The sequence below is a fragment of the Bradyrhizobium sp. GCM10028915 genome, assembly GCF_042666195.1.
Classification (GTDB): domain Bacteria; phylum Pseudomonadota; class Alphaproteobacteria; order Rhizobiales; family Xanthobacteraceae; genus Bradyrhizobium; species Bradyrhizobium canariense_D.
Map to the genome: position 1 here is coordinate 220,140 of NZ_JBHTFN010000070.1, position 54,412 is coordinate 274,551.

Below are 54,412 nucleotides of genomic sequence, written 5' to 3' on the forward strand. Positions count from 1 at the left end.
CGGAAGCGTCGAGCCAGGCGAGGCCGCCGTGGGTTTCCAAAGCGGCATGCTGCACACGGTGACTATGGAAGGTGCCCTCGAAGGTTGCGGCAGATGTCGCGAGCGCAGCCGCCACGTCGCCGAATTCGCCATGCGTCTCCGCGGCGAGGTTGCGCTGGGCGTCGGCGACGCGGTTCGCGGTGGTGCGGTCGGGATGAATGATGGGTGCGCCGGGCGCCATTGCTATTTCAGGGTCGATCAGCGCGGGGAGGACCTCGTAGTCGACCTTCAGCCGGCGGCAAGCATCCTCGGCGGCGGCTTCGCTGTCTGCGACGACGGCGGCGACCTTCTGGCCGATGAAGCGGACGATTTCGTCGAGGACACGAGTGTCCTCGGGATCCATCCAGTCCTTCTCATGCCGCGCTGTCGACATCAGAGTGGTTGGCGCATCCTCATGCGTCAGCACCGCGTGCACGCCGGAAACGCTCAGCGCTTCCGACTTGTCGATCGCGACGATCCTCGCGTGGGCGTGGGGCGAACGTAGCAGCTTGATATGCAGCAGGCCGTCAATCTGCGTGTCGAACGTGTAGCGCGCCTTGCCGCGCACGACATCGGGGCCAGCCGGCGCCGGCAGGCTGCGGCCGAATGCGGCGCCGGCCTCGACGCTCTCCTCGATGTTGGTCTTGCCGAGCAACGCATCCTCGATCGAACGATACCCGGTGCAGCGGCAGATATTGCCCTTCAGCGCGACGCCGAGATCGGTGCGCTGCGCCTGGTTCAGCGAGGCGCAGGTCAGGATCATGCCGGCGGTGCAGAAGCCGCATTGAAAGCCCTGCGCATCGAGGAAAGCCTGCTGCATCGGGTGCGCGCCGCCGTCTCCGCCCAGACCTTCGATCGTGGTGACGGCACGACCTTCGGCGCGGAAGGCCGGGATCAGGCAGCTATGCACCGGTTCGCCGTCCAGCAGCACCGTGCAGGCGCCGCAATCGCCGGCATCGCAGCCCTTCTTCACGCCGAAATGGCCGAGTTCGCGCAGGAACGTGCGCAGGCACTGGCCGGCACGTGGCTCCTGCGGAAACGTCGTGCCATTGACCTCGAAGCTCATGACGACTGTGCTCCGATGAGTTCGTCGCGGATCTCTTCGGCAAGCCGCAGTGTCATGTGCTTGCGCCAGAGCGGCTTGCCATGGTTGTCGGTGTGGTACAGATCGTCCGTGATCTGCTGTGCGATGGCCTCGCGAAGCGCTTTCGCGTTGGGCGGCTTGGGGAAGAACAACCGGATCGGCCGCACCGTCGATGCGGTGACTGTGAGCGTCAGCGTGCCATCGGCATCCAGACTGCCGATCACCAGCGCCGCCGAGCGGCCGACCGGCGCCAGCGAGATCTGGCGGAAGGCCGTACGACGCTTCAGCGCGGCGATCGGAATATCGATCTGCCGGAGCAGATCCCCCGGCGCCAGAAGGTTACGCTGGTTGCCGGTGACGAAGTCGATGACGGGCATCATCTGTTCGCCGCCGCCGGCCTTCCAGATGGTGCAGACGCCCTCCAGCGCCGCGGTGAGCGAGATCATCGGTCCCGCCGGCAGCGACATGCAGAGATTGCCGCCGACCGTCGCCGTCTTCCATATCTTGAACGAAGCAAGGAAGGCGCGGCAGCACTGGTTGATCAGCGGTGCCGCGAACCAGTCGGGTGGGCAGGTGAATCCATCGAGCTGCGCAACGGTGCAGGTGGCCGCGATGCTGAAATGGCTCTCCGTGACAGTTAGCGCCGGCCATTTGAGGTCGGTGAGATCGATGAGCCGAGTCAGGTGAATTTGCGGCTCCGAGAACAGCCAGGTGCCGCCCGCGAGCCAAGCATCACCTGGCGTCCAAACGGGCAGCTGCGCGCGCGTTTGCGGATGGGCGACCGCTGTGATGGTATTCAAGTCCATGGCGACGCCAACGCTTCCAACGAGTGAATCGAGCCGGGAGAAAGTCTTGCAAGACGAGCGCCAAGTCGCAACAACAAGTCGCAGCAAAAGCGCAATCAGGCCGGCCCCTGCCTTGCAGGCCTGTCGGGAGCGGATGTGAGGAGGAGCAGATTCATGAGCGACGCAAAGCCGATCTGGATCAGGGATCCCCTGGCTATCCTCGCCGATGGCGCCGAGCGCGGCGTCGTGGTGCGGGACGGCCGAATTGTCGAGCTGGTGCCGGCCGGCGGTGCGCGCGCAACCGCTGACGTCGCGGTGTTCGATGCTGGCGACCACGTCGTGCTGCCCGGCCTCATCAACACCCATCACCATTTTTACCAGACGCTGACGCGGGCACTGCCCGCGGCGATGGACCGCGAGCTGTTTCCCTGGCTCCAGGCGCTCTATCCGGTGTGGGCGAAGCTGACGCCTGATGCGCTCGAGCTCGCTGTCACGGTGGCGATGGCCGAACTGCTGCTGTCGGGCTGCACCACTACGACGGATCATCACTACGTATTTCCGTCAGGGCTCGAAGACGCCGTCGATATCGAGGTGGCGGTGGCCAGGCGGCTCGGCGTGCGCGTGCTGCTCACGCGCGGCTCGATGAACCTGTCGCAGCGCGACGGCGGTCTGCCGCCCGATAGCGTCGTGCAGGATGAGGACACCATCCTCGCGGACAGCGCGCGCGTCGTCGCCAAGCACCACCAGCGCGGCGCGGATGCGATGGTGCAGATCGCGCTCGCACCTTGCTCGCCCTTCTCGGTGTCGACGTCCCTGATGCGCGCCACCGCCGATCTGGCCGACAAGCTGAACGTGCGCCTGCATACCCATCTTGCCGAGACCGAGGACGAGAACAGATTCTGCCAGGAGATGTATGGCTGCCGTCCGCTCGACTATCTCGAACAATGCGGCTGGCTCAATGCGCGGACGTGGCTCGCCCATGGCATCTTCTTCAATGCAGAAGAGATGAAGCGGCTCGGCAGGGCGAAGACGACGATCAGTCATTGCGCCTGCAGCAACCAACTCCTGGCCTCCGGCTGCTGTCCCGTCTGCGAGATGGAGGAGGCTGGTGTCGGCATCGGCATCGGCGTCGATGGCTCGGCCTCGAACGACGGATCGAACCTGATGCAGGAGGTGCGGGCCGCGTTCCTGCTGCAACGGGCGCGCTACGGGGTGACGAAGGTCAGTCACAAGGATGCGCTGCGCTGGGCCACCAAGGGCTCGGCGGCCTGCGTCGGCCGGCCGGAACTCGGCGAGATCGCCGTCGGGAAGGCGGCAGATCTCGCGCTGTTCAGGCTCGACGAGCTGCGCTTCTCCGGCCATGGCGATCCCTTGGCCGCACTGGTGCTGTGCGGCGCGCATCGGGCCGACAGGGTGATGGTGGCGGGAAAATGGGCCGTGATCGATGGCGCGATCCCCGGTCTTGATGTGGCAGACCTCATCCACCGCCACAGTTCGGCGGCGCGAGCCATGCAGGCGGGATAGTACCTAGGCGAAGATAGAAAGAGGGGGCGACCACAAGTGCCGGGTGCTTCTGGCCACCCCCTCCGAACCTCCTCCGGGAGGAGCAGGTGATTTAGGCGATGCAAGAAGCGTGCTACTTGCCCGGCAGCTTGTCGTCGATGCCTTTGACGTAGAAATTCATGCCGAGGATCTGGCCGTCGTCGAGATTGGCGCCGCCCTTGCACTCGATCGGCTTGCCGTCCTGCCCAAGGACCGGGCACTTGAACGGATGCAGCTTGCCCGCGGTGATCGCGGCCTGGGCATCCTCGGCGATCTTCTTCACGTCGTCAGGCATATTGGTGTAGGGCGCCATCGCGAACATGTGGCTGTCGAGGCCGCCCCATGTGTCCTCGGATTTCCAGGTTCCGTCGAGCTCGGCCTTGACGCGGGCAATGTAGTAGGGACCCCAGGTATCGAGGATCGAGGTCAGCTGGGTCTTCGGCCCGAACTTGATCATCTCGGAATCCTGGCCGAAGGCGAGCTTGCCGCGTTCGCTGGCGATCTGCATTGCCGCCGGCGAATCCGTGTGTTGCATGATGATGTCGGCGCCCTGGTCGATCAGCGCCTTCGCGGCGTCGGCCTCCTTGCCCGGGTCGAACCAGGTGTTGGCCCAGATGATCTTGACCTTGATGTTCGGATTGATGGTCTGCGCGGCGAGGATCGTCGCGTTGATGCCGGAGACGACCTCGGGAATCGGGAACGAGCCGATATAGCCGAGCACGCCGGACTTCGACATCTTGGCCGCGATCAGGCCCTGGATGTAGCGGCCCTGGTACCATTTGGCCGAATAAGTCGACATGTTCGGGTTGCGCTTGTATCCGGTCGCGTGCTCGAAATGCACGTTCGGATATTTCTTCGCGACCTTCAGCGTCGGATCCATGTAGCCGAACGAGGTGGTGAAGATCAGCTTGTTGCCGGCGCGGACGAGCTGCTCGATGGAGCGCTCGGCGTCGGGGCCTTCAGGCACGTTTTCGAGGAAAGTGGTCTCGATCTTGTCGCCGAGCTCCTTCACCAGCGCCTGGCGTGCCAGCTCATGCTGATAGGTCCAGCCGAGGTCACCGACCGGGCCGAGGTAGATAAACCCGACTTTCAGCTTGTCGGCGGCGGAGGCTGCACCGACGCTCCCGGCAAGCAAGAGCCCGGCGGCCAGCGCAAGAAGTGATTTCCTCATCATCAATCTCCAAACATCAGGGGAAAGCCATGATCCGCAACGTGCGCGCCCCATCGCGCACGGTGCGGAGATGAAACGCTAGCGGTCAGGCACGAACACGGTGCCAAGCGCAGCCGGTGCGGTCGATCCACCCGTGCGCGCGCGGGAGAGCAGGACCAAGACGATGACAGTCGAAAGATAAGGCAGCGCCGACATCAGCTGCGAGGGAATGCCGACGCCCCAGCCCTGCGCGTGCAGCTGCAGGATCGTCACCGCGCCGAACAGATACGCGCCGACCACGAGGCGGTCCGGCCGCCAGGACGAGAACACCACCAGCGCCAGCGCGATCCAGCCGCGGCCTGCGGTCATGCCGGGAATGAAGAAGGGCGTATAGGCGAGCGGCAGATAAGCGCCGGCAAGTCCTGCGCAGGCGCCGCCGAACATCACCGCTAAGGTGCGGATGCGCAGCACGGGATAGCCGAGCGCATGCGCAGACACGTGGTTGTCGCCGCAGGCGCGCAGGATCAATCCCGGCCGCGTACGGTACAGGAACCACCAGACGCCGATGACCAGCGCCAGCGAGAAATAGACGAAGGCGTCCTCGCCGAACAACACGCGGCCAACCAGCGGAATATCCGTGAGACCGGGAATGTTGAGATGCAGCGCCGGCGTGATGCGCTCGCCGACGAAGCCAGCGCCGATCAGGCCGGAGAGTCCGACACCCAGGATGGTCAGCGCCAGCCCTGTCGCAACCTGGTTGACCGCAAGCCCGAGCGCCATCAGTGCGAAGACCAGTGATATCAACGTGCCGGCGACGATGCCGAACAGTGCGCCGATAAAGATCGAGCCGGTCAACCACGCACCTGCAAAGCCACATGCGGCGCCGACGATCATCATGCCCTCGACGCCGAGATTGAGCACACCGGAGCGCTCGGTCACGAGCTCGCCGGTCGCCGCGATCAGGAGCGGCGTCGAGGCGGCGAGCACCGCGAGGATGATGGCTTCAATGAGTTCCACGAGCCACCTGTCGGTTCGGGAAAACCAGCTTGAAGCGGTAGAGGATGAGGGAATCGCAGGCGAGCACGTAGAACAGCAGGATGCCCTGAAAAACCTTTGTCACGTCCAACGGGATCTTCATCGCGATCTGCGCCTGCTCGCCGCCGATAAAGGTCAACGCGAGAAAAAGGCCTGCAATTAATATTCCAAGGGGGTTCAACCGGCCGAGAAAGGCGACGATGATCGCCGTAAAACCGTAACCCGGCGAGATGCCGGGCTGGAGATGTCCGACCGGACCTGCAACCTCGATGATGCCGGCGAGGCCTGCCAGCGCGCCCGAGACGGCGAAGGTCAGGATGATCAACTGGTTGGAATTGAAGCCGCCGAACCGCGCGGCGCGCGGCGCCGCACCGACCACGCGAATCTCGAATCCCTTGATGGTGCGCCCGAGCAGGATCGCCACCGCCGCGACAACGAGAAGGGCGATGATCGAGCCGAGATGCAGCCGGCCGCCTTCGATCAGCAGCGGCACCGTTGCGACCGGGTCGAACTCGGCGGTGGTCGGAAAGTTGAAACCGTGCGGATCGCGCCAGGGGCCGCGCACGAGATAGTCGAGGAAGAGATCGGCGACATACACCAGCATCAGGCTGGTCAGGATTTCGCTGGCGCCGAACTTCACCTTGCAGATTGCTGGGATCAGTGCGTAGAGCGCGCCTGCGGCGGCGGCGAGCACGAGCATGACCGGCAGCACCCAGACACCGGCGTCGGTGCCCTGCGTCTTCACCGCAATCCAGCTTCCGGCGACTGCACCGATCAGGAACTGCCCTTCGGCGCCGATGTTCCAGGCATTGGCGAGATAGCAGAGCGACAGCCCGATCGCGATCATCACCAGCGGTGTCGCCTTCACCGCGATTTCCTGGAGCGAATAGCTGTCGGTCAAAGGCGCGACGAAATAGGCGTGCAGCGCGAGCAGCGGATTCTTGCCAAGGATCGCGAACAGGATGACCATGGTCACGATCGTGAGGCCGATCGCGATCAGCGGAGAGATCAGCGCGATCGTGTTGGAGCGTTCGGCGCGCTTCTCAAGCACCAACTGCATGCGCGGCCTCCTTTGGCTCCAGCGTGCTGCCGCCCATCAACAGGCCGAGTTTTTCGCGCGTCGCCTCACTGGCGGCGAGCGGCGCAGATAGGTGGCCATGGAACATCACGGCGATGCGGTCGGCGATTTCCGCGAGCTCGTCGAGGTCCTGACTGGTCACGAGTACGGCGGCGCCCGCGGTTGCGAGATCAAGCAACGCCTGGCGGATGACGGCGGCAGCGCCGGCGTCGACGCCCCAGGTCGGTTGGCTCACCACCAGCACCGCGGGATTGCGCAGGATCTCGCGTCCCACAATGAACTTCTGCAAATTGCCGCCGGAGAGGGATGCTGCTTCCGGATCGCGCTTGGCCTTGCGGACGTCGAAGGTCTCGGTTGCGCGGTCGACCGTCTTCAGGGTGGCGGCAGTATCGATGAAGCCGCGATGGACCATGCCGCTGGCGGCGTGCCCGGTGAGAAGCGCATTCTCGGAAAGCTTCATGCGCGGCGCAGTGCCGTGGCCGAGCCGTTCCTCGGGAACGAAGGCCGCACCGAGCTTGCGGCGCTGCGTGATCGAGAGATGGCCGGCAGCAAGGCCTTCGATCACGATCGTGCCGGGATCCTTCGACAGGCGTTCGCCGGACAGCGCGGCGAACAGTTCGTCCTGGCCGTTGCCGGCGACGCCGGCGATGCCGAGGATCTCGCCGCCTTTCAGCTCGAACGAGATGTGCTCGAGCCGCACGCCATGCGCCTCGCCAGGGGCGAGCGAGAGATCGTTGACGACGAGGCGCGGCACCGCGGTCTGCCGGCCGGCGGCCGCCTTCACCTCCTTGATCTCACCGCCGACCATCATGCGCGCGAGCGAAGCGGCGGTCTCAAGCCTGGGATTGCAGGTCTCCACCTTCTTGCCGCCGCGCAGGATCGTTGCCGTGTCGCACAGGCGCTTCACCTCCTCGAGCTTGTGGCTGATGTAGAGGATGGCGCGACCTTCGGCCTTGAGCCGCTCCAGCACGACGAAGAGCTGGTCGGCTTCCTGTGGCGTCAGCACCGCGGTGGGCTCGTCAAGGATCAGGAATTGCGGATCCTGCATCAGCGCGCGGACGATCTCGATGCGCTGGCGCTCGCCGACCGACAATTGCCAGACCTCGCGTTTGGGGTCGAGCGGCAGACCATAAGTCTTCGACACCTGCTCAAGCCGCGCCGACATGTCCTTGAAGGATTCTCTTCCGTCGAGGCCGAGCGCGACGTTCTCGGCGACGGTGAGATTGTCGAACAACGAGAAATGCTGGAACACCATGCCGATGCCGCGGCTGCGCGCTTCCGAGGGACCGGACAGCACGATCGGCTGGCCCTGCCAGAAAATCTGGCCAGCGCTGGGCTGGATCAGCCCGTAGATCGCCTTGACCAGCGTCGACTTGCCGGCGCCGTTCTCGCCCAGCAGCGCGTGGATTTCCGTTGGCCAGATATCGATGTCGATGGCATCGTTGGCGAGGAAATCGCCATAGCGCTTGGTGAGCCCGACCGTCCTGAGGAGCGGGGACTCGCCGGAATGCAGGCTCTTAGCCGTGGGATCCAACATTCGCTGATGCGCTTGCATGGGGTGAAGTGCCTCAATACTGGGCTAGTTTGAACCGCCGCGTAAGGTGTGAAAAAGCGTCATCCCTTGCTCAACGCTTCGGCAGGCAGGAGGTGTCGGCGAGTCTCGGCTCTCGCCGGCGGCGATCGTCCTCAGACACCTTCCGAGCAGCCTTTGCAGTCCCGGCTTGCGTGTGACGCCTGTTGCAAATTTGTGACGGCTCAAGCCAAATCGGAACCCGCTATGCAGGCTTGGCGTGAAGTTAAGCAGAGACGCGCCAGCACGCGTATGCATTTGCGAACACCGCGACAGTAGCTTCCACCCATCTTGTTTGCCTTGTCCGGTCGACATGAAAAGGCGAACGAAATCAAATGGGGATATCCGGCAATGGGTCGCTCTCGGCCGACGGCGTGGCGGTGAGGTTGGCCTTCCAAATCGGCCGGTGAACGCCGCGCCCTGTGCAAACAAGCGGCATGCCTTGAAACAAGTTGAGGCTTCTCACTCCGGGAGATCGGCGCAAGTGTCGCACCCAAGGGACGTTCATTTTTACGTGTCCAAACTTGGGGGTATTCAGGATGTCGTTTCGTTTCAAGGCAATTGCAGCAGGCGCGCTGTCACTTGCTACGCTTGCTACCAGTGGCCTGGCTCAGGCGGCGGATCTGCCGGTCAAGGCTGCCAAGAAGGCGGCCGACCTTCCGTTCTTCCTGGTGATCGACGACCGCGTCACCTTCTCCTATATCTTCAATGCCTCGCAGCCCGGAGCGTTCACCAACACCAACGGCGTGATCAACGCCAAGACGACGAAGCAGGTCTACTCCTTCACCCACTTCGATGCCTGGACTTACGGCACCAACTTCTTCACCATCTCGATGTTCAAGTCGGACCACAACGATCCGGCAGGCCCGTGTACCGCCACAGGCGTGGTCGTGTCGCCGGCTGCAGGCTTCGCAGCGACACCCACGAGCTGTGCCGGCGCGACAGAAATCTACGGTCTTTTCCGCTCGACCTTCGGCTGGAACGAGATCTTCAACACCAAGGCCTTCACTCAGGGCCCGCTGCATAACATCTCGTTCGAGGTTGGCATGGATGCCAACACGGAGAACCGGTATTTCGGCGCCGCCAAGCGCGACGTTGTCGCCGGTCTGCAGTTTGCCTTCGATCTTCCCTATAAGGGCTACTTCAACGTCGCGCCGCTGGTGTATTGGGAGTTCGCCAACCACAACTCCTTCTCGCAGTGCGGCGCCGGTTGGTCCGCTCCGTGTATTGCCGACGGCAACACGTCGTTCAAGCCGACCTGGGCGATCGAAACCAATTACTATATGGACCTCGGCTTCCTGCCGCAGAACATGCAGTATTTCTCGATCAGCGGCCGCGCGGCGTGGTATGGCAAGAAGGGCACCGACACTGAGCCGCTTCCCGCCAGCGTCGCCAACGGCGTCTATCCCACCAAGGTCGAGTTCAACTCCGAGCCGATCCGCCTGACCCTCGATGCCTCGAAGGCGATTTGGGGTGATAAGTACTCGCACTTCGTCGACGTCTGGGTCGCCTATCGCTATTGGCAGAACAAGTTCGGCCTCGATCACAACAACGCCGTGGCCTGCACCACTTTGGCCGGTGGCGCGAGGGTGAGCACCGGCTCCTGCACCGAGTCCTCGCTCTACTCCGGTGTCACTGTGAAATTCTAGCCACCTGACACGCTTCAGGTGAACGACGATGGCGCCGCGTCAAACCTCCGCGGCGTCATCTTCGTTTGTGGGCAGGAAGGTAGGGGATGAGCCGTAGGCGCAATCCGCTCTACGAAATTGAATTGGTGTTTGCTACTTCGTCCACACGCCGTCGTGCAGCGCTTCGGCCTCGTCTTCGAGCAGCGGCCCCGCAACCTCTGTCGGCCGCTGGCCGCTGGCAAAGACTTCGCGACAGGGCAAGTCGAGCGTCGGGTTCTCCGGATGATCGCCGGTGATGCCGCGCAGGCGGTGCTCGCTGAGGCCATAGACGACACGGCCGATGCCGGCCCAGTAGATCGCGCCGGCGCACATCGCGCAGGGCTCGGCGGAGGAATAGAGCGTGGCTCTCGCCAACACCTCGCGGCCAAGCGTGCGGCAGGCCTGCGTGGCGCCGAGGCGCTCGGCATGCGCGGTGCCGTCGTGATCCGGCATGTAGCCGTTCTCGGCCTCGATCAGGACCTTGCCCTCGGCATCGACCACGATGCAGCCGAAGGGATGGTTGCCGTGCGTGAGGGAACGGCGGGCGACCGCGAAGGAAAGGCGGAGGAAGTGCTCGTCACGCTCGGACCCGCCGCTCATCGCTCTTCCCTGGTCAATGCCCCGCCATGTGCCGGCCGACCACGGTGAGATCGGCTTCGCTGGTCCGTGCTTCATACACGAATTCGCCGTGGAACATCACCACCAGCCGATCGGAGAGTTCAAGGAGTTCGTCGAGGTCCTCGCTGACCAACAGCACCGCGGCGCCGCGGTTGCGCGCGGCCATGATCTCGGCATGGATTTGCGCCACCGCCGCGAAATCGAGCCCGAAGCAGGGATTGGCCGCGATCAGCACCTCGACGTCGCCGCCGAGCTCACGGGCCAGCACGGCGCGCTGGACATTGCCGCCCGACAGCGCCGAGATCGGCGTGTCGGGCGTGCGGGTCTTGATCTTGTACTGGGCGATCTTCTTCCTGGCGTCGACGCGAAAGGCACCGCGGTTGAGCCACCAGCCGAGGCTAGCGAAAGGCGCGCGGTCGAATTCGCGGAAGGCGATGTTGTCGGCGACGCTCATGCCGCCGACACAGGCGTTCTTCAGCGGCTCCTCCGGCAGGAGTGACATATTGTGCCGCCGCATCTCCTCGCGGCTGGCGTGATAGGGATCGCCGGCGACGCGGATCTCGCCACTCTCAGCCCCGCGCTGCCCGGCCAGCACCTCGACGAGCTGGCGCTGGCCGTTGCCGGAGACGCCGGCGATGCCGACGATCTCGCCGGCACGGACCGTAAGGGAGACGTCGTGCACGGCGATGGCGCCGGCGTCGTCGCGCGCGCGCATCTTCGCCAGCTCCAGCTTCGCCTTGCCGGCCTCACCGGTGCGCGGCGGCTGTAGCGTCAGCTCCTCGGCGCCGATCATGGTGCGCGCCATGGCGTCCGTCGTCAGTTCGGACACCTTGCCGGCGCCGGCGAGCTTGCCGCGGCGCAGGATCGTGACGTCGTCGGCGAAGGCCATGACCTCGCGGAACTTGTGCGTGATCATCAGGATGGTCAGCTCGCCCTTGACGACCATGTCGCGGAGCATGCCAAGCACCTCGTCGGCTTCCGCCGGGGTCAGCACCGAGGTCGGCTCGTCCAGGATCAGGAAGCGACGCTTCAGGTAGAGCTGCTTGAGGATCTCGCATTTCTGGCGCTCGCCCGCGGAGATGTCGGAGACCTTTGCGCTGAGCGGTACCTTGAATGGCATGCGCGCGAGAAAGGCCTCGAGCTCCTTCATCTCTTTCGGCCAGTTCACGACAGCCGGCACGTCATCGCGCGCCAGCACCAGATTTTCGGCGACCGTCATCGCCGGCACCAGCGTGAAATGCTGGTAGACCATGCCGAGGCCGAGGGCGTGGGCGTCCTTCGGATTGCCGATCGCCTGCTCGCGCCCGCCGACGAGAATGTCACCCTCGGTGGCGTGGTAATAGCCCATAATGCATTTGACGAGCGTCGACTTGCCGGCGCCGTTCTCGCCGAGCAGCGCATGGAACGAACCCGGCCGCACTTTCAGCGCGACATTGTCCAGCGCCAGGAAATCACCGAAGCGCATGGTCATGGCGATGGCATCGACGCCGAAGGCGCCCGATGGCGGCGACGTTTCGCCGACGATCACGAAATCGCCCCGATGAAGGCGTCGGCGGTCGAGACCGCGCCGAACACGCCGCCCTGCATCTTGATCATCTTCAGCGCGTGGTCGTGGTTGCTCTTGTCAGTGGCACCGCAGCAGTCATGCAACAGCACGCATTCGAAGCCGCGGTCGTTGGCCTCTCGCATGGTGGTGTGAACGCAGACGTCGGTGGTGATCCCAGTGAGCACGATGTTCTCGATGCCGCGCACGCGCAGGATCAGCTCCAGATCGGTGGCGCAGAACGAACCCTTGCCGGGCTTGTCGATGATGGGTTCGCCGGGCAGCGGCGCGAGCTCGGGGATGATGTCCCACCCGGGCTCGCCGCGCACCAGGATCCGGCCGCATGGGCCGGGATCGCCGATGCCGGCGCCGATCTGCCGGGAACGCCAGCGCTTGTTGGCAGGAAGATCAGAGAGATCGGGACGGTGGCCTTCGCGGGTATGGATGATGTGAAAGCCTTGAGCGCGCATTGCCGTCAGCAGTTTCGTGATCGGCTCGATCGGCGCCCGCGTCAGTGAGAGATCATAGCCCATCTTGTCCACATAGCCGCCGACGCCGCAGAAATCGGTCTGCATGTCGATGATGATGAGCGCGGTGTTCTCGGGGCGCAGATCGCCGTTATAGGGCCATGCATAGGGTTCGGACTTGATGGTGCGCTCGGGCATGATTTCGCTCTCTAGCGGGTGATCGACAATTCGGCCGGGGCTCCGGTCAACGTGCGTTTCGGCGAGCAGGTGATGATCATGATCGCCAGCGTCAGGAGGTAGGGGGCTGCGTTGAAGAGGTGGTAGCCGGAGGTGACGCCGACCGATTGCAACGCGGGTCCCAGCGCTGCGGCGCCACCGAAAGCGAGCGAGGCCCAGAGACACAGCAAGGGGTCCCAGCGCGCGAAGATCACGAGCGCCACGGCCGTGATGCCCTGGCCCGAGGACAGGCCCTCGTTCCAGCTTCCGGGATAGAACAGCGACAGAAAGGAGCCACCGATGCCGGCGAGGAAGCCGCCGACCATGGTCGCGCGCAAGCGGATCAACAGCACGGAGTGGCCCATCGCACGCGCGGCGTCCGAACTCTCGCCGGCGGTGCGGATCAGGAGGCCCCAGCGCGTGATCCGGAAGGCCCAGTAGAGAGTTGGGGCGAGCGCGACACCAATCAGGAACAACACGTTGACCCGTAGTGCCGCGCGCACCTGTGGAATGTCGCTCCACCAGCCGAAATCGATCGCGGGCAGCCGCGGCGCGGTGGGCTCGATCAGCGGCTTGCCGAGATAGAAGGCAAGCCCGGTGCCGAACAGCATCAAGGCGATGCCAACCGCAATGTCGTTGACGCGCGGCAACGAGCAGATGCCGGCATGCAGCGCGCCCAGAAGCGCGCCGGTGATGCCAGCGGCGAGCACGCCGAGCCACGGCGATCCCGTAAGGTAGGAAATTCCGTAGGCGCTCATCGCGCCCATTACCAGCGTGCCTTCGAGGCCGAGATTGATGCGGCCGGAGCGCTCGGTGATGCATTCGCCCAGGCTCACGAACAGGAACGGGGTCGAGACTCGAATGGCGCCGCCGAGCACGGCGAGCGGAACGGTCCAGAGTCCGATCGAGCCGTCTGCCATCTCAGGACTTTCCCTTCAGAAACCCGATGCGGCCGTAGAGCGCATCGCTGGCCAGCACGAAGACGAAGATGATGCCTTGCAGCACCAGCACGGATGCATCCGGCAATCCGAGGCGGCGCTGCAACAGCCCGCCGCTGGCGCTGATACCACCGAGCAGGATCGCGACGGGGATAATGGCGAGCGGATTTTGCCGCGCCAGGAAGGCGACGAGAATCCCTGTGAAGCCGTAGCCTGCGGCGAGGTTCGCGTTGGTGCGCCCCTGCACCGCGGCGACCTCGACCATGCCTGCAAGACCCGCGGCGCCGCCGGCGAGGAAGCAAACGATCAGGATCAGCTTGCTGACATTGAGACCAACGATCTTCGCAGCGCGGATGTTGCCGCCGGCAACACGCGCGGCGAAGCCAAACACAGTGTGATAGATCAGGATATAGGCGGCGAACGCGGCGATCAGGCCGAACACGAGACCCCAATGCACATCGGTGCCGGGGATCGATCCGATCATGTTGGCCGTGCCGATCTCGCGGGTCGACGGCTTGTTCAGGCTGCCGGGGTCGCGCATTGCGCCTTCGACGAGATGGTTGAGGGCCGCGAGCGCGATATAGACGAGCAGCAGGCTCGAGATCGTTTCGTTGACGCCGCGATATTGCCGTAGCGCGCCCGAAAGCATGACCCAGAGGCCGCCGCCGATCACGCCGGCGACGACCATGGCGATCTGCACGATGAGCGGCGGCATGCCCTGAAGCACCAGTGCTGCGCTGGTTGCCGACAGCGCGCCGATCAGGAGTGCGCCTTCGCCGCCGATGATAACCATGCCGAGCTGCGCGGGCAGCGCCGTGCAGAGTGCGGTAAGGATCAGCGGCGCCGCGCGCGTCAACGTGTTCTGCCATGAGAACCAGGTGCCGAACGCGCCGTAGTACATGTAGAAATAGAGGTCGAGCGGGCTCTTGCCGAACATCGCGACGAAGATGCCGAAGACCCCGAGCGCGCCGGCCAGCGCCGCGCCCGGGATCAGGACATATTCGATCGCTCCGCCGTGACGCTGGAGGAATCCCGGATCGGCGGCCGGGGCAACGGTCCCGACCGCTTCAGCGAGATCTGCAGCTTCCGTCGTCACGAAGTCGCCCCGACCACGCCCTCCACGAGATAGTCCATCTTCTCGAGTTCGGGATCCTTCTGGCCGCGATCGGTGCCGGCCGCGATCACCGTCTTGCCCTTGTTGTCGACCAGCCCTCCCTTGAAGATGGCGTAGCCGTCACCGGACAAGAACTTGGCCTTGACGTCGTCGGCGTGCTTGCGCGCCTCGGCGGAGACCGCTTCGCCATAGGGCGAGGTCTTGACGATCTCCTCCTTGAGGCCGCCGCGATAGAAGTTCGGAATGCTCTCGCCGGCGGCGATCATCTTGACGAACTTGGGGTACAGCGCTTCCCAGTTCCACTCGGCGCCCGTGAGATACGCTTTTGGCGCGAGCGGCGACTGGTTGACGTGATAGCCGCACACCATGGCGCCCCGACGCGCGGCGTTCTCGACCATGGTCTTCGGACCGTCGACATGGCAGGTCAGTACGTCGACGCCCTGATCGATCAGGCTGTTGGTGGCCTCGGCTTCCTTGACTGGCATCGACCAGTCACCAGTGAAGATGACCTGCGTGGTTGTCTTGGGATTGGCAAGCCTCGCGCCGAGCGCGAATGCGTTGATGTTGCGCAGCACCTGCGGGATCGGTTTCGCGGCGACGAAGCCGAGCTTGCCGCTCTTGGAGCTATAGCCGGCGACGATGCCCGAGATGTATTGGGCTTCATCGATGTAGCCGAAATAGCTGCCGGCGTTTTTCGGGTCCTTGTCGCTCCACAGGCCGCCGCAGTGCTCGAAGTGCAGCTTCGGGAATTTGTTGGCCATCTTGACCATGTGAGGATTGTAGTAGCCGAAAGAGGTCGGGAAGAGCAGGGTGGCGCCGTCGAGATTGATCATGGACTCGATCGTCTTCTCGACCGCGTCGGTCTCCGGCACCTTCTCTTCTTCCACGACTTTGAGGCCGGGAATCTTCTTCAGCGCCGCCGCGCCCTGCGCATGCGCCTGGTTGTAGCCATAGTCGTCCCGCGAGCCGACGTAGATGAATCCGATGGTGGTCTCGGCCGCGAAGGCCGGACGAATGCCCGTCGCCGCACCGAGGGTGACGGCCGCGCCGCCCTGCAACAAATGACGTCGTGAGATCCTGCCAAATTCCATTGCTTGCTCCCTTTGGCGGATGCACCGCCTCATCTCGCGCTGCGCCGGTCTGGCGGAGCCCGGGATAGATTGTCGCAAGCTTCGTGCCAGAGGCTACCGAGGGAGGATTTCCACTTAAGTTATTGAGAGTAATTTGCTATTTTCGGTGATCCGAGCTTGATCAGGAAAGCAGCAGATGAAAATATAGGCAGTATTTTATGATTGTATGCAATGGAGTTAAGCAGTCTTACCCGGCTTAGGCATGTGCATGACGAGGGCCGGGTGGTCTGCCGGCGATCGCATTCATGCTAACCACGCGCTGATCGGAACGATGTCGACAGCGTGATTTCGCTGGCATCGAACTTGAATCGATAGCCGCCAGGACTGCCGTCGCCGCGGTCCCAAGAGATGGAAAGCCCGCCGAGATGGTTGCTGGTACCGCCGTTCATAATGGTTCGCTCGGCGAAGAGATCGTGCGAAGGATCAACGAGCTCGCGGCGATCTCGGAAGAAGGCGACAAGCTCACCCGCATCTATCTGACCGGCGAGCTGCGCAAGGCGGCGGACCTCATCCTGAGCTGGATGCACGACGCCGGTATGAATGCACGTCTCGACGCGATCGGGAATGTCTGCGGGCGCTACGAAGGGGAGCGGCCGGGCGCGCCCTGCCTGATGCTCGGCTCGCACTACGATACCGTGCGCGATGCCGGCAAATGGGACGGGCCGTTGGGCGTGATCACGGCGATCGCCTGCGTCGCCGATCTCAACCGCCGCGGCAAGCGCCTGCCGTTCGCGATCGAAATCGTCGGTTTTGCGGATGAGGAAGGGGTGCGCTTTGCCTCGACCCTGCTCGGCAGCCGCGCGGTGGCCGGCACTTTTGACGAAAGCGTCCTCAACACACGCGACAGCGATGGCGTCGCGATGCGCGATGCGCTGGTGCAGTTCGGGCTCGACCCCGATCATATCGGCGCGGCCGCGCGGGCCCGGCGCGAGCTGCTTGCCTATCTCGAGCTGCACATCGAGCAGGGGCCGGTGCTGGAAACGCAAAACCTCCCCGTCGGAGTTGTCACTGCGATCGCGGGCGCGACACGGCTTGCCGCGCGGCTGACCGGCATGGCGGGGCACGCAGGCACGGTGCCGATGGCGCTCCGGCGCGATGCGTTGGCGGGCGCGGCCGAATGCATCGGTGCGATCGAGCAGTTTTGCCGCACCGACGAGGGTGGGCTGGTCGGCACCGTCGGCTACATCCAGGCGAGGCCCGGCGCAACAAACGTCATTCCGGGCGAGGTGTCGTTCACCATCGATATGCGGGCGCCGACCGACATGCACCGCAAGCGCGCGGTCGCCGATGTCGTGAGGCAGATCGAGGCCATCGCAAAGCGCCGCCAATTGACACTTCAGCTCGACGTCACCCACGAGAACCGCACCGTGCCCTGCGCGCCCTGGCTCAAGGAGCAGATCGCGCAGGCGATCAAAGCGGAAGGTTTTTCCGTGTTCGAGCTGCCGAGCGGGGCGGGGCATGACGGCATGGCCATGATCGACATTGCCGACGTCGGCATGATCTTCGTTCGCTGCCGCGGCGGAATCAGCCATCACCCCGACGAGCATGTCGAGCTCGCCGATGCCGACGCCGGCGCGCGGGTGTTGCTGGGGCTGATCGAGAATTTTCGGCCGCGGCAAGGCTAAACTGAGCCCGCAAGTCACGGGATAGAGACACGAATCAGACAGGTCTGGAGCCGCGACGGCCTCCCGCCGGACCACGAGACCCATTCGACGGCGCCTATGAACAGCGGCATCTCTTCTCCATCCCATCGCGAAAACCGATTTTACCAGGGTATGGCGGCGACCTTCGTTGCCAACGCGCTTCAGGCGGTGAATTTTCTTAGTGATCGATTCCTGAGGCAGTCACATCATCCGTTCACGGCCATCGAGAACCTTTACCGGCACTCGATGGACAGTGCTTTTGCGGTATCTGAGTCCTTTCTCGTTACGGGCGCGCCGCACGCTTCTGCGTACTATCCGCGCGACTTTGCCTGGTTCTATCCCGACATCCTCGACCCCGACACCATCATGGATTCGCTGGATGCGGTTCGCCGGGCTCGTCTGCTCGAAAAGAGCGTCCGCCTGCTGCTGGAAGCGGTTCGCGCCAACGTCGTCACGACGACGGTCGTCCCGGCTGGGCGCGCCCGGTATCTCGGCGTGAACTATTTCTCGCGCCCTTCGGATACGCTGCTCGGCATTCTGGCCGGCCTGCGGCAGATGATCTCTGCCGAGGAGAGAGCGTCATCCTATCTGGCGATGTCGCAATGCGTGCATGCCGGTCGCCTGCTGCTGGCCGAATATTGCGGTGATCTGAAGCGCGCGATCCTCCAGCTCGCAAGCGAGCTCGAGCCGTTCAATGATGATGGCTCTACGTATTTGCTGTGCGATGCCAGTGCTCCGCGCTCTGCGGCAACCGACACGCGCGCCGAGCGCAGGCGTTTCGTCACCAATGCCTGCGTCTACACGACCTTCGTGTGGGGCGTGCGGCTCGGGATCATCGACGAGAACGAGCTGAAGCGGCGGCTCGGACGCGACCTGGCGCAGTACAAGAGGGACCTGCTCCGCCTGTTCGGCAAGGGTGGCTATATCGGGCATTCCCTGGATGGCCCCCGAGGCTCGCCGGGTTTCCTCGGTCGCGCTGGATTTCGTCAGTGTGCATCGCGGCTTCTGGGATATGAACGAGCCGGCCGAGCGCGCGCTGTTCGCAGCCACGGCGGATCTGATCATTGCGGAGCCGCGCTTTCGCATCCCCAGCACATTCCACTTCCTGGTGTCCGCGGATAATCCGCGGAACAAGATGATCCACAAGATCGCGGCTCCCGCCTATCAGGGACGTTCCTCCTGGCCGACGTTCAACGTCGAATTCGCGGATCGCATGCTGGACTATGATGAATTCTCGTGCAGCGATACCTACCGTTCCTGCGCCCAGGGAATTCTGAAGGACATTCGCACCGCAACCGAAGTCCACGGCGGCTATCAGGAACTGATCTCGGAGCACGGCCTGCAATATCGCACCTGGGCCTACAAGGGCGCCGTGGCCCACTCCTGGTTTCCGCGTTTCCTCTCCGTCTGGAGGAGGGCGCATGGAACGCCGCTCCTCCAGTGGCATGACTGAACGGCGGTCGTTACCCCGCCGTCACGTCCACAAGCTCGCCACCGTCGAGGACCTTGGCCGCCTTGGCGCGGTCGAGGTCGCCTTCCCAGGCGGCCACCACCACGGTCGCAACGCAATTGCCGGTGAGGTTGCCGACCGCGCGAGCCATGCCGATGAACCAATCGACCGACAAAACCAGCACGAGGCCGATCGCAGGGATGCTGGGCACCGCGTTCAGCGTCGCCGCCAGAATCACGATCGCGGAGCCCGGCACGCCATGCGCGCCCTTGGAGGTGATCAGGGAGACGCCGAGCACCAGTAGGAGGTCGCCGAAGGACAGCGGCGTGTTGGTCGCCTGCGCGATGAAGACGACCGCAAGCGTCAGGTAGATCGAGAACGCGTCGAGGTTGAAGGAATATCCGGTCGGAATCACGAGGCCGACGACGGAATCCTTCACGCCCATCCGCTCCAGCTTCTTCATGATCTGCGGCAGCACGGCGTCGGACGAGGCGGTCGCGAGCACGATCGTCAACTCCTCGCGCAGGTAGGCGAGGAATTTGAGGATGTTGATACCGGCAAGCGCCATGACGCCGCCGAGCACGCCCAGCACGAAGATGCCGACCGAGACGTAGAACAGCGCCACCAGTGAGACGAGCTGCTTGAGCGAGCCGACGCCGTATTTGCCGACGGTGTAGGCGACTGCGCCGAGCACGCCAAGTGGAGCAACGCGGACGATAAGGCCCATGACGCGGAACAGCACGGTCGAGGCGGCATCGATCATCGACGTCACGAGCTTGCCCTTCTCGCCGCCGACCAGTGCGAGGCCTACGCCGAACAGCACGGCGAAAAACAGCACCTGGAGCACGTCGTTGCGCGACAACGCATCGAACGAGGTGCTCGGGATCACGTTGAGGAGGAAGGAGCCGATGCCGCCGCCCTGAAGCTTGTGGGCGTTGTCGGCATAGGTATTGAGCGCCTTGGCGTCCAGCGTCGAGGGGTCGATGTTCATGCCATGGCCGGGGCCGAGAGTGTAGGCCAGGATGAGACCTACCACGAGAGCGACTGTGGTCATCACCTCGAAATAGACCAGCGCTTTGACGCCAACCCGTCCGACCTTCTTGAGGTCGCCCGCGCCGGCAATGCCGTGCACGACGACGCAGAACACGATCGGCGCCACGATCATGGAAATCAGCTTCAGGAAGGCGTCGCTCAGAATCTTGAGCGAGATGGCAAAATCCGGCGCGGCCACGCCGAGAATGATGCCGAGGATCAGCGCGGCCAGGACCTGGACGAACAGCGACGTGTAGAGCGGCTTTGGCTCGGCGGCCGGGGCCGCGGCAATGGTCGACATGGTGACTCCCCCGTTTTGACGACGTCTCGATCGTCGAAAGGAGCAACTAGCGTGCCAGATTGTCGCGGTTTTCGCTGAGGAGGAGGTCTATTCGGTCGTTTTGCGGTGCGACCGGCATCCGCATCGGCACCGGGAAACCGTTCCAGGTGCCGTCGGTCACGTGGACAGGCGATTTTGCGGTCCTACAGTCGCGTTCTGCGCGCGCGTGGCCGCATCACGCCGCGAGATCCAGCAGCCGACACGATCCGCGTACCAGCACCTTGCGTCCATTCGGCGTCATAACCGGCACGCCGTCGCAGACGACGACAAGACCGAGCTTGACGAGGCTCTCGATGAGATAGGCCTTGGAAAGCCGACCGTTCGACACCGGATTGCGAAGCGCCTTCAGAACCTCCCATTGGTCTGGCGAAAGATCGAAGTCGATGTCGTTGCTCATGTTGCCTCAAGCCGTAGTGCCGTTCGTGCGCCTCTGTTAGAGGCGCTGCATGAAGACCGTGCGACGACAATGAGTCGGGAATTCGGTGAGGCGTTTAGAACTTCTCTTCACAAATTGCTGCACGCCATTGCGCCACAAGAGTTAAGATCGCTCGCTCCCGCGGATCGTCCTGCGCCTCGATCACATATTGATGATGTGGGCTTGATGTTGGTGCGCGAATTACCGCACTGCACGGGAAGCGCTGCTGTCTCATTCTGCGTCGCAATATGCACAGAAAGCATGAGACGAAGGGTCGGATTCTGTTACGCTGATTCGCGGGGAATGGCTTCACATGGCAGGAGTGGAGTGCATGAACAGACTGGTCGAAATTCGCAGTCAGGAATCCCTGTGCCGGGAGCGCGCCGCGCTTGATTTCCAGCGCCGGGTTTTCTGGCTTGCGCAAGCTCAGGAATGGGAGCAGCGCGCGCTTGACGAGATCGCCTATCATTTCCGGGAGTGCAATGTGGCTCAGACGGAGCTGGGGCGAAACTGACGTCGGCTGTGGGTAAGGCCTACTGATAAGTCGCCACAATATCGGACACCGCGCGCTCGAGCTGCTGCGCGGTGGCGCACTGGCGCACCACGCTGCAGAAGGTCGCATAGCGCGGCATCTCGGAATCGCCAAAGCCCCAGGCGAGACGTCCTTCGGGATTGAGCCACACCAGTCGCTTCGAGCGCTCAGAGATGCGGCGCAGGATGTCGGCGCGCGGATCGAGATTGTTGCTGCGGGCATCGCCCAGCACGATCACCGTGGTCTGCGGCGTCAGCGCGCTCATAAACTCCTTCTCGAAATCGGCCAGCGACGAGCCGTAGTCGGAGGAGCCGAAGCCGACCTTGGACATGATCTCGGCCATCGCCTCTTCCGGCGGTTTCGATTCCAGGATGTCGCTGACTTCGATCAGATGCGAGGAGAAGGCAAAGGAATGGACGTCGTCGACCACCTCGTGCAGCGAGTGGATCAGGAGCAGGAAGAAATCCGAGACCTGTGCGACCGACCCCGAGACATCGCAGAGTGCCACGATCTTCGGCCGATCGCGATGCTTGCGCTTCCAGGCCGTGAGAAAGGGGATGCCGCCCCAGGCGGCATTGCGGCGCAGCGTGCGGCGGACGTCGAGATGACCGCGCCGTTGGCGCTTGCGTGGTTTCGAATAGCGCTCGCGCAGGCGCCGCGCAATCTGGCGGATGAGAGCGCGCATCTCCGCGACATGGCGCCGCTCAATGCGGGCAAGCGGCGCGTTGCGTAGAATCTCGTTGCGGAGGTTTTCAGCCTCCTCGCGGGCATAGAGCGCAAGCCCCTGCGCGACGGTGTCGCGGACGGCTTCGCGCAAGGCATCGAGCGCGGAGCGAAGCCGCTCGGCCAGTGCCGGATTGGTCGCGGTCAGCTCGTCGAGATCGTCGCGCAGCCGCTGGAGCCCCATGGCGTCGAGGATGCGGCTGGAGAAGATGCCGCGCTGGGTGGAGTAGCGGATGTCGGATAGGGAGGCCGCACCTGAGGCGCTGGCGATCGCGGCGGTGATCGCGTTGCGATCCTGCGACAGCAGCATCTGCGCGAGGGGACCCAATTCTGCGGGAGGCGAACCGGCGCTCGCATCGCTGGCCGCGCCCGACGACGGAGATTGATCCGCGTCCTCCGAAACATCGTTGCTGTCGGCTTCAGGCTGTTCCTGCCGCGGCTCGGGCTGGCTGAAGAACAGATCGAAACAGTCTCCGAGCGCGAGCTTTTCGTCCTGCGACTTGGCGAGCGTCAGAAGGAGCGCATCGCGCAGGATCGTCCGGTCGAAGACGCCGACCTGCGCGACCGCACGCATCGCATCGATGCTTTCGGCCGGCGAGACATGGACCCCGGCGCCCCGTGCCGCACGGAAGAAACGATGAATATTCTCGCGCATCGCCGTCAACCGAAGACGTTGGATCGTGCTGCCTTGGCAATGAAGGTCGTAATCTGAGGCTGAGCCGCCTCGATGTCGGCCTCGTATTTCAGGAGTACGTTGAGCGTGTCCTTGACGATCTCGGTGTCGAGCTCCGAGGCCTGCAAGAGCACCAGCACGCGTGCCCAGTCGATGGTCTCGCTGACCGAAGGCAGCTTCTTCAGGTCGAGCGAGCGGATTTCGTGGATGAAGCCGACCATCTGCCGCCGCAGCGTCTGCGAAATGTTGGGGACGCGGCTCTCGACGATGCGCTCCTCGAGCCGCTGCTCGGGGAAGCCGATGTGCAGATGCAGGCAGCGCCGCTTCAGGGCGTCGCCGAGATCGCGCTCGCTGTTGGAGGTGAGGATCACCGTTGGCGGCGTGATCGCGGAGACGGTGCCGAGTTCTGGGATCGTGACCTGGAAATCGGAGAGAATTTCCAGCAGCAGCGATTCGAATTCCGCATCCGACTTGTCGATTTCGTCGATCAGGAGCACGCAGCCGCCCGGCTGCTCCAGCGCTTGCAGCAGCGGCCGCGGCTCGACGAACTCCTTGGAGAAGAACACGTCGCCGAAATCGTGGAGCTGATTAAGTGCAGCGTGCAAAGTCTGCGCGCCGCCGAGGACTTCCCCGAGCTTGTCCTTGAGGATCTGCGTGTAGAGAAGCTGCTTGGCGTATTTCCATTCATAGAGCGCCTTGGCCTCGTCGAGGCCTTCGTAGCACTGAAGGCGGATCATCTTCAGGCCGCGCCAGGCCGCGATCGCCTTGGCAAGCTCGGTCTTGCCGACGCCCGCGGGTCCTTCGACCAGGATCGGCTTCTCGATCTGTTGCGACAAATAGACGGCGGTCGCGATCTGCCGGCTCGCGATGTAGCCTTGAGCGGCGAGGCCGCTCTCCACTGCCTCGATCGCTGTCGAGGGCTTCTGTTCAGCCACGAAAAGGCGCTCCCAAAGGTCTTGATTGAGGCTTGTTCTGCCTGCGTTCACGGCAAAGAACAAGCCTCGTTTGGGAGAGGCCAGACCCGCGCGAATGGGCGTTTTTCCGCTCAACGCAAATAGTCGGGTGGCTAACCGGCCGCGCGATCAGTGCCGCAGCAACTCCGGCTTGCGGATCGTCTGTCTGACCTCGGCGCCGCAATCGGCGCATTCATAGACGAAGTCGATCTTGGCAAGACCCCAATGCGGTTCGACCTCGCGCACATACATTGGAAGGAACCCCATGCAAGCAGGGCAAATCACAGGCGCGATCTCGATATCCTGATGATGCTGTACATAAGCTGGCATCTCGGCTCTCCTTCGCAGACGACCTCCAAACCCGCGCGAAGGCTACTGCCGGCCGGCAAAAGGCCGACATCAACTCTTTCGAACAGAGGCGGAACGGCGGAGGTTTGTCGTTCGCTGTGACATTCTTGTTACGTCTCTGTACTGTGACGGGTGGACCAAATACCTATTTCAAAGCCCGATCCGATATTCGGATTTTGACCTCAACGATAAGGGAGCAACGCCCATGACGCATGCCATTCGCTTTCACAAGACTGGGGGTCCGGAAGTGCTGGTCTGGGAAGAAGTCATTGTCGGCAAGCCCGGACCGGGCGAGGCGCGAATCCGCCATACCGCCGTCGGTCTCAACTTCGTCGACATCTACAATCGTTCGGGCCTTTATCCGGCGCAACTGCCGAGCGGGCTTGGTAGCGAGGCTGCTGGCGTCGTCGAGGAGGTCGGGCCTGGCGTCACCGATCTGAAGCCCGGCGATCGCGTCGCCTACGGCGCCTCGCCGCTCGGGGCCTATTCCGAGGCGCGGCTGATCCCGGCCGACCGACTGCTGAAGCTGCCGGACGGTGTCGACGACAAGACCGCAGCGGCGATGATGCTGAAGGGGCTCACAACGCAATATCTGATCCGGCAGACCTATCGGGTGAAGGCCGGCGACACCATCCTGCTGCATGCGGCCGCCGGCGGCGTCGGCCTGATTCTCTCCCAGTGGGCCAAGCATCTCGGCGCAACCGTGATCGGCACCGTCAGCAACGACGAGAAGGCCAAGCTCGCCAAGGAGCATGGCTGCGACCATGTCATCATCTATAGCCGCGAGGATTTCGTGAAGCGCGTGGACGAGATCACCGGCGGCAAGAAGGTGCCGGTGGTCTATGACTCGGTCGGCAAGGATACGTTCTTGAAGTCGCTCGATTGCCTCGCGCCGCTCGGCGTCGCCGCGCTGTTCGGTGCGTCCTCCGGCGCCGTCGAGCCGCTCAATCTCGGTCTGCTGGCGCAGAAGGGCTCGCTCTACGTCACCCGGCCGACGCTGTTCACCTACGCCGCCAAGCGTGAGAGCCTGGTCGCGATGGCGGGCGAGCTGTTCGATGTCGTCAAGTCCGGCGCGGTCAAGATCGAGGTGCGCCAGACCTATCCACTGAAGGACGCCGCCAAGGCGCATGCCGATCTCGCCGCGCGCAAGACCACGGGATCGACCGTCCTCACGGTGTGATCTCCGACCGGGCTGTGGCGCAGGCTGGCAGAGCGTTTCGAGCGAACTGGATTCCGGTTCGCGTAGAGAAAACGCGTCAAAATAAGAAATCCAGGGCCCGTTCCGATTCGATCGGACGGAAAAGGTCGGCCCTGGGCCTGCGTTATGTCCGCTCGTGCTTACGCAGATCGCGGGCGTGATCGAGGCGGAGAGCCTGGAGGTCGACTTCTTCGGGCGGGATCCGGGGCAGGGCAGCCTCAGCGAGGATCGCCTCGGTCACGTCTTCGACCGAATTCTCCACGATTTCCTGGATGAACGAGATATTCCGATATTCACCTGAGGCAACGCGGGAAATGACCTCGCGCCTGGTGATTTCAGGGTCGACCACTGCCTCGCGGCCGCGGCGCCCATAGTCGCTCATCACGACGAAATACTGCATGAAACGATCCTGCCGTGCCCATGGTCGGGAACGGCAGAGTATTTCCGAAAAACGGAATCAAGTCAGGTGAATTTCGTAAAAATGGAAATTGCAGCCTACTTGCTCCTCTTGCGCGGGCGCGCCGACTTGGCGCGCAGCCGCTCCAGCTGCCCCTTGGGCATGGACAGGCAGATCTCGCCGACCCACTCCAGTTTCACGCCGACGATCTGCTTGGCATTGAAGCTGCTGAGATTGACGACGGAGGGGGATTTGCCTCGTTCGATGGTCTTCAGATAGCGCTCGCCGGTCTTGAGCCGGACCACGGCCTCCTCGCCGTAGAAGCTCGACAGGGGATGGCGCTGGTCCTTGTAGACTACGATTACGTCGCCGCTCTCGTATTTGGGCAGCATCGAATCGCCCACGATCTCGAATGCGATGGTCTCCTCCATGATCGGAAAGGGCAGCGCGATGTCGCCAAGGCCTTCGGGGGGAACCTGCTCATAATCCGGCTCGATCACGGCACCGGCCCCGACGCGGCCCATGATCGGCGCGAGATTGAGCTCGAGATATTCCATGATCGGAATGATTTCCGAAGCCTTCACCAGGCGTTCGCCGCCGAGGATCTCCGAGACAGCGCCGGGGCGTACGCCCATGGCAGCCGCCAGGCCGCCCTTGCTCTTGCCCGTCTTTTCCAGGCCCCGTTCGATCATTGCAGCGTCCAACATGGTGATTCCCTCGATTGTCCATCGTCCGTCTCTTGTAATCCGAAATTCGGAATTGATGCAATTATGAATATCAGAATTATCGCTTGACTTCGACTTCGGAATACCGGAATGTAGGCTCCGCCTCGCGGTCGTGCGATCGGAGGAGGCGCATCACAGGACAGCAGCATGGAACCGGCTCATTGGCCGTCGGAGCACTCCGACGCGCTTCGCGACTATTTTCTCAAGGGGTTGTCTTATGCGGAGATCGGAAGACAGATTAACGCAAGGTTCGGAACGGCTTACACGCGCAACACGGTGGTCGGCCGCGCCAAGCGGCTCGGGCTGATCGTGCAGGTGCGGATGACGAGCCCGTCGATCGTGCCGGTGCTGCCGTCTGGAGCCTGTCTTATCCTCCCGCACCGTCCCGCGTTACTGAACCTGCCGCCGAAATCCGCGACGAAGCCTGCCGCGCAGGTCAAATTGCGCTGCGTCGGCGTCCAGCCGCGCCTGGTCCCGTTGGTCGAACTCGCTGCCGAGGACTGTCGCTATCCCTATGGCGGCGACAAGGACGGGGAGGAGATTACCTTCTGCGGCCATCCAAGTGAGCCGGGCTCGAGCTATTGCACGCCGCATGCGCGCCTGACGCGCCGCGCCGGAGCTGGATCCGCCCGCGTCTCCGGCCCCGTCGTGCTGAGGCTGGTCTCTGCCGCCTGACCTGACGACCGCCCGTTCAATCGTCAATTTCGCAAGGAGTATCCGAGTGGCACGTGTCCGACGCAACAGGTCCTTTAAATTGGCGAATGTCTACGACCGACGCTCACGTGAGATACCGTTCAATGCGGAGGTGGCGGAAGTCGAGGTGGACAATCCGCTCGCGCTCGATCCCGGCGAGAAGATCATGGCCGTGCGGTCGATCCGCAGTGATCCGCTCGGCCGGCTGCATGCGCACCATCAGATCGACGAGGCGCAGTATCGGGGCGGGCGCGCCTTCCAGGACGATTGGGAGAGGGCCGAGCGAGGCCCTCAGGCAATGGACCCGACTCGCGAATATGTCGATGGCGCGCGCATGCGCGAGCCGGTCACCGAGAGCCAACGCCAGGCGGTGCTGCGGCTGAACCGGATCGAGCGCGAACTCGGCACAGACGGTGCCGCGCTAGTGCACGACGTGTTGGTGCTGGGCCTGACCATGGACGAGATCGGCCAGCGTCGCGCCCTCCGTACGCAGCGCTGGATCGACTATTTTGCCCGACGTTTCCGTGAATGCCTGGACCGGCTGGCACTGATCTATGGCTTTGCGACGGAAACGGGGAGACTGCGTGCAGGGCAACGAAGATGACAACGCGCCCGCGACCACGGTCGCGGGCGCGCCGGTCCGCTGCTTAGGGATGCGGTAGGATCTGGTAGGTCGTGGCATAGGGCTCGACCCGCAGCGAGGCGTTGGCCAAAAGGCCGATTCTGGCGGTCGGCGCCTGCTGCAATTCGCCGTTCGGACCGCGATGCACGTTGTATTGCCAGACGGTGAGATCGCCCTTCTGTGCCAGAGCATGTGCAACGGCGCTCGCATCATTGCCGCCGAGGGCCTGAAGCTCCTCCGTCGACAATCCGACGACGATTTCATCCTTGATGGTGACGATCTTGAACAGGTTCATCCTGGTCTCCTGCGCCCACGCGCTTTGTGTCGAGAAGGTGAGAAGCGCGACTGCGGCGCCCTTGATGAGATCGCAGCGAGAAAGCATGCCGTCGTCCTTTGGTGCTGGGGCGCCCGAATCGATCAATGCATCGGCCACGGCGCCCGTGATCTGCGTGACTGTTACGCCACCGCTTTGTCGTTTGCTCCTCGAAAACAGTTCACGGCCGGAAACAAATGCGGCCCGATGAATCCTGATGCGAAGAGGCAGGTCCAAGTCCAAGAGCTCGAGGGGACGGGTTGGATGAAATCCAAACGTCATAGTTTGTCTCTTGGTCAGAAGGCCGCGCTGTGGCTGCCGATCCATAGCGCGAGATCGACGCCTATTTCTTCGACGATACAACCGCCGACGCCAGATTCAACAATTACGTGTATACGCTGAAGAAGCACTGGTTCGCGTCCACCAACGTCCATTCACATCCGAAACAACACGAAACGCAGCGTCGATTGACGGCAATCGAGGCTGTATGCCTGATCGATGCCGCTTCTTGACGCAGGTGGGTGACGGCCGGCCCTATTCCTGTTATCCGGAATTGCCGTGGTGCGATGCAGACGAAGCATCGCTGCGCCAACCGTTAGGCTTGCCGGAGGGGTTGTTTCTTGACATAGTTGCAACCTGTTCAGGTGTGCGCGCTGCACATGTAGCTCGGCGTGCGAACACATCGGGCTTCCCCCCGGCCGAAGGCGCGCCGTCGCCATAGCATCCGGTTATGGCATCCAGTTGTGGCGTTGGGTTCTTAGTTGGGACCTCGATGTTGGATCACGAAGTCCGATGCTTGTCATAGGTGCGAGATGAAGAACCTCAATTTCGCAGCTGAGCTGCACCTCAAGCTCGGCGCGCCTGCAAGCGGCACCGTCGAAAGCCTGCGCCTGCTCCGCGCCTTTCTGAAGCTCGCGCCCCGGCAGCGTTTCGAGGTCATCAAGCTCGTCGAAGACCTCGCCACCGAAGAAACCCTCCCCGAACACCCCCTGTCCTGAGCCGGCTTGCGCGCCGGCCTTATGTTTTCCTGCCACAGCAGGCCGCCGGGCGACGTCTTCCCCGGGGCTGGACGCTGGCAGGCGATCCGGCAAGTGTGGTATTCAGTTCTGAAAACGGGAGGAGTGCGACCATGATCGAACCGAAGCTCGAAGTTCCGGCCGAACTGCGCGACCTGGCCGAGAAGACGATTGACCAGGCGGAAAAGGCATTCGGCATGTTTTTCGAAGCCGCCACCAAATCGATGACGACCGTTCCGGGCGCGGGGGCGGACGTGTCGAAGCAGGCGCTCGCTTTCACCGAGCAGAACATGAAGTCGGCGTTCGAGCATGCCCGCAAGCTCGTCCATGCGACCGACCTTCAGGAGGCGATGCGAATCCAATCGGATTTCCTGCGCAGCCAGTTCACCAGTGCCGGAGACCACATGCGCCAGATGACCGGCAGTCTGATGCAACCGGGGAAGGGCAAGTCCTAATTCTCGGTGTATTCACGGCGCGTCCACAGATTGGACTTGCACGGCGTGAATATCCGCACTGGTATTGGTCCATGATGGGCCGTCGAATGGACCTCATTCGCCGCCCATCACCCTTTCCGCTGATCCCTGTCGGTTCTCAGGCAGGGATTTGCATCTGTCGCAGGTGTCTTGACCAATCGGTCGCTCTGCTAACGCAGCGATGCGATGTAGGCCGCGATATCGGCGGCTTCGATCCGGCTCAAGGGGAAATTCGGCATCTTCGGGTGCGGGTCTAGCAGGAAAAAGGCGAGTCTTTCCGAACTGAAGTCAGGCCTGCGCGCAACGGACACGAAAGAGGGGACGTCGGCGCTCGCCTGAGTCTGGCCGTTCGCCACGACATGGCAGCTGGCGCACCAGCGCCTCGCAAGGTCGGCGCCGTGATCTGCGTCGGCGGCGAGAGCGGACGACGTGCCCACGCTCAAGGCCACGGCAACCAGCAGGCAAATTCGTCTCAAATGCCGGTGCATAGGGCAACCCTGTGTGTTGTTGGCTAGCGACGCCGTCCTCATCCGCAACACGAACCCGGAAACTGCGAGAGGTCGATGCGGGCGATGATCGACCGCAGCAGCTTGCGAGCCGAGCGATAGAGATGCCGGGCGAATCTCGGCGTCCTTGCCGCGGGCAGGCCAAAGCTTGTCGTATCGAGTCTTTTCGTATCAAGGCTTTCGATGGAGTGCGACACGTGCCTCTCCGAGATGGCGAGGCTCTTTCTATCGGGGTAGGCTTGCGGCAGCCTTGATCTGCCGCAAAGGGGCCGGACTAATAGTCGCCGGGGTTCATGATCATCGGGCTTCGTGTATCGGCCGGGGCGAGCGCGCTGCTGGCGCTGTCGCGCAGGAAGCGGTCGAGTGTCGCCTGGATCTTCTCCTTGACCGCATCGGGACCGCGATCGCTCATCTCGGTATGCTGTGCGCCAGTATGGATGATGTCGATGCCGCGCGCCTTGGCCTCTTCCGGCGTCGGCAGCACGCCGGGATCGGTTACAAAATGCGGATCCTTCGAGCGGAACGACAGGATCTTCATGTTGTCGCTAAGCACGAATGGCACTCGCAGATTGTCGAGCGTGATCACTTTCGACACCAGCTCCGGGTGCTGATGGGCGACATACATCGAAACGTCGCCACCGTTGGAATGGCCGACGAGCGTGATGTGGTCGTAGTCGGCATTCTCCTGCCGCCGCTTCAACTCGCCCAGGGTGAAGAGGATGTTGGCCTCGCAGCGGATATAGACCTCGCGCCGGCCGACATATTGCTGACCGGCCTTGGTCATCAGCGGCGGATCGCTCGGCAGATCCTGCTGGATGCTGGCGACGAGATAACCGCGTGCGGCGAGCACGTTGGCCAGGAAGGAATATTCAGTGGCCTTGACGGTATTGCCATTGCTGATGATGGCGAGCGGGAGCTTCCAGAGGCCAAGATTGGCCTTGGTCTCGTAGTCGCGCCGTACAGCGATTTCGACCGCAATCGGCCGCTGGCGGACGGCGTCGAACAGGGTCAACACCTCATGGCGGATCGCGAACCGGCTGACGACGAAATACTGGCCGACCCCGAGGACGCAGAGAAACGCCAGAACTGCAAACACCCTTTTCATGGTTCCGTCTCAAATCACTTTTGACTGAACATGGCCATTGGGAACTCCCGGATCGAGCGATCGTGAGCAAGTTACGGGATTAAATTTAGGCAAGGCTGTGCGCCTGGGGTCAAAAAAAGGGCTGCATGTCGGGGGCTACAGCGCGAAGGACAGGGGCGTTTACAGACAACCGCCCTTGCCGCGTTCGGAGCAGAGCCGCAACGCGCTTGACAGCGTAAACAGGAAGCGCGGGCTGCGGCGCTCGTTGTCGGGCGCCCGGTAGCTCAGGGGGACGGCCACGCCGAGATCGGCCTGGAAATCGTCCGGCAGGAAGAACCGCACGCCAGCTCCGGCCGAGGTCAGCGACAGGCCCTCGCTCAGGCGGTAACCGTGGTTCCAGACTGCACCGGCGTCACCGAAGGCGTAGAGCTGATAGCCGGTCCAGTAGCGGAAATTGAGCTTCTGGTCGAAGCGCAGTTCGAGCGAGCCGGCAAGACCGTTGTCACCGCTGATCTCGGCTGCGCCATAGCCGCGCCCGAAGGCAGCGCCGCCGAGATAGAATTGCTGCGAGGTGAACAGCGGCCGTGACGCCGTCTGGCTCGCAGCGGAGAGCTTGAGCGACCAGACGTCGTTGAGCGTCTGGTAGCGCGTGAACCAGAGGTTCAGCACGGAGAAGTTCGATGACGCGCCGTCGCGCGACAACAGGTCGTCGTCGAAATGCGAGGCACCGAAGATGTCGAGGCCCTGGCGGTAGGTCAGCGTCGCGAAATTGGTGCCGCCGAAATGATCCTGGAGCCGATAGTCGGCGGTCAGGCTCGCGGTCCTGATGTGGTCGTTGTACCAGGGGCCGTAAAGGTCATGCTCGGACACGTTGCTGAAGGTCGTCGCCGCGGTCAGGGTCAGCGAGGAGGATTGCGACTGCAATGGGACGATGCTGGCACGCAGCTCGAAGGCCTCGGTCGTGGTGATGTCGCTGTCGAGGCGGCGGGCATCGCCCGGCCGAACCGCGCTGTACAGCACGGACCCGCCGAGACGCACGCCGTCGACGCCGACAGGTGCGTCGTAGGACAGCCGCGCGAAGCCAAGCTGGCGGGGGTCGTTGGCGATGGTCGACAGGTTGACCGCCAGCGTGTCGCCGGGTGTGAGATAGGAGTTGAACGCGCCGGTCGCGTAGGTCTGCCACGGACCGACTGATGATGAGCCGAGATTGTCCAGACCGAATGAGGAGAAGACGTGCCACGTCTTCAAATAGACGATGAGGCGGAAGCGGCCGGTCGCACCGCCGATCTCCTCCAGTGCGGTATCGGTGATCCGGACGCCAGGTCTGCCGTTGACGAGAAAGAGCTGGCGCTCCAGCGTTGCCAGGCGCGACGGTTGCTCGGCCAGAACCGGCCCAAGCATCGGTCTCACGCCGAACTGCTCGGCGCCATCGCCTTTCAGCTCGGCCTGCACGATGGCGCCTTCGATCACCTGGATCCGGAGCAGGCCGTCGGCAATGTCCTGCGGCGGCACGATCGCCCGGCTCAAGTGAAAACCATCGGCGCGGTAGAGATCGCTGATAGCGCCGGCGATCGCGGCGAGATCCGCCTGCGAAACCTTCTTGCCGACATAAGGCTGATAGACCGCGGCGATACGATCGGGGGAAACGGCCCGGGCCCCGCTGACGTTGATGCCGCGCAGCATGAACTGAGGCTTGGTATCGCCGCCGGTGTTGGGCTGGTCGACTGTCGGGAGCCTGACCGGCGGACGGCTCAGCGATTCCCGCTCGGTTTGGTTTTCAAAATATTTCTGAGGTTGGCGCGGATCGAACCCCGGCTGGTTCGCCTGCTGCGCGAAAGCCTGAGGAACTCCCGCGAAGATCGGCGCCAACAGCACCGCTGTGGTAATGAGATGCCGCTTCCGAACGCGCGCGACTCGCTTGTCCTCGTAGTTTGACGGAGATGCGCCCGTGAAGCGGTAAGGGTTCGTTAGCCACATGATTTTTCATAGTTTTTTATGGTCAACGAATGGTTAACGCGACCGCTCCGGTGGTCGCTTCCTGCTAATCCTATGTTGAGTGATTTCGGATACCCCTCAAGGCCGGCTGTAACGCGGACTGAGGATCGTCATGCTGAACAAGGTTGGAATGCGGTGCGCCTTGGCGGCTGCGCTGATGCTGGGAACGGCTTCCGCCGCATCCGCTGCGGATGATGGCGTCTGGTCGGTTGGCAAGGCCACCGGCGAGGTGTGGGTCGCCACCAGCGGCGCTCAGCAAGTGTCCTTGAGTCAGCAGGAGGCGCTCAAGCCCGGCGACACCATTCGTACCGGACGTAATGGCCGCGTGCTCCTCGTCCGCGGCGAGGAGACCATCCTGATCTCTCCCAACTCGGTGGTCGGCTTGCCGACGGAGAAAAAGGACGGTCTCTCGACCACCATCATCCAGCAGGCGGGCTCGATCCTGCTCGAGGTCGAGAAGCGCAACGTCAAGCACTTCGAGGTCGAGACGCCCTATCTCGCCGCCGTGGTCAAGGGCACCCAGTTCAGCGTCACCGTGAATGCGGGCAGCACCAAGGTGGGCGTGCTTCGCGGCCAAGTCGAGGTCTCCGACTTCAAGACCGGGCAGATCGCCCAGGTCCTGCCGGGGCAGGCCGCCACCGTCTTCGAGCATGGCAAGCCCGGCCTCTCTCTGAGCGGCTCCGGTACCTTCAATCCGATCGAGCACGGCAAGCCGCGCGCCTCGAGCATCGAGCGCGTCCCGGTGCCGAAATCGGGTCTGTCGGCCCCGCGCAACGCCGCGAGCGGCCATGCGATCCATGCGCTCGGTCCGATCGACAAGGGCGCCAAGGCGGCCGGCGCGCTCAAGCCATCGCAACCGGCGGCCGGAGCTCACGCGTCCAAGGGCGGTGCTGCAAAGCCCGGCGTCGTGCGCATCTCGAGTTCGCTGGGCGAGGTCAAGCTCAACGTCCACAAGGTCACGCACGGGCTCGCCCACGGCGGCGGTGCCCCCGGACAAGTGCGCAACGCGCACGCCGGCACCGAGACGGTCTGGAGCGACTCGAAAGCGAGCACGACGGCATCCAACAGCACCGGCCAGACTGCGGTCACCACGAGCAGCGGCGTGACGGCTGGCAGCACCAGCTCCTCGGCCGCCAGCACGACAATAGCCGCGACGACGGCCGGTGCGTCCAGCGACGGCTCTGGCGGCGGCAGTGGAAATTCCAGTGGCAAGTCCAACCCCGGCAAGGGCAACTCCGGTAACGGCAATTCCGGCAATGGGAATTCCGGCGACGGTAACGGCAACAACGGCGCCACCGGTAACGGTAGGGGCAACAACGGCAACGGCAACGGCAACGGCGGCGGCAACGGCAGCAATGGCCACGGCAATGCCTTTGGCCACAACAAGCACTGAGGCGATTTCGTAGGGGATGAGGGGGCGTACCTGCAGAAGCAGGTGCGCGGGAGGATCGGAGTGACGCGCTATCGTCCGCATATTCTAGTCGTGACCGCGCTGGCGATCGTGCTGTCCACGGGGTGGCATGGTGCGCTTCGCAACGCGCTGACCGACCTGCGGTTCGCATGGCAATCGCGTGCCGCGAGCGGCAACGTCGTCGTGGTGGCCATCGACGCGCCCTCGATCGACCAGATCGGGGTGTGGCCCTGGCCGCGCCGGCTGCACGCGGAATTGTTGCACAGGTTAGAGGCCGCGGGGGCGCAGGACGTCGCTTTCGACGTCGATTTCAGCTCGCCATCCGATCCCGCCTCCGACGAGGCTTTCGTCAACGCGTTGCGTAAGGCCGGCGGCTCGACCATCCTGCCGTCCTTCAAGCAGCCCGCGCCGAATGGCGGCGCAGCTCACATCAATCGCCCCCTCAAGCCGTTCGGCAACCAGTCGTGGCCGGCGCTGGTCAATGTCGCGATCGAATCCGACGGGCTCGTTCGCCGCTATCCGTTCGGCGAGAAGCTCGGCGATGCCGTGATGCCGTCGATGGCCGTCGTGCTGGCCGGGCAGAACGCCAATCGGCGGCCGCCTTTCCTGATCGATTTCAGCATTCGGGCGAACTCGGTTCCGAGTGTCTCCTATGTCGACGTGCTCCGCGGCGAAACCGGCGCTCTGGACAAGCTGAGAGACAAGAAGATCATCATTGGAGCGACGGCGCTCGAGCTCGGCGACCGCTTCAGCGTTCCGAATGGCCGTATTATCTCCGGACCCATCCTCCAGGCGCTGGCAGCGGAATCGATCCTCCAGAACCGGATGCTGCGCTGGACCTCCGATACCGGCATGATCCTGGGTGTCGCTGGGATCTGCCTGCTGATGGTGTATTCGTGGCGCCGCTTCGGACCGGGAATTCGCGCCGCAATCCTGATCTCGGCCGGGGCGGTTTTCGAGCTGCTGGCGGTCCTGGTGCAAGCAAGATGGCCCTTCATCATCGACACATCGTTGTTCCACATCGCGATTGTGGCTTATCTGACGGCGATCGCACTCGACGAAATCGATTTCCGCGGTCTCTTGGGGCGCATCGCCGAAAGCCGCTTTCATCGTATCGCGATGTCGCTCGGCGATGGCCTCGTCTGCACCGACGAAGGTCAGCTGATCACCGTGTGGAATCCCGGCGCCAGTGCGACCTTCGGCTATATGCCCGCCGAGATCATCGGCCGCCCGTTCGAAACGCTGTGCGCCGTGTCGGTGGACGGTGACGCGAGGCCGTCCATGCGCGACGCCGCGCGCCAGGCCCTCCTGGTCCCTGGCGGGGCGGTCGTCGTCGAGTTCGAAGGGCGGCGCAAGAACGGTGAAACTTTCCCGGTCGAGGCGAGCTTCTCGGGCTGGCAGGGAACGGACGGCTTCCAGTACGGAGCCATCCTGCGCGATATCTCGGTCCGCAAGCGTGAGGCCGAACGCGTCAGATATCTCGCCGAGTACGACGCACTGACCGGTCTTGCCAACCGCAACACGCTGCATGCAGGGCTGGTCGGCATGATCGCGGATGCGGGGCAGCGCCCTTGCGAGGTCGCCCTGCTCGTGATCGGGCTCGACGGCTTCCAGAGCATCAATGACATGCTGGGTCATTCGGCCGGAGATCTCGTGCTGCAGGCGGTCGCTGGTCGCCTGAGAGCCGAGGCGCGCGGCGCTGTCGTTGCCCGGCTTAGCGGAGACGAATTCGCCATTGCGCGCAAAGGCGCCGATGGCGACCCGCCAATCGCAGAGTTCGCCGAGCGCATCGCGCGCGCCTTCGAAGCGCCGCTTGCGACCGGCACGCGGCAGCATCGCGTCAGAATCAGCATCGGCGTCGCCATCCATCCGGAAGGCGGGCACAACGCCGACGATCTCCTGAGCAATGCCCATCTCGCTCTGAGCAAGGCAAAGCTGACCCGGCGGGGCAGCCATGTGATCTTCGAGAGCGCGATCCGGGAGGAGCTGGAGAACCGGCTGACGCTGGAGAGTGAATTGGCGCTTGCCGCCGATCGCGGCGAGTTCGAGCTGTTCTACCAGCCCCAGGTTCGCCTGGTCGACGCCAGCCTGGTCGGGGCCGAAGCGCTGATCCGCTGGCGGCATCCCGTGCGCGGCTACGTTTCGCCAGGAGAGTTCATGCCGGTGGTCAATAGCTCGGCCCTGTCCGAGCGGATCGGAAACTGGGTGATGGAGACCGCCTGCCGGCAGGCACGCGCCTGGGAATTGTCCGGCGACAGAGTGCGCGTCGCGATCAATTTGTCGCCCTCGCAGTTGCACTCCGGCGATCTGGCGCATTCGGTTGCGGGGATGCTCGAAGCGACGGGGCTCACGCCGTCGCTGCTCGAGCTCGAGGTTACCGAGGACATCCTGCTTCATGATGAAGCGCGCGTGCTCGACATGTTCAAACGCATCCAGCAGCTCGGCGTCCGCGTCCTGTTCGACGATTTCGGCACCGGCTATGCAAGCCTGAGCTATTTGAAGAAGTTTCCGCTCGACGGGCTCAAGATCGACCGGTCGTTCGTGTTCGGTCTGCTCGCGGATTCCGACGATGCCGCGATCGTCGGGTCGACCATCGGCCTCAGCAAACAGCTCGGACTGACAGTCGTGGCCGAAGGCATCGAGAATCGCGCGACGGCCGACTTCCTGGTGAGCATGGGATGCGAGGAAGGCCAGGGTTATTTCTTCGGCCGTCCGATGCCGGCGGAAGCATTCGAGCGGCAATTCCTCGCAGCCGAGTGCGCCGCCGTCAGTGCCGCCTGAACACTTGAGCTTCGATGAAGGTTCCCGCGACATCGCTCAAGTCGCAGGACGGCCGCTGACGGGAAAACCAGAAAGCTGATCGATCTTCCGTATCTGGCTTATCGGCGAAGTGTCGGCCCCTCCCAAGAGATCCGCTTATCAAGGCATGACGGACCAGAGTTGCTGACGTTGAGATCTTGGCACTGTGACCACAAGTGGTCATCGCGATGACCAGGAGCTGTTCTTACCGACAGCGCGCACAGCATCCCCGAAGCGGATCTACTGCTACGAGGCGCGCTGATCACGAATCGGGGAGAGCGAGCTGGGCACCTGGATGATGCACTGATTTACGCGGAATAATTCGGAAGAGTCGCCGCGGACGTCGCGACGACTCTTCGTGGCCACAGCACATCAGGACGACTTGGCCTTTTCACGGGCTGCTTCGACTGCATCGATCCCGGTCTGCCTGATCCGATCCAGAGCCTCGCCGCCGGTATCGGAAACCTCTGCCAACAGCGTGTCGGAGTTTTCGCGCAACGCCTGCGAGACGGCACCAACACGGCTGTTCAGGTCGGCCTTCACAGCATCGCTGGTCTCTCCGACATACTCATTTTCGATGTCGGTTGCTCTAAATGCCCCTGCGACTGCAGCGCCGATGGCCAAGCCGACGACGCCAAGCACCAGCGGTTGCTTTTCGAGCATATCAGACAACGACGACTTTGCTTTTGAGACGGCTTCGCCGCCCGGAACCTGGTCGCCTACTTTGGCGAAGCCGTCCCGCACCATCTCTACGCCGCTCTCAAACTGGGCCCTCATCTTGTCGGCGGTGTCTGACAGAACGCTGGATGCGGCGCCCTTGGCTGACCGCAACGTATCGTCGCCATCGAGTGACCCTACGTGATCCATTTCGGGCGCCGTGGGAGGCGCCGCAGTGCGCTGGAGCGCCGATGCCGTCGTCCGCATCGTGCTCACTCCGCTATCGACCACACCGGACGCGGCAGCCGCCGTGGACCGAGCCGCGCCCTTGATCCTGTCGTCACCAGCCATAAGCCACAGCGCGCCGCCTCCAATAAGGACGGCGGCGAGGGGATTTTCCTTGGCCGCTGCGATCAGACTATCGAAAAAGCCAGTTTGCGTGCTGCTCATCGGACCATTCCCTTCACAGTGTCCTTGTCCTTTTCGAGCTGCCGGATGGTCTCCCGCGGCGCAAGATTACGGGCGTCCAGCCGGTTGATGCCGACCGCAAACAGCACGCCCGCGATGGCGCCAGCGACAATCGCGGATGTCAGGTAGGAAAGCGGTTGAGACCATCCCGCGGAGATCAACGCCGCGGACAGCGCCAACAGCGCCATCACAAGGGCAGGGATCACCAGGAGAGCGCCACCGGCAAGGAGGCCTGCTGCTCCCGTTATCTTCTGCGCTCTGTCGCTGAGTTCAGCCTTGGCCAAGTCGATCTCGTTCTGGAACAGCTTGGCGAACTGGCCCATCGCTTCGGCTACCAGCGTGGAGATGGTCCGAAGATCGTTCTGGCTTGTCTCGATATCATGCTGAATGGTCATGACACGCTGCCGCCTTTGAAGGACGTTGTTCGCTGCGGATTGTTGCCGGGCGCCGATGAGCCCTGCATTGATGCGTGACCGGCCTTGGCGGAAGACGTGGTTCCGCGCCATTCGTTGCCCTGCGTCGAGGACGTTCCACTGTTCGTTCCAGGTCGCGATGAAGGCGAGTCACCGCCGGAGGCCTTCAAGAAGCGGACGGCGGCGAAACCGGCGAGCACCGAGACGCCGAGGAAAGCAGCTGGCTGACGCTTCGCGAAATCGGTTGCGCCATCGAGGAGATCGCGGAAGCTGCCGTTGCGGATCTTCTCGGCGGTATCTTCAACATAGTCCGCGGCGGAGTTGATGCCGCGGGCGGCAAAAGGCACATCGCTCTCGAAGGCGCGAGCCGCTTCCCGAACATTGCCGGCAAGTCGCTCAATGAACTCGGCTCCAGTCCGCTGCTGCTCGCGTGCCTGGCCGCGAATCTGGTCCATGGTCCCCGAAGCGAGGTCCTTGGCCGCATCCCCGGCTTCCTTGAACTTGTCCTGGGCGATGTCAGCGGTTGCCCGGAAGGCCTCGTCGGCCCGCTGCTTCACAGTCGCTCCAGCCTCCGCCATTTGGTCCTTCAGGTTCTTCGGAGAACCCGCGTTCCGATCTTCATTTGAATTCGTGCCTCTGCTCAGGTCTAGATCGCTCATGGTGCGTTCCTTCAGGTATTGGAATTGCGGGAGGGATTGAAAGCGGCTCCGACGACGTCGTCGGCGGCTGTCTTGAGGGAGTCAGCGAGGTTCTGAGTCATGCGGCTGGCATGCTCACCAAGGCCGGCCTCAGCGACTCTGCTTGTTGCCGCGTCGGCTGCCGACATTGCGGCATCTTTGGCCGCGTCAAACCCCGATTGAGCGGCCTCGGCAGCGGCGCGCTTCACGCCGTCGCTCGTTTGGCCCATTGCCTTGGCTTCAACCTTGGTTTCCGGAAGAGCGGCTGCGATAATGGCTCCGATCGCCACCCCAAGACCGGCGATTAGCGCGGCATTATCGCTAATGATCGCGCGAGCTTGTTCGGGCGCCCTTCCGGCGGCGTCCTTAGCTGCGGAGGCACTGTCCTTCGCCGCATCCACCCCGCTCTTGAGCTTCTCGCCAATCGTCTCGGCGGCCTGGGAGGCCCGTGCGCGTAAATCCGCCGCGAGACCGGCAGTCGAATCTTGCGCCTCGTCGGCCATGCTCGCGGCCTGATTGCGGGCGGAAGATAGTTGATCCCTGAGATCGCCTTGCATGGCGCGCGCTCGATCCGCCATGTCCTCGAAAACCTCGTTCGCCTTGTCCATCGCAGGGCCGGAAACCTCGGCGGCGCGGTCTCGCACAGTTTTCGAGGTGAGCGCCAAGCCGGCACCGATCATCAAAAGCGGCAAGGGGACACCACGCGCCAAGCGTAGGAGTGGAACCGCCACGGCGGTCCCGGCGGCCACGCTCCGCATCGGGTTGTCCATAACTTGCTGTTTCAGTCCGTCCACCCAGCTCTTTGTCGTGTGGGTGACATAGTCGGATACTTCCGACTTGATGTGCTGCGGCGACACCTTATGGCGGATGTCCTCGGCCGTCTCCGAGACCTGCTCTTTCAGCCGATCGACCGTAGCGGCCAACTCAGCGCGACTTCGCTCGGATTCACGCCTCAATTCTTCCACGGACCGCCTCATCGCATCCCTCTCTCGCTTTTCGGATTTCTTGTAGTCAAACTCACGGTTTTTTGAATTGTTCCTATGACCCGCTTCGCAGTGGATTCGATCCACAGAGCGCACTTGGGATGGGCGAGAGCGCGACCTGATCTTCGTCAAAGTCGAGACCGCAATACAACTCAGGAGCCATTAGCGGCAGCTGCGATAGGAGTAGATATCAGCCAACGGGCGCAGGTGGCCTTATGGTCTACCCCACGTGCGGCCCGGGCGTCGACCTTCGTCCGTGGTGTGCACCGCTACTGCAAGCCCTTCTTGTCATAAGCAGCTCAATTCTGGTGCCGAAGAGGATCGAAAGAGTCGGAGCTGTGATTGAGAACCCAACTGGCTGAGCGCCAGGAACGAACCAGCTGAACGTCAGCCGATCTCCGGTCAGGAAGAGTGGCGCACATGAGCTCTGGACGATCGCCCAGCGGCATCTAGTCAGCTTCTGGACTCGCCGTATCGGGGGCAGAAATCTGCAGTCCCGCCTCGTTGAGAGCATCCGCAATTTGCTTCGCGAGCAGCTTGGCTTCTTCAATTCCAATTTTTGCGTCTGGGTGATGTGCAAAAAATGCGCAAATGGTCGTGGAGATAATCGTATTCACCTGGTGCGGATCAATCATTCTGCGGCACTCGAAAACGCCGCTGCCTATCGCGCGACAATTAGGATGGGTTTAGTGAGGGGAGGTCCGGCTCTCATTGCGATGATGATCCAATCGCTGCAGGTCGCCCTGTTCTGCGGCGACCGACGGGGACACGCCTGCTGGGTATTTTTCCGAAAGTACGCCAAGGGCACTCCTAGAAGCGCTATTTGCCTCCCAACGCTAAAGACGTTGCGCGGAAGCTCTCAGGCGCCAAGCCGAAGTGGCGCAAGTTTGATGTCCTTCTAGCGCCGACGTGCCACGGCGACGCCGAACAGGAAAGCAACGAACAGGCTGGCAAGCGGTGCTTCGCGCGTGATTGCGGCGACGGTCGCGAGGGGTTTTCCAGGCTTCCGTGCGTCGTCGATTGCGGAGGTTATGCGGTCGACAGCAGCATGAAGGCCACCTGCGATCTCGCCGACAGTGTGGGATACCTCCGTCGCTGCGTCGATGGCGCGCTCGGCCATGCCGGGATGCGAGGGGGACTGCGGGATCTCCGTGCTCAAGTGCGCGACCTCCAGGCTGATCATGTGACGGAGGCCGATACCTTTGGCTATCCGCGCGAGCGCTCGTTCTGAACAGCGGGTCGCTTGACCTTTGGCTATCCGCGACAGGCGCCGTGGTTTTTACGGCGGGTACCGGCCTTGAATGAGCAATTCGGCGCGCAAGCTTTTGTTCCGAGATGATGCGCCCCTGCGCGGACCGCCCCCCGTGAAACGACGGATGCGAATCTCTGTTAGGCTGGCTCAACCTTGCTGATCTCAGGAGACAGCTGTGACCGACCGGACCACGACGGATCGAGCCCGGCGCATCGCCTTGCTCGGCGCTCCCATCGACATGGGGGCTTCGCAGCGCGGTACCCTGATGGGCCCTGCGGCGCTCCGCACCGCCGGCCTTGCGACACTGCTCGAGAGCCTGGATTTCGAGGTCGTCGATTATGGCGATCTCTCGGTGGCCGAGCTCCGGGACCTCGCCGACAGGCCCCCAGACAAGGCCAATCACTACCGCGAAATTCAGCGCTGGACGCGCGTCCTGAGCCGCAGAGGCTACGAGATCGCAAAAACCGGCGCGCTGCCGATTTTTCTCGGCGGCGATCACACGCTGTCGATGGGATCGGTGAATGCCATGGCGCGTCACTGGCAGGAGCGCGGACGCGAGCTGTTCGTGCTCTGGCTCGATGCACATGCCGACTACAACACGCCGGAGACGACGATCACCGCCAACATGCACGGCATGTCGGCGGCATTCCTGTGCGGCGAACCCGGCCTCGACGGATTGCTCGGCGATGATCCCCGTGCCCCGATCGGTCCCGATCGGCTTGACCTGTTCGGCGCGCGCTCAATCGATAAGCTCGAAAAGGAGTTGATGCGCACGCGCCGGATCAGGGTTGTCGACATGCGCCAGATCGATGAGTTCGGCGTCGCCGTGCTGATCCGCCGCGTCATCGAGCGCGTCAGGGCTAGCAACGGCGTGCTGCATGTCAGCTTCGATGTCGATTTTCTCGACCCCTGCGTCGCACCCGGAGTGGGCACGACGGTGCCGGGCGGCGCGACCTATCGTGAGGCGCATCTGATCATGGAGCTTCTGCACGATTCCGGCGTGGTCGGATCAGTCGACATCGTCGAGCTCAATCCGTTTCTCGACGAGCGTGGCCGCACCGCGCGCACCGCGGTCGAACTGATCGGCAGCCTGTTCGGCCAGCAGATCGCCGACCGGCCGACCCCGAGCAATGCGATCGCGCCGGGCGAGTGACGGACGAGCCGTTTGTGCATTGCGAAGAAGATAACCGCCGTCGCCGCCACCGGATTTAGATCAGTCCAGATGGAAATCGCCTGTTTTTGAAACAGGTGCGAATTGCAAATGCTCGTCGCAGAATGTTTCATGCGGGTCGCGCTTCAGCCGAGGGTCCGCAAATGAGCCGCACGTTCGATGCCGACGATAAACCCGCGGGGACGACTCGCCGCCGCTTTCTGCGCGGCGGTGCTGCGGTGGCGGGTGGTACCGTCCTGGGCGCCCGCGCATCGGTTGCCGCCGAGACCGACAACCTTCCACCCAACATTCCCGAATGGATGAAGGCGCCCGGCGAACCGATGGGAAGCCAGCCCTACGGCGCGCCGTCACCGTTCGAGAAGGGCGTCGTCAAGAACATCTCGAAGACGCTCAAGCAGTACATCTCGGCCTCCAGCCGTACGCCATTGCAGGAGCTCGACGGCATCATCACGCCCAACGGACTGTTCTACGAGCGGCACCATGGCGGCGTTCCGACCATCGATCCGGCCCAGCACCGGTTGATGCTGCACGGGCTGGTCGAGCGCCCGCTGATTTTTACAATGGATGATCTCAGGCGTTTCCCGTCGGAATCGCGCGTCCACTTTCTCGAATGCTCCGGCAATCCCGGCTACAGCAAGCCTTACGGCAAGACCGCGTCGGACCTCGTGGGTCTGGTCAGTTGTGCAGAATGGACCGGCGTCAGCCTCAAGCTGGTGCTCCAGGAGGCCGGATTGAAGCCGGATGCCAAATGGATCGTCGCCGAAGGTGCCGACGCGGCTGCGCTGACGCGCAGCATCCCGATCGAGAAATGCCTCGAGGACGCCATGCTGGTCTACAGCCAGAACGGGGAGCGGCTGCGTCCGCAGCAGGGCTATCCGCTGCGGCTCTTCCTGCCGGGCTTCGAGGGCAATATGAGTGTCAAGTGGCTGCGGCGCCTGCATGTGACTGCGGAGCCGGTTTACTCGCGCGAGGAGACCTCGAAATACACAGACCTGCTGCCGGACGGCACCGCGCGTGAATTTTCGTTCTACATGGAGGCGAAGTCGATCATCACGCGGCCCTCGGGCGGCCAACGTCTGAGCGCGCCCGGCTTCCACGAGATCACGGGCATCGCCTGGAGCGGGCATGGCAAGATCGCGCGCGTCGAGATGTCCGTGGACGAGGGAAAGAGTTGGCAAAGCGCGCAATTGCAGGAGCCGGTGCTGACGCGTGCGTTGACACGCTTTCGCTTTCCCTGGCAGTGGGACGGAAAGCCTGCCGTGATCCAGAGCCGTGCCATTGACGAAACCGGCTATGTGCAGCCGACTCTGGCCGAGCTGCTCGCGGTGCGCGGCGAGAACTATTTCTACCATAATAACGCGATCTGGCCCTGGCGCATCGCGGCTGACGGCGAGGTGACCAATGCGCTGGCGTGAGACTTGCGGCATTGCTGTCGTCATCGTGCTGTGTGCGCTCGCAAGCGGAGCGCAAGCACAAAGCCTGTACGGCCTCGGACGGCCCGCGACGGCTGCGGAGATTGCGGGCTGGAATATCGATATCGGACGCGACGGCAGCAATCTGCCGAAGGGAAGCGGCTCGGTGAGCCAAGGGCGCGAGGTGTTCGCCCAGCAATGTGCATCATGCCATGGCGACAAAGGCGAGGGCGGGCTCGGTGACCGGCTCGTCGGTGGGCAGGGCACGATCGCAACGCCAAAGCCGGTCCGCACGGTCGGCAGCTATTGGCCGTACGCGCCGACGCTGTTCGACTACATCCGCCGCGCGATGCCGCAGAACGCGCCGCAATCGTTGAGCGATGAAGAGGTTTATGCGGTGTCCGCCTACATCCTGAACCTGAATGGACTGGTCGGAGCGGATGCGACGCTCGATGCCAAATCGCTTGCAGCGGTCAAGATGCCGAACCGCGACCGGTTCGTCGGCGATGCGCGGCCGGATGTGAAACACTGAGCGCCTTGGGACGACCAGGTTCCGTATCCGCTTGGAACTTGCCTTGGCCAAGGGCGGAACTCGCAGGACGCGATTGCATTAACCTGTGAGAGGAAAAGCCTATGGATTCCACGATGGCAACGGATCGCTTCGCAAACTCCATGTCCTCAGCGCTTCGCCATCCCGGCGTAATCGCGTTGATTGTGGCCGCGTTGACGATTGCTGCGATGCTCATCGTCGATCACGGACCATGGAATCGGGCCAAGACGCAGCCCGCCCATGTTGCGATGTACGCAACCACGGGTGAAGCCGCGCGGGCCGCAGGTGCCAAAATTCTCCCGACCGAACCGCACTCCCCGATCGAGCCGGAGCGGCCGGGGCCGAAGACGTCCCCAACCGTCAATCCAGTGACGCCGTAAGACGCTCTAGCCCTTCCGGCCGTAGTTGAGCAATCCGCCGGTGGTCTTCGGCGGATGCGCGCGCAGGGCTTCCTCGTTCGGATCGGTGCCCCAGCCGGGCCGGTCCGGAATGACCAGATGGCCGTTCTGAATGTCGGGCTCATGCGTGAACAGTTCGCGGTCCCACGCCAGGCGATCGATGTCGATCTCCATGATGCGCAGGTTCGGCACGGCGGCGCAGAAATGCGCGTTCATCATCGAACAGAGATGGCCGTAGAAATTGTGCGGAGCAACGTTGACTTCGAACGCTTCCGCGGCGGCTGTGATCTTCATCGACTGCCAGACGCCGTTCCAGGGCGTGTCGATGATCGCGACGTCCATGGCCTGCTCGCGAAAATAGGGCAGGAATTCCCGCAAGCCCAATAGCGTCTCGCAGGACGAGATCGGATGCGGGCTTTGCCTGCGGATGTAACCGAGCGCTTCCGGATTGAAACTGTCGATCTCGATCCAGAACATGTCGAGGTCCGCGATGGTGCGCAGGATCTCCAGATAGCCCTCCGTCTTGGCGTTGAAGTTGCAGTCAAGCAAGATGTCGACGTCGGGGCCTGCACCGTCCCGGATCGCTTCCAGATGCATGCGCAGATCGCGCAGGATTTTGCGATCGACGTTGATCTCGGGAGCGAAGGGCGAGCCGAAGCCCGGTCGCCAACCGGTCGGTTTGCCGTCATCATAGGAGAAGATGTTGGTTTTGAGCGCGGTGAACTTCTTCTCGCGGACCTCGCGTCCGATTGCCTTGACGCCGTCGAGGTTCTCGATCGGCGGCTTGTACCAGGACGGGTGATTGATCCGCCACGTTGCGCAATGCGACCAATAGACCCTGACATGGTCGCGGATCTTGCCGCCGAGCAGTTCGTAGCAGGGCACACCAAGACATTTCGCCTTGGCATCGAGCAGCGCATTCTCGATCGCCCCGAGCGCCTGCGCCACCACGCCGCCGGCGGCGGGACGCGTGGCCGCGAACAGTTCGGCGTAGATGCGCTCGTGCCGGAAAACGTTCTGCCCGACGACGCGGGCAGACAGGCGCTGGATCGCAGCACCGACGCCGGGCGAGCCGAAGCCTTCGTCGAACTCGCTCCAGCCGACGATGCCGTCCTCGGTCGTCAGCTTGACGAAGTGGTAGTTTCTCCAGCCGGCGTCGCAGGCGAGAATTTCGAGACTTGTTGCTTTCGACGATTGGGTCATGTCGCTCCCTGTTGCCCGGCTGGGCTTTTTTTTGGCGGGCGCAAGCCCGGGTCCAGCCACGATTGTTAGGCTAATGGCCTTGCGCAGTGAAGCCTGGCGAGGTGTGCAGGGAAGCCCCTTCCGAACGTTCTATCGAGAAACGCGGGGAATCCGGTGGGGACAGCCATGATCTTGCCCGGGATCGTCCTGAAAAGGCGCCATGCTCTGACGTTTTTGGCCACAATCGGGATCGACCCTCCGGCCATGAGATTTCTGGCTGTGATTTCGATCCTGGCGCTGCTCACGATGAGTGGAGCCGCCATTTCAGATCAGTTTCTGACGGCCGATCAGCACGTCGCGCACGGGGTGGAATAGCGCGGCGGGCGTATACGTTTTTGTCTTGGGGAGACAGCGATGCTTTCGATCGACCAATTCCTGCGCTTCATCAGCGTGCCGGCCGTGTTCGCGGCCCTCGTCATCGCCTCGCAGATCTCGGCAGCCTTGTCGCAAGGCAAAGGCTAGTCAGCCGATCAATGACGAGCCGAGCAGGGCGAGCACAGCCAGCGCCATCAACGCGGTGCCGAGCCAGCCCAGCGCGACGAGCCATGACCGGCCCTTGAAGCGACCCATGATCGCCTTGCTCGAGACGATCAGCATCATCATGGCCATGATCGGAACGGCCACGATGCCGTTGAGCACCGCGCTCCAGACCAGCATGTGGATCGAGTCGATGCCGGTGAACCCCAGACCGAAGCCGATGATGGTGGCGGCGGCGATGATGGTGTAGAAGCCGACCGCCTCGTCGGGCTTCGCCTCCAGCGTCGCGCGCCAGCCGAAGATCTCCGCCACGCCGTAAGCGGCCGAGCCCGCCAGCACGGGAATTGCGAGCAGGCCGGTGCCGATGATGCCGATCGCGAACAGGGCGAAGGTCAAGTCGCCGGCGAGCGGCCGCAGCGCCTCGGCGGCCTCCGTCGCCGAGTTGATGTTGGTGACGCCATTCGCGTGCAGCACCGAGGCGGTGGTGAGGATGATGAAGAAGGCGATGCCGTTGGAGAGCAGCATGCCGGAGAGTGTGTCGGCCCGGATGCGCGCCAGCTCGAGACTGCCGCCGCGCTTCAGCTCGCGCAGCGGTTTGTCGCGCTTGCCCTGGTTCATCTCCTCGACCTCCTGCGAGGCCTGCCAGAAGAACAGATACGGGCTGATCGTGGTGCCGAGCACGGCGACGACCATCATGAAATAGTCGGCGCTGACATTCGTCTTCGGCCACACCGCCGCGAGCAGCGCTGTGCTCCACGGAATCTTCACGGTGAAGGCGGTCGCGACATAGGCGAACAGCGCCAAGGTGAGGAATTTCAGCACCGGCGAATAGCGCCGATAGGGCAGGAACACCTGCAGCAGGGTCGAGCCCGCCGCGAAGATTAGCGCGTGCTCGTGGTTGAGGCCGCCGATCACCAGCGAGAGCGCCTCCGCCATCGCCGCGATGTCGGCGGCAATGTTGAAGGTGTTGGCGGCGACCAGCATGGCGACGAGCGACAGCACCGCCCAGCGCGGCGCGATCTGCATGACGTTGGCGGCCAGCCCCTTGCCGGTGACCCGGCCGATCCGGGCGCTGACGAGCTGGATCGCGATCATGAACGGCGTAGTCAGAAATACCGTCCAGAGCAGTCCGTAACCGAATTGCGCGCCGGCCTGCGAATAGGTGGCGATGCCGGACGGATCGTCGTCGGCGGCCCCGGTGACGAGACCCGGCCCCAGCCTCTGCAACAGCGACGGTGCGGATTTCGTGGGGCTGACGGCATCGTCGGTCATGGCAGGAGGGGTCTCGGTCGGGGCGCGTCCTTCACAAATGCTAATGAGGGAACAAGGTTCCCGGGCTGCGGGTAAGGCGCGCCTCGTTGAATTCTGATAAAGCTAATTTCGTTTGACTCGTCGGGCAAAACACCTGTATAAGTGCATCATCGAAGAATACCCGGTGCAGCGTTTGCACGCATTCCGAGCGCGACCGGACTGGGATGGCCGGCCAGTGCGCAACCCGCGCACGGACACCGGCGAGACGTTTGTCTCCTGAGCGCGTGCGGTCGGGACTATTTGATGCTGACGAACATGCCCCAGGCGCCGGCCAGCGCGGCGCCGGCAAAGACGATCAGCGGGTTGTTGCAGAACGCACTGCCATAGGTGCACATGGTCACGCCGAACGAGCCGATCTCGTGATGGCTCGCGGAGTAGAACAGTCCCGACAGTACCAGCAGCGCGGCGGCGACGTAATACATCGATGATCTCTCCGGCCCTTTCCCGATTGCGTTGGTCGCAGGGGGACATTGTCCAGCATGGCGCGAACCAATTGCATCCTGGCGAACCCGCCCTGCTGCATTTGAACTAAAGTCGACCAATCCCGGGAGATGCTGTCCCAGCGGGCCGCAATCTGGACGTGTGATCGGGGCCAGAACATCTGCGCGGGAACTGTTGGACGCGCTCTCCATTAACGAACACGAACAGACCAATCGAGGGGAGGGGCCCATGGGCGCCGAGCGGATGCACCCTCCGCGGTACTGGCGGATGCGGGCGGAAGAATTTCGCACCAAGGCGGACAATTGCGAATATCGCGAGACGCGGGACGTGCTGCGCAAGGTGGCGCAAAACTACGACGAACTGGCCCGCCGCGCCGCGCGCATCTGCACCGTCGAGAGCCTGGATGAACTGCGGGGAGAGCCCGCCAACAGCAAGCCGGTTTGATCGTTCAGGGCAAACCCGCTTGATGGTTCACGACGAAGCCGATGATCCGTGCGCGCGATCATGGGGCGTCTAGGCCCCCGCTTCCATCGGAAGCGGCACCCGCGTGATAGGAACGAATGTCCACTTTGGTACTTTGGAACTCAATCCTCCAACGAGGGATGAGATGAGCAGTGAACAGCAAGCAGGCCCGGCAACGCGGCCGGATCAGTATTACGAGCCGGGGCCGGCGTGCCCCAAATGCGAGAGGGGCACGCGCTGCCTGACCTCGATCTTCGACGTGAGGCGCGAACGCTCGGTCCTGATCTATCGGTGCGATTCGTGCCGCGAGGACGTCTGGATCTGAGCGAGGCACGTCCTCGGGGTCGGCCCGCTTGCGGGATGGCGCGCTGTAGATCTCATGGAAACAACGCATAAGAATGTCGGATAGGAACTTCGCCTGTTTCGCTCGCTTGTCGCCGGCATCGATCACGCAAGGCGAGACAGCTTCCGACCATGCAATCACGCTACCCGTTGTTGAAGAAGTGGACAGCGGAAGAGCACGAGCGGCTGAAGGCGTTGGCCGAAGCCGGTTGGCGGCCGGACGAGATCGCGGGCGAACTTGGTCGCAGTGAAGCCGCGGTGAGGGTGCGCGCGTGGCAGCACGGCATCGCGCTGCGCCTCGTCACGCAGAAGCGCGGACCCTGAAGACCGGCTGGGTCGAAGGCGGGCATCCCGCCCTGTGTTCACTTATGAACGGTCCTCAATCGTCTCTCGACGTACTCTGCGAATGGGCAGCAACACGGGAGCTTGTCATGCTCACCCGCGAGGACTTCGAGACGCATCTCGACCGGCAGAAAATGCACCAGCTCGATGCAAGCCAAACGACACGACAATTGCTGCGCCGTTCGCGGGAGCAGATCGCGGCATCGATCTCACTGCTTCAGCACCAAGTTCCGAAGATCTGGCACCCTGAACCTCCAGAACGATAGAAACCTCTTCCGCCGTTCCCGCGTTTGCGCGCATGGCGGATCAAGACACCAGGCAGCGGCCAATTTGTGCTGCGTGCAACAAACCCATGACATTCATTGACGCGGTGAGTTCACCGGACGGCGCGATGGCCATCTTTCGGTGCTCCCAGTGCAACAAGCTGTTCTGGGAGACGCCCGGGCGAGACCAAAGCCAAAGCCAAAGCCAAAGCCGAAACTAAGGCGTCGAAAAGAAACGGCCCCAGCCCGGGGGGCGAGCTGAGGCCGTGGGGGGGCGCCGGTCGTGCATCCGGACCGACGCGCGAATAACTTTTTGATCCCGAAAGCTGTTCCTATTTCAGGCGAGCGTGGACATCGCGCGCCCCGATGAAACACGCCTGAAACAGTTCTGAAACCCGATTGTCTCGAACGCCCCGCCGGCTGCGTCCGACCAACCTAGCGAAAAGGAGATCATCATGATCCAGGTTGGTTCGAAGGAAGAAGTCGCGTTTTTGCTGGCTCTGTTCGGGACCCACACCCAGCCGGTCAAGCGGCCGGCGAAATCGCGGCAGGCGTGAGGCGCTGATCCCATGCCAGGCTTGGCCGAATGCCAGAGCCTCTTGCGGCTTCTGATCGCAAGGGGCGACCCGAAGGCCATCCCGCTCGCGACAGGCGCCATCGATCAATATCTGAACACCGCGCCGGTGTGCATGCGCGGCCGTGGCCTGCGCGTGCTCCAGCGCGACGCGCTCGACCAGCATGGCACTGCGGTCGGCGTGCAGCGCTCGTTCGCGGAAACGGTGGATGCCTACATCGTCGGGAAGCTTGCGGAGGAGTGAGGGGGCCGAATGTCGTTTCGCCCTGTCGCTTTCGGCTTCCTGAAGAGGCACGAACGCGGCAGGAGGGAACCGCAAAGTTCCCGGAACCCATTGATCCCCCATAGATTTTTTCGCGACTTCCGGAAACCTTTGTCCGCTTCGGACCTATTAGGGCAAAGGATGCTGCAATGCCCCGATATTATTTCGATCTGCGCGACGACACTGGTGTAGCGCTCGACGAGGAAGGCTTGGAGCTGGCCAGCTGGCGCGCCGTTCAGGCGGAGGCCGCCAAGTCCGTCGCGGACATGGCGCGCGATGCTATCCTCTCCGCGCCTGCCGCGGGCGGCAGGCAGACAATGGCGATCGACGTTCGCGATGCCAGGGGTCCCGTGATGCAGGTCAAGTTCTCGTTCGCGATCGAGACCTTCAGGACGCCTGCGGCATCACGCGATCATTGACGCGTGAGAACCCCGGGCGGGGATGACTCGGGCTCGAGCACGGCGATCTTGCGGCCGAGCTGCCAGACCTCGACCTTGCCGTGCCGCGTGAACTGCTGCGCGAAGGTGAGGGCGATCGCATCCGACGCGGCCTCGAACGCTTCGGCGGAGCGGAAGACGCCGTTGTCGCCGACCAGGTAAGCGCGATATTGCTGGGTCATGTCGGCGGCCTCAGCCCTGGCGATTGCAGCCAGGCGGCAATATGCATGGCGGTCTCGTCCTGCCGCGCCTGGCGCAGCAGCATCTCGCGGCGGCGCCCCGGCGCGAGCGTGCGCGCCTCCTCGCGCAGCCGCGCGGCCTCCGCGGCGAGCCGTTCGTCGAGTGTCGTGGTCTGCTTGAATCGTCGTCGCTTCTGCATGCACGTCTCCCTCGTTCGCGTGGGGCGGGAGCGCTGTTGGGCGTTCTCATCACCGGCAGATGCCAATGGATAAAGCTTACAGCCGTCGTCTGAGAAGAAGACATATCATATGATATGTCGGTGGATTAAATTGCGAGAGCAGGTTCAGTGGTTTGAGCGGGTTACTCAACTTGAGGCAATGTTCACTTTTGGACAGACGCGAGCTGAGCTGGCGCGGGAAGGGACGCGCCGGATGATCAGCGTGGAATGTGTGATCTCTGCGCCGGCTCGAGCGCTGCCCAGCTCAGTGCAGCAAAGCCGATGTCATCGTCACGCGCGAGAAGATTTCAGAACAACGTGCGTGTGGCTCGCCACCCGATGCGGGCGAGAGGATGAGTTGACAGTGTTCGCGTTTGTTCTAGCAAGGCAAAAATTCACCTCGGGGCGAAGAGCAGTGTATCTGATCTCGCTCCCAAAATTTGTGCGGGGTAGCCGATGAGCAATTCACTGCTCGCTTTGGTCCTTTTGGACACGCCGGCAACGCCGGACATGGCTGCGCTTGCGAAGGCCCTCCGCGCTCGACATCCTGAACTGGCAACTGAGGTTGCAGAGAATGGAGACGCGCAACAGGCTCAGGCAAACTCGCCGCTCATTCGCTGTGGCAACGAGCTTGTTGCCGTCATGTCGATGCCGGCGCCCATTCCTGACGATCCCGGCTTGTGGTCGCGCGCTTCCACGACATGGCCGCAGGCCAAGGCGGCCGCGGCGCGACATCGAGGGCATCTGATCGTCTCTGTGCTTGGCCAAAATCAGCGTCCGTTGCCCGCCGCTCGTCTCACGACTGCCGTTATCGGCGCATTGATTGCGACGGTGCCGGAATGTTGCGCTGTTGTATGGAATGGCAAGGTCGCACGATCCGCCGATCTATGGTTGGACATGTCCAGCCGATCGTTTGCGCCGTATCCAGACTATCCTTCCTCACTGTGGGTGGACATATTGCCGTTCCGATCAAAGACAGGCATCGGAGCGGTAACGATGGGGCTGTCAGCATTCGCTGAGCGTGAAATCGAGTTCGAGACCCACAAGCTGACACTTCCAACGCTGGTCAATAAGGTGGACGGTCTTGCCGTCTATCTGGTTGAGCACGGGCTTGTGGTCAAAGACGGCGATACGTTTGGTCGCGACTCGCGTGAGCGCTTCTCGGCTCGTTACAAGGACTCCGATCGATTTGAAGGCGTGCCCGTTCTTTTCTGTGCCGATGGCTCGGCATAATTGATTGTAACGATACGCGAGGGGAACTGCGTGCGTCCCATTCAGGATGCGTCATTTGACACGTCGGGCAAAACACTGGCAGAATGGCATGATCGAGATGAATTTGGATCGAGCCCGCGGGGATTGCCGCGGGCTTTTTTGTTGGCAGTTGATAGTCGTTCTTCGTCGTGCCCCGATGGGCATGATGTTCAATGGGACGTAGGCATGGGCGCGGATAGGGCAGTTTCTATTGCGAAACGACCCAGAGCGCGAAACCGCTGCTTTTACGAAATGGGTCCCTACTACAGCGTGGGAGGCAAGGCGGGCTATTGGGTGGAGGACGAAAGTATCCTTCCTCCGTACAGGGTATTCCGTCTGCCGGCTTCTACCGCGCCTGCGCCGTTCGTGTTTGATAAATCGGCTGGCAGCTTGCCAATTGACCTGGAGCCCTACTACGGCTGGTGGCTCATTTCGGATCGGACAAAAGCAGTATTGGAGTGGTTTGATCCGGAGGCCTTTGTGTTTGTGCCGTGCACGGTGCGAGTGCCGCATGGTAGCTACGATGGCCCGGACTATTGGCCCTGCGATGTTGTTCGCGTCCTTGATGCACTTGATGAAGCGCAATCGCGTTTGACCATCCGAACTGAGGACGATCCTCGCTCCCTAAAATTTGGAAAGAAGGTCTACTTGACCATGCTTGGCTCCAAGCTGGTCTTTGCTGCAGTCGGCAAAGCGCATATCTTTCGTCTGGCTCATAGCGAGGCTGACGTCGTATGCGATCAAGACATGAAGGATGCCTGCAAGTCGGCCGGTCTGATGCATAGTCAGTGCAGGTCATACTAAACTGTCGGGGCAGCTCAATCCTGGTGACACATACCGTGCAGATTAAGCTACCCGAAACGGACCTCAAATCAGCCCAGAGCCTCCTGACCATTGAACTCAAGGATGGGAGCGGCCAGCACGTGGGCCAATACTTCTTCGGAAAGGGACACGGCCGAACGGTTTTCCTGTTCGGCAAGTACAAGGGCGCCTTCAAAACGCACGCTGAGTGTCAGGCCTTCGTCGACGGCGTTCTTGCAGTGCTCTTCCCCTGAGAGTGGGTAGCAGCGACTGCCCTGAAAGGAGTGGAATGCTGGCGAAGGAAGCTCGCCGAAGCGGAGATACCAGATCGATAGAGGTTTGACATGATGCCTCCAGAACAGACGGGTGCGAACCCTTTACTGCGCGACCACACCCTTGACGCCCACATGGCGGCTTCTTCGACCTTGGTCTTGGAAAGGTCGAGCTCGCGGATCGGGTTGCCATTGGGCGCGAGAAAGGCGATCAGATCGAGGAACGCGGCCTCGGCCGCCCTGATCTCGCATATGCGCGGG

The 54,412-nt window shown here is 62.9% G+C and carries 59 protein-coding genes and 1 pseudogene (1 of these 60 running past the window's edge); 26 read left to right on the top strand and 34 right to left on the bottom strand.

Going from position 1 to position 54,412, the window contains the following annotated elements:
- Positions 1-1,084 carry the 5' end (the start) of a molybdopterin-dependent oxidoreductase gene (locus ACFQX9_RS34525; RefSeq protein ID WP_377791722.1) on the bottom strand. Its footprint begins 1,643 nt before the window's first position, so the window shows 1,084 of its 2,727 coding nt (coding positions 1-1,084); the start codon lies at positions 1,082-1,084; the stop codon falls past the left edge of the window.
- Positions 1,081-1,908: an FAD binding domain-containing protein gene (locus ACFQX9_RS34530; protein ID WP_377791723.1), complete on the bottom strand. Its 828-nt coding sequence runs from the start codon at positions 1,906-1,908 to the stop codon at positions 1,081-1,083. Before ACFQX9_RS34530 ends, ACFQX9_RS34525 begins: the two co-directional genes overlap by 4 nt.
- 153 nt (positions 1,909-2,061) lie before the next feature.
- On the opposite strand from ACFQX9_RS34530, the gene ACFQX9_RS34535 reads away from it, so the two are divergent.
- Complete coding sequence (locus ACFQX9_RS34535; RefSeq protein ID WP_377791724.1) at positions 2,062-3,411, top strand: 8-oxoguanine deaminase; 1,350 nt, start codon at positions 2,062-2,064, stop codon at positions 3,409-3,411.
- 112 nt (positions 3,412-3,523) lie between these two features.
- Here ACFQX9_RS34535 and ACFQX9_RS34540 read toward each other — a convergent pair whose 3' ends face one another.
- The 4 genes from ACFQX9_RS34540 to ACFQX9_RS34555 all read right to left on the bottom strand — a co-directional run bounded on the left by ACFQX9_RS34540 (position 3,524) and on the right by ACFQX9_RS34555 (position 8,229).
- Positions 3,524-4,600 (bottom strand): BMP family ABC transporter substrate-binding protein, encoded by a 1,077-nt coding sequence (locus ACFQX9_RS34540; protein WP_377791853.1) that lies wholly within the window; start codon positions 4,598-4,600, stop codon positions 3,524-3,526.
- Positions 4,601-4,678: 78 nt separating this feature from the next.
- Positions 4,679-5,596 (bottom strand): ABC transporter permease, encoded by a 918-nt coding sequence (locus ACFQX9_RS34545; RefSeq protein ID WP_377791725.1) that lies wholly within the window; start codon positions 5,594-5,596, stop codon positions 4,679-4,681.
- Positions 5,583-6,674 (bottom strand): ABC transporter permease, encoded by a 1,092-nt coding sequence (locus ACFQX9_RS34550; RefSeq protein WP_247372368.1) that lies wholly within the window; start codon positions 6,672-6,674, stop codon positions 5,583-5,585. The genes ACFQX9_RS34545 and ACFQX9_RS34550 overlap by 14 nt, the downstream gene beginning before the upstream one ends.
- On the bottom strand, positions 6,658-8,229 hold the full coding sequence (locus ACFQX9_RS34555) for an ABC transporter ATP-binding protein (RefSeq protein WP_377791726.1): 1,572 nt from the start codon (positions 8,227-8,229) through the stop codon (positions 6,658-6,660). The genes ACFQX9_RS34550 and ACFQX9_RS34555 overlap by 17 nt, the downstream gene beginning before the upstream one ends.
- Positions 8,230-8,801: 572 nt before the next feature.
- Between ACFQX9_RS34555 and ACFQX9_RS34560 the strand changes: the two genes are divergently transcribed.
- Positions 8,802-9,911, top strand: coding sequence for a hypothetical protein (locus tag ACFQX9_RS34560; RefSeq protein WP_247297937.1), 1,110 nt, complete (start codon positions 8,802-8,804; stop codon positions 9,909-9,911).
- A gap of 132 nt (positions 9,912-10,043) precedes the next feature.
- On the opposite strand, the gene ACFQX9_RS34565 is transcribed toward ACFQX9_RS34560, so the two are convergent.
- The 6 genes from ACFQX9_RS34565 to ACFQX9_RS34590 are packed head-to-tail and all read right to left on the bottom strand — an operon-like array spanning position 10,044 to position 15,916.
- On the bottom strand, positions 10,044-10,529 hold the full coding sequence (locus ACFQX9_RS34565) for a nucleoside deaminase (RefSeq protein WP_377791727.1): 486 nt from the start codon (positions 10,527-10,529) through the stop codon (positions 10,044-10,046).
- 13 nt (positions 10,530-10,542) lie between these two features.
- The gene (locus ACFQX9_RS34570) at positions 10,543-12,075 is read right to left on the bottom strand and encodes an ABC transporter ATP-binding protein (RefSeq protein ID WP_377791728.1); all 1,533 of its coding nucleotides are present in this window, start codon (positions 12,073-12,075) and stop codon (positions 10,543-10,545) included.
- Entirely contained in the window at positions 12,072-12,755 is a 684-nt protein-coding gene (locus tag ACFQX9_RS34575; protein WP_377791729.1) for a cysteine hydrolase family protein, read from the bottom strand. The genes ACFQX9_RS34570 and ACFQX9_RS34575 overlap by 4 nt, the downstream gene beginning before the upstream one ends.
- 11 nt (positions 12,756-12,766) lie before the next feature.
- A complete protein-coding gene (locus ACFQX9_RS34580) occupies positions 12,767-13,693 on the bottom strand; it encodes an ABC transporter permease (RefSeq protein WP_377791730.1) in 927 nt (308 codons plus the stop codon).
- Position 13,694: 1 nt separating this feature from the next.
- The gene (locus ACFQX9_RS34585; protein WP_377791731.1) at positions 13,695-14,807 is read right to left on the bottom strand and encodes an ABC transporter permease; all 1,113 of its coding nucleotides are present in this window, start codon (positions 14,805-14,807) and stop codon (positions 13,695-13,697) included.
- Complete coding sequence (locus ACFQX9_RS34590; protein ID WP_247441361.1) at positions 14,804-15,916, bottom strand: BMP family ABC transporter substrate-binding protein; 1,113 nt, start codon at positions 15,914-15,916, stop codon at positions 14,804-14,806. Before ACFQX9_RS34590 ends, ACFQX9_RS34585 begins: the two co-directional genes overlap by 4 nt.
- A 404-nt stretch (positions 15,917-16,320) precedes the next feature.
- On the opposite strand from ACFQX9_RS34590, the gene ACFQX9_RS34595 reads away from it, so the two are divergent.
- A complete protein-coding gene (locus tag ACFQX9_RS34595) occupies positions 16,321-17,580 on the top strand; it encodes an allantoate amidohydrolase (RefSeq protein ID WP_377791732.1) in 1,260 nt (419 codons plus the stop codon).
- Between the two features lie 96 nt (positions 17,581-17,676).
- Positions 17,677-19,051, top strand: a pseudogene (locus ACFQX9_RS34600) (hypothetical protein).
- 10 nt (positions 19,052-19,061) lie between these two features.
- Here ACFQX9_RS34600 and ACFQX9_RS34605 read toward each other — a convergent pair.
- A complete protein-coding gene (locus tag ACFQX9_RS34605; protein WP_377791733.1) occupies positions 19,062-20,381 on the bottom strand; it encodes a dicarboxylate/amino acid:cation symporter in 1,320 nt (439 codons plus the stop codon).
- 214 nt (positions 20,382-20,595) lie between these two features.
- Positions 20,596-20,817 carry a hypothetical protein gene (locus ACFQX9_RS34610; protein ID WP_247290522.1) on the bottom strand — a complete coding sequence of 74 codons (222 nt, stop codon included), beginning with the start codon at positions 20,815-20,817 and terminating at the stop codon, positions 20,596-20,598.
- A gap of 349 nt (positions 20,818-21,166) precedes the next feature.
- On the opposite strand from ACFQX9_RS34610, the gene ACFQX9_RS34615 reads away from it, so the two are divergent.
- A complete protein-coding gene (locus ACFQX9_RS34615; protein ID WP_377791734.1) occupies positions 21,167-21,349 on the top strand; it encodes a hypothetical protein in 183 nt (60 codons plus the stop codon).
- Positions 21,350-21,368: 19 nt separating this feature from the next.
- Here ACFQX9_RS34615 and ACFQX9_RS34620 read toward each other — a convergent pair whose 3' ends face one another.
- The 3 genes from ACFQX9_RS34620 to ACFQX9_RS34630 all read right to left on the bottom strand — a co-directional run bounded on the left by ACFQX9_RS34620 (position 21,369) and on the right by ACFQX9_RS34630 (position 24,046).
- Positions 21,369-22,745 carry a VWA domain-containing protein gene (locus ACFQX9_RS34620; protein WP_377791735.1) on the bottom strand — a complete coding sequence of 459 codons (1,377 nt, stop codon included), beginning with the start codon at positions 22,743-22,745 and terminating at the stop codon, positions 21,369-21,371.
- Positions 22,746-22,750: 5 nt separating this feature from the next.
- Positions 22,751-23,698 (bottom strand): MoxR family ATPase, encoded by a 948-nt coding sequence (locus ACFQX9_RS34625; protein ID WP_007601482.1) that lies wholly within the window; start codon positions 23,696-23,698, stop codon positions 22,751-22,753.
- Positions 23,699-23,845: 147 nt separating this feature from the next.
- Complete coding sequence (locus tag ACFQX9_RS34630; protein ID WP_377791737.1) at positions 23,846-24,046, bottom strand: hypothetical protein; 201 nt, start codon at positions 24,044-24,046, stop codon at positions 23,846-23,848.
- Between the two features lie 223 nt (positions 24,047-24,269).
- On the opposite strand from ACFQX9_RS34630, the gene ACFQX9_RS34635 reads away from it, so the two are divergent.
- Complete coding sequence (locus ACFQX9_RS34635) at positions 24,270-25,244, top strand: quinone oxidoreductase family protein (RefSeq protein WP_377791738.1); 975 nt, start codon at positions 24,270-24,272, stop codon at positions 25,242-25,244.
- 142 nt (positions 25,245-25,386) lie between these two features.
- On the opposite strand, the gene ACFQX9_RS34640 is transcribed toward ACFQX9_RS34635, so the two are convergent.
- Positions 25,387-25,662 carry a hypothetical protein gene (locus ACFQX9_RS34640; protein WP_085350634.1) on the bottom strand — a complete coding sequence of 92 codons (276 nt, stop codon included), beginning with the start codon at positions 25,660-25,662 and terminating at the stop codon, positions 25,387-25,389.
- 95 nt (positions 25,663-25,757) lie between these two features.
- A complete protein-coding gene (locus tag ACFQX9_RS34645; RefSeq protein ID WP_007612810.1) occupies positions 25,758-26,366 on the bottom strand; it encodes a S24 family peptidase in 609 nt (202 codons plus the stop codon).
- 165 nt (positions 26,367-26,531) lie between these two features.
- Between ACFQX9_RS34645 and ACFQX9_RS34650 the strand changes: the two genes are divergently transcribed.
- Positions 26,532-27,059, top strand: coding sequence for a GcrA family cell cycle regulator (locus tag ACFQX9_RS34650; protein WP_377791739.1), 528 nt, complete (start codon positions 26,532-26,534; stop codon positions 27,057-27,059).
- A 46-nt stretch (positions 27,060-27,105) separates the two neighbouring features.
- Positions 27,106-27,681 carry a hypothetical protein gene (locus ACFQX9_RS34655; protein ID WP_377791740.1) on the top strand — a complete coding sequence of 192 codons (576 nt, stop codon included), beginning with the start codon at positions 27,106-27,108 and terminating at the stop codon, positions 27,679-27,681.
- 43 nt (positions 27,682-27,724) lie between these two features.
- Here ACFQX9_RS34655 and ACFQX9_RS34660 read toward each other — a convergent pair whose 3' ends face one another.
- Entirely contained in the window at positions 27,725-28,081 is a 357-nt protein-coding gene (locus ACFQX9_RS34660) for a hypothetical protein (protein ID WP_026233220.1), read from the bottom strand.
- Between the two features lie 743 nt (positions 28,082-28,824).
- On the opposite strand from ACFQX9_RS34660, the gene ACFQX9_RS34665 reads away from it, so the two are divergent.
- Together ACFQX9_RS34665 and ACFQX9_RS34670 are read left to right on the top strand one after the other, a co-directional pair.
- On the top strand, positions 28,825-29,010 hold the full coding sequence (locus ACFQX9_RS34665) for a hypothetical protein (RefSeq protein ID WP_007612798.1): 186 nt from the start codon (positions 28,825-28,827) through the stop codon (positions 29,008-29,010).
- Between the two features lie 131 nt (positions 29,011-29,141).
- A complete protein-coding gene (locus ACFQX9_RS34670) occupies positions 29,142-29,483 on the top strand; it encodes a phasin (RefSeq protein WP_007601491.1) in 342 nt (113 codons plus the stop codon).
- Positions 29,484-29,671: 188 nt separating this feature from the next.
- On the opposite strand, the gene ACFQX9_RS34675 is transcribed toward ACFQX9_RS34670, so the two are convergent.
- The 3 genes from ACFQX9_RS34675 to ACFQX9_RS34685 all read right to left on the bottom strand — a co-directional run bounded on the left by ACFQX9_RS34675 (position 29,672) and on the right by ACFQX9_RS34685 (position 33,068).
- A complete protein-coding gene (locus ACFQX9_RS34675; RefSeq protein WP_085350637.1) occupies positions 29,672-29,989 on the bottom strand; it encodes a cytochrome c in 318 nt (105 codons plus the stop codon).
- A gap of 292 nt (positions 29,990-30,281) precedes the next feature.
- Positions 30,282-31,112: an alpha/beta fold hydrolase gene (locus ACFQX9_RS34680; protein WP_247372826.1), complete on the bottom strand. Its 831-nt coding sequence runs from the start codon at positions 31,110-31,112 to the stop codon at positions 30,282-30,284.
- 159 nt (positions 31,113-31,271) lie between these two features.
- Positions 31,272-33,068 carry a ShlB/FhaC/HecB family hemolysin secretion/activation protein gene (locus ACFQX9_RS34685; RefSeq protein WP_377791741.1) on the bottom strand — a complete coding sequence of 599 codons (1,797 nt, stop codon included), beginning with the start codon at positions 33,066-33,068 and terminating at the stop codon, positions 31,272-31,274.
- 130 nt (positions 33,069-33,198) lie between these two features.
- Here ACFQX9_RS34685 and ACFQX9_RS34690 point away from each other — a divergent pair, with 130 nt between their 5' ends.
- On the top strand, positions 33,199-34,479 hold the full coding sequence (locus ACFQX9_RS34690; protein ID WP_377791742.1) for a FecR domain-containing protein: 1,281 nt from the start codon (positions 33,199-33,201) through the stop codon (positions 34,477-34,479).
- A gap of 60 nt (positions 34,480-34,539) precedes the next feature.
- On the top strand, positions 34,540-37,278 hold the full coding sequence (locus ACFQX9_RS34695) for an EAL domain-containing protein (RefSeq protein ID WP_377791744.1): 2,739 nt from the start codon (positions 34,540-34,542) through the stop codon (positions 37,276-37,278).
- Positions 37,279-37,668: 390 nt separating this feature from the next.
- Here ACFQX9_RS34695 and ACFQX9_RS34700 read toward each other — a convergent pair whose 3' ends face one another.
- The 6 genes from ACFQX9_RS34700 to ACFQX9_RS34725 all read right to left on the bottom strand — a co-directional run bounded on the left by ACFQX9_RS34700 (position 37,669) and on the right by ACFQX9_RS34725 (position 41,677).
- Positions 37,669-38,403: a hypothetical protein gene (locus ACFQX9_RS34700; protein WP_377791746.1), complete on the bottom strand. Its 735-nt coding sequence runs from the start codon at positions 38,401-38,403 to the stop codon at positions 37,669-37,671.
- Entirely contained in the window at positions 38,400-38,816 is a 417-nt protein-coding gene (locus ACFQX9_RS34705; protein ID WP_085361068.1) for a phage holin family protein, read from the bottom strand. Before ACFQX9_RS34705 ends, ACFQX9_RS34700 begins: the two co-directional genes overlap by 4 nt.
- The gene (locus ACFQX9_RS34710) at positions 38,813-39,412 is read right to left on the bottom strand and encodes a hypothetical protein (RefSeq protein ID WP_377791747.1); all 600 of its coding nucleotides are present in this window, start codon (positions 39,410-39,412) and stop codon (positions 38,813-38,815) included. The genes ACFQX9_RS34705 and ACFQX9_RS34710 overlap by 4 nt, the downstream gene beginning before the upstream one ends.
- A 92-nt stretch (positions 39,413-39,504) precedes the next feature.
- The gene (locus tag ACFQX9_RS34715; protein ID WP_377791748.1) at positions 39,505-40,488 is read right to left on the bottom strand and encodes a DUF3618 domain-containing protein; all 984 of its coding nucleotides are present in this window, start codon (positions 40,486-40,488) and stop codon (positions 39,505-39,507) included.
- A 455-nt stretch (positions 40,489-40,943) separates the two neighbouring features.
- Entirely contained in the window at positions 40,944-41,129 is a 186-nt protein-coding gene (locus ACFQX9_RS34720) for a hypothetical protein (protein WP_085395299.1), read from the bottom strand.
- A 263-nt stretch (positions 41,130-41,392) separates the two neighbouring features.
- Complete coding sequence (locus tag ACFQX9_RS34725; RefSeq protein WP_377791749.1) at positions 41,393-41,677, bottom strand: hypothetical protein; 285 nt, start codon at positions 41,675-41,677, stop codon at positions 41,393-41,395.
- A 244-nt stretch (positions 41,678-41,921) separates the two neighbouring features.
- Between ACFQX9_RS34725 and rocF the strand changes: the two genes are divergently transcribed.
- From rocF to ACFQX9_RS34745, 4 genes are all read left to right on the top strand, one after another.
- Complete coding sequence (rocF, locus tag ACFQX9_RS34730) at positions 41,922-42,899, top strand: arginase (protein ID WP_026232832.1); 978 nt, start codon at positions 41,922-41,924, stop codon at positions 42,897-42,899.
- A gap of 161 nt (positions 42,900-43,060) precedes the next feature.
- Complete coding sequence (soxC, locus tag ACFQX9_RS34735; RefSeq protein ID WP_377791750.1) at positions 43,061-44,332, top strand: sulfite dehydrogenase; 1,272 nt, start codon at positions 43,061-43,063, stop codon at positions 44,330-44,332.
- On the top strand, positions 44,319-44,861 hold the full coding sequence (locus ACFQX9_RS34740; RefSeq protein WP_377791751.1) for a c-type cytochrome: 543 nt from the start codon (positions 44,319-44,321) through the stop codon (positions 44,859-44,861). The genes soxC and ACFQX9_RS34740 overlap by 14 nt, the downstream gene beginning before the upstream one ends.
- Positions 44,862-44,962: 101 nt before the next feature.
- Complete coding sequence (locus tag ACFQX9_RS34745) at positions 44,963-45,259, top strand: hypothetical protein (protein ID WP_018454872.1); 297 nt, start codon at positions 44,963-44,965, stop codon at positions 45,257-45,259.
- Between the two features lie 6 nt (positions 45,260-45,265).
- On the opposite strand, the gene ACFQX9_RS34750 is transcribed toward ACFQX9_RS34745, so the two are convergent.
- The gene (locus ACFQX9_RS34750) at positions 45,266-46,480 is read right to left on the bottom strand and encodes a mandelate racemase/muconate lactonizing enzyme family protein (protein ID WP_377791752.1); all 1,215 of its coding nucleotides are present in this window, start codon (positions 46,478-46,480) and stop codon (positions 45,266-45,268) included.
- A 165-nt stretch (positions 46,481-46,645) separates the two neighbouring features.
- On the opposite strand from ACFQX9_RS34750, the gene ACFQX9_RS34755 reads away from it, so the two are divergent.
- Positions 46,646-46,834: a hypothetical protein gene (locus ACFQX9_RS34755; protein WP_085350650.1), complete on the top strand. Its 189-nt coding sequence runs from the start codon at positions 46,646-46,648 to the stop codon at positions 46,832-46,834.
- 147 nt (positions 46,835-46,981) lie between these two features.
- Here ACFQX9_RS34755 and ACFQX9_RS34760 read toward each other — a convergent pair whose 3' ends face one another.
- Both ACFQX9_RS34760 and ACFQX9_RS34765 read right to left on the bottom strand, forming a co-directional pair.
- Positions 46,982-48,268, bottom strand: coding sequence for an NRAMP family divalent metal transporter (locus ACFQX9_RS34760; protein WP_377791753.1), 1,287 nt, complete (start codon positions 48,266-48,268; stop codon positions 46,982-46,984).
- 275 nt (positions 48,269-48,543) lie between these two features.
- Positions 48,544-48,729, bottom strand: coding sequence for a hypothetical protein (locus ACFQX9_RS34765; RefSeq protein ID WP_018454867.1), 186 nt, complete (start codon positions 48,727-48,729; stop codon positions 48,544-48,546).
- Between the two features lie 247 nt (positions 48,730-48,976).
- On the opposite strand from ACFQX9_RS34765, the gene ACFQX9_RS34770 reads away from it, so the two are divergent.
- The 6 genes from ACFQX9_RS34770 (at position 48,977) to ACFQX9_RS34795 (ending at position 51,412) form a co-directional block, all read left to right on the top strand.
- On the top strand, positions 48,977-49,192 hold the full coding sequence (locus ACFQX9_RS34770; protein WP_085384813.1) for a hypothetical protein: 216 nt from the start codon (positions 48,977-48,979) through the stop codon (positions 49,190-49,192).
- 163 nt (positions 49,193-49,355) lie between these two features.
- Entirely contained in the window at positions 49,356-49,535 is a 180-nt protein-coding gene (locus tag ACFQX9_RS34775) for a hypothetical protein (RefSeq protein ID WP_085350653.1), read from the top strand.
- A 149-nt stretch (positions 49,536-49,684) separates the two neighbouring features.
- Positions 49,685-49,876: a hypothetical protein gene (locus ACFQX9_RS34780; protein WP_027519295.1), complete on the top strand. Its 192-nt coding sequence runs from the start codon at positions 49,685-49,687 to the stop codon at positions 49,874-49,876.
- Between the two features lie 107 nt (positions 49,877-49,983).
- On the top strand, positions 49,984-50,160 hold the full coding sequence (locus tag ACFQX9_RS34785; RefSeq protein WP_377791754.1) for a hypothetical protein: 177 nt from the start codon (positions 49,984-49,986) through the stop codon (positions 50,158-50,160).
- Between the two features lie 566 nt (positions 50,161-50,726).
- Positions 50,727-50,975 (top strand): hypothetical protein, encoded by a 249-nt coding sequence (locus tag ACFQX9_RS34790; protein ID WP_085350655.1) that lies wholly within the window; start codon positions 50,727-50,729, stop codon positions 50,973-50,975.
- Between the two features lie 167 nt (positions 50,976-51,142).
- The gene (locus ACFQX9_RS34795) at positions 51,143-51,412 is read left to right on the top strand and encodes a DUF6894 family protein (RefSeq protein WP_085361079.1); all 270 of its coding nucleotides are present in this window, start codon (positions 51,143-51,145) and stop codon (positions 51,410-51,412) included.
- On the opposite strand, the gene ACFQX9_RS34800 is transcribed toward ACFQX9_RS34795, so the two are convergent.
- Positions 51,406-51,612 carry a hypothetical protein gene (locus ACFQX9_RS34800; RefSeq protein WP_085361080.1) on the bottom strand — a complete coding sequence of 69 codons (207 nt, stop codon included), beginning with the start codon at positions 51,610-51,612 and terminating at the stop codon, positions 51,406-51,408. The genes ACFQX9_RS34795 and ACFQX9_RS34800 overlap by 7 nt on opposite strands.
- Positions 51,609-51,809, bottom strand: a complete 201-nt coding sequence (locus tag ACFQX9_RS34805) for a hypothetical protein (RefSeq protein ID WP_018454858.1) — start codon at positions 51,807-51,809, stop codon at positions 51,609-51,611. Before ACFQX9_RS34805 ends, ACFQX9_RS34800 begins: the two co-directional genes overlap by 4 nt.
- Before the next feature lie 474 nt (positions 51,810-52,283).
- Here ACFQX9_RS34805 and ACFQX9_RS34810 point away from each other — a divergent pair, with 474 nt between their 5' ends.
- Genes ACFQX9_RS34810 through ACFQX9_RS34820 form a run of 3 tightly spaced genes read left to right on the top strand, consistent with a single transcriptional unit; the run spans position 52,284 to position 54,133 of the window.
- Positions 52,284-53,060 (top strand): DUF4261 domain-containing protein, encoded by a 777-nt coding sequence (locus ACFQX9_RS34810; RefSeq protein ID WP_377791755.1) that lies wholly within the window; start codon positions 52,284-52,286, stop codon positions 53,058-53,060.
- 30 nt (positions 53,061-53,090) lie between these two features.
- The gene (locus ACFQX9_RS34815; RefSeq protein WP_377791756.1) at positions 53,091-53,882 is read left to right on the top strand and encodes an imm11 family protein; all 792 of its coding nucleotides are present in this window, start codon (positions 53,091-53,093) and stop codon (positions 53,880-53,882) included.
- A gap of 35 nt (positions 53,883-53,917) precedes the next feature.
- Positions 53,918-54,133, top strand: coding sequence for a hypothetical protein (locus ACFQX9_RS34820; protein WP_027519289.1), 216 nt, complete (start codon positions 53,918-53,920; stop codon positions 54,131-54,133).
- The last annotated feature ends 279 nt before the right edge of the window (positions 54,134-54,412 follow it).

Coding starts and splice junctions, on each gene's coding strand:
- ACFQX9_RS34660 (WP_026233220.1), bottom strand. CDS start 28,081: ATGCTTTCTCGCTGCGATCTCATCAAGGGCGCCGCAGTCGCGCTTCTC.
- ACFQX9_RS34650 (WP_377791739.1), top strand. CDS start 26,532: ATGGAACCGGCTCATTGGCCGTCGGAGCACTCCGACGCGCTTCGCGAC.
- ACFQX9_RS34640 (WP_085350634.1), bottom strand. CDS start 25,662: ATGCAGTATTTCGTCGTGATGAGCGACTATGGGCGCCGCGGCCGCGAG.
- ACFQX9_RS34810 (WP_377791755.1), top strand. CDS start 52,284: ATGAGCAATTCACTGCTCGCTTTGGTCCTTTTGGACACGCCGGCAACG.
- ACFQX9_RS34580 (WP_377791730.1), bottom strand. CDS start 13,693: ATGGCAGACGGCTCGATCGGACTCTGGACCGTTCCGCTCGCCGTGCTC.
- ACFQX9_RS34745 (WP_018454872.1), top strand. CDS start 44,963: ATGGATTCCACGATGGCAACGGATCGCTTCGCAAACTCCATGTCCTCA.
- ACFQX9_RS34780 (WP_027519295.1), top strand. CDS start 49,685: ATGCAATCACGCTACCCGTTGTTGAAGAAGTGGACAGCGGAAGAGCAC.
- ACFQX9_RS34670 (WP_007601491.1), top strand. CDS start 29,142: ATGATCGAACCGAAGCTCGAAGTTCCGGCCGAACTGCGCGACCTGGCC.
- ACFQX9_RS34685 (WP_377791741.1), bottom strand. CDS start 33,068: ATGTGGCTAACGAACCCTTACCGCTTCACGGGCGCATCTCCGTCAAAC.
- ACFQX9_RS34690 (WP_377791742.1), top strand. CDS start 33,199: ATGCTGAACAAGGTTGGAATGCGGTGCGCCTTGGCGGCTGCGCTGATG.
- ACFQX9_RS34595 (WP_377791732.1), top strand. CDS start 16,321: ATGGTTGCTGGTACCGCCGTTCATAATGGTTCGCTCGGCGAAGAGATC.
- ACFQX9_RS34540 (WP_377791853.1), bottom strand. CDS start 4,600: ATGAGGAAATCACTTCTTGCGCTGGCCGCCGGGCTCTTGCTTGCCGGG.
- ACFQX9_RS34530 (WP_377791723.1), bottom strand. CDS start 1,908: ATGGACTTGAATACCATCACAGCGGTCGCCCATCCGCAAACGCGCGCG.
- ACFQX9_RS34800 (WP_085361080.1), bottom strand. CDS start 51,612: ATGACCCAGCAATATCGCGCTTACCTGGTCGGCGACAACGGCGTCTTC.
- ACFQX9_RS34705 (WP_085361068.1), bottom strand. CDS start 38,816: ATGACCATTCAGCATGATATCGAGACAAGCCAGAACGATCTTCGGACC.
- ACFQX9_RS34560 (WP_247297937.1), top strand. CDS start 8,802: ATGTCGTTTCGTTTCAAGGCAATTGCAGCAGGCGCGCTGTCACTTGCT.
- ACFQX9_RS34725 (WP_377791749.1), bottom strand. CDS start 41,677: ATGATCAGCCTGGAGGTCGCGCACTTGAGCACGGAGATCCCGCAGTCC.
- ACFQX9_RS34775 (WP_085350653.1), top strand. CDS start 49,356: ATGAGCAGTGAACAGCAAGCAGGCCCGGCAACGCGGCCGGATCAGTAT.
- ACFQX9_RS34665 (WP_007612798.1), top strand. CDS start 28,825: ATGAAGAACCTCAATTTCGCAGCTGAGCTGCACCTCAAGCTCGGCGCG.
- ACFQX9_RS34790 (WP_085350655.1), top strand. CDS start 50,727: ATGCCAGGCTTGGCCGAATGCCAGAGCCTCTTGCGGCTTCTGATCGCA.
- ACFQX9_RS34760 (WP_377791753.1), bottom strand. CDS start 48,268: ATGACCGACGATGCCGTCAGCCCCACGAAATCCGCACCGTCGCTGTTG.
- ACFQX9_RS34615 (WP_377791734.1), top strand. CDS start 21,167: ATGAACAGACTGGTCGAAATTCGCAGTCAGGAATCCCTGTGCCGGGAG.
- ACFQX9_RS34675 (WP_085350637.1), bottom strand. CDS start 29,989: ATGCACCGGCATTTGAGACGAATTTGCCTGCTGGTTGCCGTGGCCTTG.
- ACFQX9_RS34635 (WP_377791738.1), top strand. CDS start 24,270: ATGACGCATGCCATTCGCTTTCACAAGACTGGGGGTCCGGAAGTGCTG.
- ACFQX9_RS34785 (WP_377791754.1), top strand. CDS start 49,984: ATGCTCACCCGCGAGGACTTCGAGACGCATCTCGACCGGCAGAAAATG.
- ACFQX9_RS34755 (WP_085350650.1), top strand. CDS start 46,646: ATGATCTTGCCCGGGATCGTCCTGAAAAGGCGCCATGCTCTGACGTTT.
- ACFQX9_RS34720 (WP_085395299.1), bottom strand. CDS start 41,129: ATGATTGATCCGCACCAGGTGAATACGATTATCTCCACGACCATTTGC.
- ACFQX9_RS34565 (WP_377791727.1), bottom strand. CDS start 10,529: ATGAGCGGCGGGTCCGAGCGTGACGAGCACTTCCTCCGCCTTTCCTTC.
- ACFQX9_RS34605 (WP_377791733.1), bottom strand. CDS start 20,381: ATGTCGACCATTGCCGCGGCCCCGGCCGCCGAGCCAAAGCCGCTCTAC.
- ACFQX9_RS34610 (WP_247290522.1), bottom strand. CDS start 20,817: ATGAGCAACGACATCGACTTCGATCTTTCGCCAGACCAATGGGAGGTT.
- ACFQX9_RS34535 (WP_377791724.1), top strand. CDS start 2,062: ATGAGCGACGCAAAGCCGATCTGGATCAGGGATCCCCTGGCTATCCTC.
- ACFQX9_RS34770 (WP_085384813.1), top strand. CDS start 48,977: ATGGGCGCCGAGCGGATGCACCCTCCGCGGTACTGGCGGATGCGGGCG.
- ACFQX9_RS34715 (WP_377791748.1), bottom strand. CDS start 40,488: ATGAGGCGGTCCGTGGAAGAATTGAGGCGTGAATCCGAGCGAAGTCGC.
- ACFQX9_RS34590 (WP_247441361.1), bottom strand. CDS start 15,916: ATGGAATTTGGCAGGATCTCACGACGTCATTTGTTGCAGGGCGGCGCG.
- ACFQX9_RS34740 (WP_377791751.1), top strand. CDS start 44,319: ATGCGCTGGCGTGAGACTTGCGGCATTGCTGTCGTCATCGTGCTGTGT.
- soxC (WP_377791750.1), top strand. CDS start 43,061: ATGAGCCGCACGTTCGATGCCGACGATAAACCCGCGGGGACGACTCGC.
- ACFQX9_RS34680 (WP_247372826.1), bottom strand. CDS start 31,112: ATGAAAAGGGTGTTTGCAGTTCTGGCGTTTCTCTGCGTCCTCGGGGTC.
- ACFQX9_RS34620 (WP_377791735.1), bottom strand. CDS start 22,745: ATGCGCGAGAATATTCATCGTTTCTTCCGTGCGGCACGGGGCGCCGGG.
- ACFQX9_RS34750 (WP_377791752.1), bottom strand. CDS start 46,480: ATGACCCAATCGTCGAAAGCAACAAGTCTCGAAATTCTCGCCTGCGAC.
- ACFQX9_RS34765 (WP_018454867.1), bottom strand. CDS start 48,729: ATGTATTACGTCGCCGCCGCGCTGCTGGTACTGTCGGGACTGTTCTAC.
- ACFQX9_RS34645 (WP_007612810.1), bottom strand. CDS start 26,366: ATGTTGGACGCTGCAATGATCGAACGGGGCCTGGAAAAGACGGGCAAG.
- ACFQX9_RS34710 (WP_377791747.1), bottom strand. CDS start 39,412: ATGGCGGAGGCTGGAGCGACTGTGAAGCAGCGGGCCGACGAGGCCTTC.
- ACFQX9_RS34630 (WP_377791737.1), bottom strand. CDS start 24,046: ATGCCAGCTTATGTACAGCATCATCAGGATATCGAGATCGCGCCTGTG.
- ACFQX9_RS34795 (WP_085361079.1), top strand. CDS start 51,143: ATGCCCCGATATTATTTCGATCTGCGCGACGACACTGGTGTAGCGCTC.
- ACFQX9_RS34550 (WP_247372368.1), bottom strand. CDS start 6,674: ATGCAGTTGGTGCTTGAGAAGCGCGCCGAACGCTCCAACACGATCGCG.
- ACFQX9_RS34805 (WP_018454858.1), bottom strand. CDS start 51,809: ATGCAGAAGCGACGACGATTCAAGCAGACCACGACACTCGACGAACGG.
- ACFQX9_RS34575 (WP_377791729.1), bottom strand. CDS start 12,755: ATGCCCGAGCGCACCATCAAGTCCGAACCCTATGCATGGCCCTATAAC.
- ACFQX9_RS34555 (WP_377791726.1), bottom strand. CDS start 8,229: ATGTTGGATCCCACGGCTAAGAGCCTGCATTCCGGCGAGTCCCCGCTC.
- ACFQX9_RS34700 (WP_377791746.1), bottom strand. CDS start 38,403: ATGAGCAGCACGCAAACTGGCTTTTTCGATAGTCTGATCGCAGCGGCC.